Genomic DNA, 57,671 nt, shown 5'->3' with positions numbered 1-57,671 from the left:
CACGCTCTCTGATGGCATCGATTTTTCGCGCCGCGGCGCCCCGACTTTTCTGTCCGACCTGAGCGGTTTGTCTGCACAAGAGAACTGGGGACGATGGTCTGACGCCAATGTCTTTCCGTACGTGAGCCTACGTTTTGTTCAGCCACTTCCCAAACGCTTCATACTCCACGTGCGCGTCCAAGCGTTTGGACCCAACGCCGACAAACCAGCGAGCATAGTGATCGGGCAGCAAACAGAAACGTTTTTGCCAACAGCCGATATGCGTGAGTTTTCCTTGCCGTTTAACAATCTGAATGGAGCGAGTCTGATCGAGATTCATCCATCTCTGCCCACTTCTCCGCGGGAGCTTGGACTGAGCACCGATGGCCGTAAGTTAGGCATTGGCGTTCAAAAGCTGTGGATTGAAACAACTCCCTAGGACATGCGGCTTTCCAGCCATGTCAGCGCGACGTAACTAGCGGACCTGACTAGCTTGAGAACTGACGCGCGCCTATGCGGAGCTTTTGAATACCAATCCCTCGATTCTGTCGGCCCTGCAGCGTGGTACGCTGCAGAAGGCCCTGAAGACGAAATATATGGCCCCGGTTTTTTGCAGTACGGATTCTGGGTAGCCAGCCCTAAAGAATCCGACAAGCCTTGCTGGGTGAAGCTTGTCGGCCGGAATCGTATTGTGGCATTTGCAGAGACCTGGCATATTTGATGTGTAAATCCTGCAATTCCTGACGAGGTGCGAATGGATCCTAAGACGGCCGTGACGAAGCGAGATTTCTTTCGGCAACTGCTGCGCGGACACATGAATCGCGCGATAATTGACAGTTTCGCAATCCCGTGGACCACTTCCGGGATAGGGGCTGTCCATTCCTCTGTCATATTCTCACTTCTCCGACTCCCGAAAGCCGATCACCTCAATAGTCTGACAACCATTCGCCGCAACATCCTGTTGTCCGCTGATTATTTGACCATATTTGGATTGCTAATTATAGTCTGGCCGGTCGATGCCGGCCCTGCTGCAGTATTCGTTCCCGCCTATCTCTACCTGTTGTTCGTTCACATCGGCATCGGTTCCGCGGCGAAAGGCTGGCGCACGCTTATCCTTCCCGGCGTCCGCCTAGTCTTCTTCGGGATTATCTTATTCCCTACATATAACACCGCATTATCTGGAATTCCGTTCGGGGGATATTTTAAATATTCCGAGTTTAATATAACTAACGCAACTGACCAATCGTGACAGACAAAATGATCTCCGACAAGTATAAAGAGGCCGCCCAAATCGCAGTCGTGCTTCCTGCCTATAATGAGGAACTGACCGTCTCAGAGACTATCAGAGCTTTTAATCGTGAACTACCTGGCGCTGCTATCTATGTTATCAATAACAATTCAAAGGATGGCACGCAAATAGTCGCAGAGCAAACACTTTCTGAACTTGGATGCAGTGGAGCAGTAATCTGCGAACGGCGCCAAGGGAAGGGAAACGCTTTACGAAGGGCATTTCTCGAAATCGATGCGGATATCTACGTTCTTGCGGACGCAGATTCAACGTATCCGGCAGAACGGGTGCGCGATCTAATCACGCCTGTAATGAATGGGCAGGCAGATATGGTAGTTGGTGATCGGCATTCTGGCGGGCATTATGCGCAGGAAAATGATCGTCCACTGCATGGCTTTGGGAACGCCCTAGTTCAAGCACTAGTTAACCGCCTATTTGGCGCAAACCTGGTCGACATCATGAGCGGTTATCGCGTGTTCAGCCGCATGTTCGTGAAGTCATATCCCATTTTAGTCGAGGGTTTTCAGATCGAAACCGATATGACTCTTCATGCTCTTCATCAGCGGCATCGTATTATTGAGATTCCAGTCGAATACAAGGACCGCCCCGAGGGCAGTGTCTCAAAACTACAAACCATACCTGATGGTGCGCGAGTCATGTTCGCGATTGCTCAGATATTGCGCTACTACAGACCGCTGCTTTTCTTTGGCACAATGGGTTTCCTGTTTTCGCTGGCAAGCGTCATAATAGCGATACCTGTATTTAACGATTGGTTAAAATATCACTATATATATCACGTTCCACTTGCAATTCTAGCCTCCGCAATTAGCGTTGCAGCGATGATGATTTTTGGCGTTGGCCTTATCTTGGATACAGTCGTTCATCAGCAGCGCATGGAATTTGAACGAGATTTGTTAAAATTCACTCACATGACACGTCGACATTCACAGCAATGAAATATTGTTTTTCAAGAAAGCTGCTTGCGTTCGGATGCGTTGGCGCGATTGGATTCGCAGTCGACGCAGGCGTACTATCGCTGTTGACACAGGAATTTGGCCTCGACGTATACCTTTCGCGTTTGATATCATTTCCGACGGCGGTGTGTGCGACGTGGCTACTCAATCGGACGTGGGTATTTAAGCATCCGCATCGCGTCGTGCGCAACAAGCGACGGGAATATTTGAGTTATTTTTCCATTCAATCAATTGGTGCACTACTCAATTTTGGAATTTTTTCGGCGGCTTTAATCATTTATCCCGACTTGCGCGCCTATCCAATCATCCCACTCGCCTTTGGTGCGGTAGCAGGACTGCTTTTCAATTATGCCGGATCGCATTACTGGGTCTTTAAACACTCCTCTTAAATGGGTCTCCTAGCCGTCTCATGTAAGATCAGGATGGTTAACTAACAACCTTTACTTTATATAGAACGTACCCACGACACGTCACCGATCGAATTTCTCGGATAAGTCGCAGGTTTCATCCATTAAACCATGAATCTATTTTCTGTAAGTTTCATTTCCGGTTGACACGTTGCACGCAGTTGCAGCAGGCTTCGCAGAAGGAGACAAACACGCGAGGCTGGCTTCGGATTCATCAGCCCCTAGGACTGATAGAGTGGCAGTTCGTGACCGGTCGGTATGCGGATGTCGAAATTTCCAGTAGATGAGGATAGCAGACCATGAACTACAGTGGAACGGATAACTTAGAAGTAATGGCCGAAGCGGTCAACTACAATGAATATCTGGTGAAATTAGTACTTGCACATTCCAGCGCAGGCGATCGCATTCTGGATTTTGGTGCAGGTATTGGGACATTTTCCAAATGTATTGCAAAACGTGGACATGAAGTCTTGTGCGTCGAGCCCGATCCTAAACAAGCGTCTTTGATAACAGAATCGGGACTCACCGCCTACAATAACCTAAGCCACATCGAAAACAATAGCATTGACTATTTGTATAGTCTGAACGTATTAGAGCACATCGAAAATGACCAGGATATTATGAATGAGATTTACAACAAAATAAAACCAGGTGGACGGTTGCTAGTCTACGTTCCGGCATTTCAGCTCTTATATTCAAGTATGGATACCAAAGTCGGTCATTATCGGCGGTACACCAGACGTAGTCTGACCAATGTTGCTCGTCGCGCGGGATTTGAAGTATTGAAGACACGTTATGTAGATTCTGCTGGGTTTTTTGCAACACTTCTATATAAATTTTTCGGGAATAGCTCGGGCGATCTCAACACTCGTGCACTGATCGTCTACGATCGCTTGGTATTCCCAATGAGTCGCGTGGCCGATCGGTTGAGTGGGTTATTTTTTGGAAAAAACGTCTTTCTTGTCGGGGTGAAGCGTGAACACGCGGCCATCTGAACAGAAGATTCTCCGCGTCGCACCATTTATGCGAGTGGGCAATATTTTTAATTTGGGTACAATTCTTTTTATAATTGGAGTCTCTTACTCAATAGCATATTTTTTGTATCCTGCAACCCCAGGAAATAGTCAGCAATTTCCACTTGGGTGGTGGGGATGGGCCGATCAGGGAGAATACATCCGTTCCGCCAGGGCCATGGCCGACTTTGATTTCTCCTCTTCTAAACACTTTTATCCACCACTATACCCGTTTCTTGGCGCAATATTTGTGCACTGGCTCCCAAACCACCCTTTCTGGTTCGTGGATCTGGCAAGCCTCCTTTGGTTTTCAACGGTCTTTATATTACTTTCCCGAAGATACGTTGCAGGTTGGATCGCAACTCTTTTGTTTATTTTTTCAATACTGCTCAATTACACAATTTTTAAAGATTTTTTTATCCCGTGGACGTCGACCGCCAGTGCCGCACTGCTTTCAACCGGTATTTATGGCCTACTTCGATTACACAATATCGCAGACAACCACGGCAACGCGGATCAACATCCGACCGCGTTCGCCAGTTTTGTAATCTCACTTGCCATTGGCCTGATTGCGGCCTCGCGTCCAGTGGACGCGCTCGTGGGAGGGATCCTATGGCTCGGTTATGTCTGGCGCGCGTCGCGGATATCGGCCGACCACGGAACGAAGATTAATGCCCCACTCGTCAAATTTTTTCTGGCCGCTCTTGTCGGGCTGCTTGTCGGTCCGGTTATCTTCATTACGTTCAATTATCTGGTTCACGGAAGCATCTTGGGTGCATACGTCCAAGTTGCATCGTCAATGGGCTACTTTCCGGCCAACATACCTCAAAAACTTTATTCATTTTTTGTCGATGGCTACACGCTTTATCTGGAACCAGCATCCAGCCTACTTCAACACTATCCTTGGTTGGCATTTTCGATAGTTGGACTCGTTTATGTTTTCATACGTGCTGACTGGCTGTTACGCACCATCGCTTTCGCCGTATTGCTGCAGTTTATCCTATATCTCCCATATGGAGATTTACTGCCCAATGGATTGTGGCGGTATTCAAACGTGCACTATTTTAAGTGGACCTTCCCCTACCTTGCACTTTTTGCATGGCTGTTCGTCGACTTCTTGGCAAGGGAATGGAAGATCGACAGGAAGAGTTTCTTTGTCTGGCTTGGCCTTTCATTAATAGTGATATTTTCGCTCAGCACGATCAGAATGAAAATCGACTTAAAGGCTATCGGTTTACTTCCCGGTCACGCAATAGACTCGGAAAATCAGAGCCATATCTTGCTTGGCGGCGGAAATCAGAGAATGGATTTCATCGACATAACCGGCTTGCGAGGTGGATTTACCCAAATTTATATGGGCCATCACAGGATGTGGGTCGACGGAGCAGAACTTCATCTAAAGCAGGATTTCAGGGTGTTCCCCGCGCCTTGGGGTGTCCGTGTGCTGTTCAGTCGACCGATCCGGGCCAATTCAATTGACTTTCAACCTGATGCCCAGTTATTACGTTCTGGATCGGAGCTGCATGCCGAAGTTGGGAGTTTCCATTTTTCATTCGATACGCCAAGGCTATTTTGGGATGACGAAAACTTCGTTCCTGCTGCGCTATACAAATTCGGCGACGAAGTTGATTTTTCGACACGAGGCAATAGTGCTATGTACGCGCAGAATGGCTGGTCAGAGCCAGAGCCATGGGGGAGGTGGACGATCAATAACGGAGGGCGCCTGCGCCTTCGATTGGACTCACCTAAAAACAAACCCATATCGTTGCACCTGCGGCTCGGCTCGTTTGTGAATGAAAAACACCCGGTGCAAAACGTCGACATTATCGCGAACGGCACTCGTATCAGCCACATCACGTTCAGCGCCGCGCATGGAGATGACGGACCACATGAGCTCATCATCGAGCTGCCAATCAATTTGATTGACGATAGCAAGGAATTAACTCTTGTTTTAAATACTCCTGAGTCGACTTCACCCTCTCAATTGGGAATCGGGAACGATAACCGAATGCTTGGTGTCGGGGTTTCTTCCCTCCGTCTGACGCAATAACGCTTCCGAATGATCCTGAACGCGAGTGAGTTCGCCACATAAGTGAGAACTCACTTGTTCGAGTCGCTCGAGACAAATCGCAGGGACCGGCATATTGATGGCAGCCGTCCGGTCGCGACCGCATAGACGCCCTCTGAGGAGCATCAGTGTAGCGGCACCCGGGAGTTTCTGCCCTTCGGGCAGAGGTGTACCGCTGTGGAGGTTTTTTCTGTACGCGCCTCACGGCGACCGTTCTCCGGCCAGCAGTGAACGGGGGTAATTTGGCTCCCACCAAATATTTTCGTGGGAACCAAAGTGGCCGAGATTGTGGATGGCAAGAACGAAGCATCGGGTAAGCGCCTGAACTTTCCGCGCGAATTCAAACGACGGCTGGTCGAACAGACGTTCGAGCCCGGAGCTTCCGTATCGCTCGTCGCGCGCCGTAACGACATTAACACCAACCCTGCTGTTCAGATGGCGTCGCCAATATCTTCAGGGCGCATTTGGGGCGCCGCATCTGGAGCACGCGGAACAGCAACCCGATGGTGGCTACGCACCGTTCCAGCTTGAATTCGAGTGTGTACTGCGCCCGCTCTGCCTTGCCTGTCATCGTTGTTCTCCTTGCATGAGTTTACCGCTCAGCAAGGGATTCGTTTTTCGGAGGCAAGCTCATGCCTTCCAAACACCCGAATCGGTTTCTGCCAGAGCGTCGCTCCGACCGGACATGGGATGTCATTCAGATTCCTGCGGAAGAAAGTCAATCGACAGTAGTTCGAAACTGACATTGTTATGGCAAAACAACCTCATCTGAATATCGGATTCGGGACGTTGTAACTCGAATGGCATATCTATCACATCCGAGGCATGGTGGGTGAGGTCAGATCTCACCGACGCAATCGTTCTCGCTTCCTTCGAGACACAGACATCAATCGTTGCGTCACCTCGCGGCGAAACGTTCCTCGATAGGTTGGCTCGCGCTATCCATCGGCCAGCGGGAAGAGCACAGTAAGGGCCAAAGAATCCCCACCCGTTTGTTGCATTGCTGACTCTGATCGATTGGCTCTCTTTCTGGCCTACTGTAGAGCCTATCATCAGGTTGTTGGCCGGTGTCCAGAGGTTTCGGGAGTCGAATCGTCTTGCCTCCCACACGTTCGCAGCTGCATGCACGATCGATTCGTGTTTTGTTCCTTCCCATCCAGTCGAAAGCAGGGCATGACGGAAATATTCCTCGTTGAAGCCAAGCTCGAGCCAGCCATACTTTCGTATGGCCCATAGTGCTTCTCCGCCCAATCGGACGCCCCAAGGCATTGGGAAATCTTTTTCGATTGGTTCCCCGCCAAAGTAGATGTGCCCACCCGGCTTGACAGCCTTGTGAAGAGCACGAAGAAGTCTTAGATGGTCCACGCAATGATGGAAGCACTCGAAGAAAACAACGGCATCATATGGCTCTTCGACGGTTTCGGCCCACATGAAATCGGCGTTGACGACGTTGATCGAGACGCTGATCTGTTCTGCTCGGGCATGCAACAGCCGGCAGTATCGTTCCTCGATATCAACCGCAGTGACATCAAAACCTGCCTGCGCGAGCGCTAGGGTTGTATTCCCCCAGCCTGGACCGAATTCCAGTATCCGTCCGCCAGGCGGTACTTTCATGACTCGGATCAGCGACCCGACCGACAACAGCTGGTTGCCGACTGTTACTGTGTTACCGGTGTAGTAGGGAAAGGGATTCTTGACTAACGAGTCAACGTCAAACTGATACGACTCATTCTCGATGGCATATGATTTGCCGGCGATGGAAGCGTAATACTCGAGTTGGCTTTGGGCGTAGCTGTCGCTGAAGGGGTCGCCAGAAATTTCTGGCTGCCGCATCTTAAAGGACATGAAAAGTCTACGAAGCTCTTCATCCGACGCGGCAGAGTCGCATTCCGCAATTAACGCATCCAACTCATCAAGGGTGGTTATCGTGCGCATGGTTGCTCTCCGATTGGGGTACCCTTCACTGTGTTGTTTGTAAGCTAAAACAAGGGCGGAAGACTACCTCAGTTTTAGGCGTTGCCCTGTGTCCGGTTTCCGCGGGGACCCGCCCACTCTGCGGACGGTGGATCTGAATACACACTATATAAATCCAACCCCGGACGGCACAAACTGCGCGTTTCGAGGCGTCGAAATCCAGAAACGGAACAGACGGCTTGGGACGGCCCACGGCTTTGAATCGCCACAACTCGTGCTTACTGCACGCGGGTTCATTCACTCCACTTCCGACGGCTGATACGACCGATACAGCCATTCTGGCTTCTTCCCGCGATCGTCTCCCGTCTTTCTCGCACGCACAAAAATATACTGACCGAGATCGTGCTCCCGATACTCGACGAGGTGTCCAAACCGAGCAGGGTCGAGGTAGGCGCTGGTCATATTGTGATGCACATCGGCCGTGAACATCTCTTCAATTGTGAAGCCAACGTAGCTCAAAAGAAGGGACAACTCGTGCTTGTTGTACTCACGGTTGTGTCGCCCATAAGGCCCGAATGCACTATAAGGGTCGTAAATATTCGCACCGACGATCATCCGGGCAACATTCTCGATCCGGTTCACGTTCGGTGTCGTGAGCACCAACGTCCCGTTGTCGCGAAGGATGCGCTTGATTTCCCGCAACACGCGGCAGGGATCGTTCAACAGGTGCTCAATAATTTCACAGAACAGAACTACGTCCAGCGACCCCGTCTCAAATGGAAACTCGTCTTCTTCAATATTGAAGTGAGAATAGGCGAGTTCGACTTCTGCCCTGGCCTCGGGATTTCTGAATTCGTTTAGATATACGCGTTGCGAGGAGTCACCCTTTGGTACCTGCGGGCCGAAATAGTTGGCAAGCCGCCACTCGACAGGCGAAAAGCTTTTGAGGAGCATGGTGGTGAAGTAAGGATTTGCACCAAGCTCTAGACCGACGACTGGCCCATTTACACCGGCAACCGCCCGTTGCACGAGCCCAAATGTTTGCACAAACCGTTCAAAGTCTTGCTCGCAATAGCTCACAATAGACTCGGGAGCGTTTGACACGCGCACACTCCTAAGCCACTCGAACAGTTCGTCCCTTTTTACGCCTTGCGGCAAAGGTAGAGTTGGGCGTAAAGGGAAAGACTCAAGCGAATAATTTGACTTCGCGTCGTCAGCGGTCTCAAACAAAGCAGCAACTCTGCGCTTCCGTAGAAACATTTTACCCCTCGCTGTCTCGATGGCGTGTTGAAGAGTCTCACACCGGCGCAAGTCTTTCAAGTCCTTACCCAGGTGATAAAATGTCCATATCCTTTTCGAGCAACAACGAAAATGCATGCGCTGACGAATGACGTTCGCGGCCAGCCGTCCGCTGCTCCGACTGAAAATCGGACGCAAAAGCGGTGATAGGCTTGCCCTAAGGCTTTGGGCTATCGTCAATCATGCGACGGGCGCCACTCCTCGCACCAGTCATCCTCCAGCAAGACTTTTTTGACCTGCTCGGCGCTTTTAGCCCAGGTCAGCCGCGGCATTCCAGCCGAAGTCGGGACCCTGCCCCCTTCTCCCAGCTCGAGCAAGTTTTTACAGCTTGCGCAAGAGTGTCGGCCGAATCGCCGTCAAAATAGAACGCGTGCTCGCCCGCTACTTCGCGAAAAACGGGACGATCACGCGTGGTAATCGGCGGCCCTCTCTGCGCCCCTCAATCAACGCTAACCCGAATTCCTCACCGTTTGAAGCAGTCAAGAGACACGCGGATGCCTCATTTACTTTCTGGATTCGCACCGCCGTCAACAGCAGCAAGATACCCAAAGGCCACGGAAACGCTGAAGAAGGTATTGCCATCCGATAAATCCGATAGCAGCAAGCGCTCGCAGGCTGTCCAGTTCGTGCAGTCGGGATGGTCTCGTGGTCGTGATCGTGCCCTATCGATAGCGTGGCGGAATTCTAGCCAAGATCGCGCCGCCTCAGAATTCGGTGGAAATCAACACCGTCGTATCGAGGCTTGCGTGGTGACACTTTCAATACGCCCTACGGCTTTCGATGAATAAATGAACCCATCATTCACACCCAGTCAAACAACTGCCTCAGCTTTCCAAGCAATGGCGCGACCATCCGCCCCCACTCGTGTTCCTGTTCGACGAATGCCCTTGCCCGCCTCGCCATCGCTACTGCCTCAGCCTCATTGGCCATAAGCCACTCGATGCGCTCGGCAAATTCTTGCGGCGTATTCGCGATTAGAAGGTCATGCTCGCTTTTTGCGCCCAAGCCCTCGTATCCCAACAAAGTCGCCACGACCGGCAACCCCAGCGCCATGTACTCCAGAATCTTGTTCTGCACGCCCGCCCCGATTCGCATCGGGCACACGCCGATGGCGCCATCCGTAGCCGCATCCGCCACCGACGCAACCCGGCCTGTCACTTCGACACCGTCATAGGCCCTGAACCGCTCGGCAAGCGCGGGAGAAATCGAGCCCACGATCCTGAACCGGTAATCCGCGCGCTTGCGCAGCAAGGGCAACACCTCTTGCGCAAAGAAGTGACACATGTCCTCGTTCTGAACCGTCCGCATGTCGCCGATGAAAATCAGCACGCGGCTTGCCATACTACGCACCGAATACGGCAGCCCAGACAGATCAACTCCGTTCGAGCACACCATCACATTTCCGGCGTGCGAGCCGGGAAACAGATAATCCTTATCGGTTTGCGAAACCAGCACGGACAAATCGAAGTCGTCGACGATCGTGCGCTCGTATTTGTGCAGGCGTTTGGCCTCGAGACTGAGCACGCGCGACTTGAGCCCCCGTGCATTCTTGAGTTGCTTGACCCGGCTGTAGTTGAGCGAGATCGCGTCGGTCATTTCGAGAACACGCGGCTTGTCCGACTTGCGCACATACTCGGCACAGCGCACCAGATGGACGAGTACGCCGTCATGCGAAGGCATCATCCGTGCAACTGCCGCGGCAAATGCCCGACTACGGTAGTAGGCGACCTGCAACGGCGTCCGCGTGGGAAGCGCAAGCAGCGTGTTGATATACGAACGCGCCTTCGACAGAAAAACTCGCTCGACGCGGTCGAATACGCCGTCGTCAGGCAACTCACACTCCATCTCTTCGAGCGTCTCGCACAGGCTCAGCAGCGTCAGCGAGTAGTGGCGCGACAACGCCTTGCAAAGGTGATAGATCCTCAGCTTGTCTCCGCCGATCACCGGATAGGGAAGCCTGGGTGTCAGCACCAGCAGCTTTTTCTTGCCTGTTGTCACGACAAACGTTCCCAGAATTGCTGAATCGACGGGGCAAGGATTGACTCTGAAAACATACGCGCGCGGTCCACACCGTTGCGAACCCGCGCCTCGAACGTTTCGCCGCCGCTCCATACACCCCGGATCTGCTCGGCCATATCGCCAACTGAAAAGGGGTCGAAATGCAGACCACACCCGCCAACGATCTCGGGCATCGACGTCGTGTTGCTGCACGCGACAGGTGTACCCGAAGCCATCGCCTCCAGCAGCGGAATACCGAATCCCTCGAACAACGAAGCAAAGATGAATGCCCGTGCCTGCCGGTAATGCAGCTTCAGCTCCTGCTCGGAAACATACCCGAGCAGCTCGACATGACCTGCGATTCCCAGTGTGGTTGCCCGCCGAAGAAAATGTTCGTGATGCGCGGATTTAATCCCGGCAATGCGCAACCTGACGTCCTCGCCTAGCTTCGGCCTCGCCAACGCGAAGGCTTGCAGGAGGCGATCAACGTTCTTGCTGGGCACCTCTCCCGCCACGGTAAACAGGTAGGGTCGGCGATCGGCCTGACTGAGCGGAGGAGCGAACCAGTCGTCCGGAATCGAGCACGGAATGAGATGCACATCCTTTTCCGACAGTCCGAACTTCTCCACCAGTTCCCGCTGGGTGAATCGGGATACGGTCAGCACCACATCGGCGCGACGAGCCAGCGTGGGCACCACATGCCGTCTGTACACCCGCCCGAGAGTCTGGTACAGGGATCGCGACGGAGGCAGCACCCGCCAAGGTTGCAGATAGATCAGATCGTATATGACTGAGATCAGCCGGGTCCGGCCTGTCGATCGCAGTGGTCCAGTGTTGTACGGACACAGCAGGTAGTCCAGCTTCTGAGCCTCGCACAGGCGGGGCAGCTCGACCTGCTCCCACCATGGAAAGAAACCGCGGCCTTCACTAACGCACGGCCATTCCGTAGTCGTCACACCGCTCGGGGCTAGACCCAGCACCGATGCACTAACCGGCTCGATCAGCTGACGCGCGAATCGTCCCATGCCACGGTAGTTGCCAACCATCCACGTGACATCCACCCCTAACTTCACGCTGCATTCTCCACGGACAGATTGAATCACGAGCGACATGAACCATCTAGGACAGATCGATAAACCGCTACGGTTTTCTCGGCACACGCCTGCCAGGTCAGCTCGCGCGCTCTCGCCAGCCCTGCCTCGCGCAGCGCGTCGGCCTCGCGTGGGTGCTCGGTCACGAGGCGCATCGCATCGGCGATATCACCTGCGTTGCAGGGATCAACCAAAATGGCAGCATCTGCAGCCACTTCGGGAACGGACGTTGTATTGGACGCGATGACCAGAAGACCCGATGCGAACGCCTCCACGACCGGCAATCCGAAGCCCTCGCCCAACGACGCAAACACCAGCGCGCTGGCCGATTGCATCAAAGCACGCACGTCGAGATCCGGCAAATACTGCAACCAGCGAGCACTGCCTTCCGTTTCGCTCGCGCGCAGGCGGGCGACAAGGCTTTCACACCCCCACCCGGCCCTTCCGACGACAACCAATGGAAACTCTCGGCGCAAATCGGCCGGCAGACTGGCGTGCGCATCTATGACCCGATCGAGATTCTTACGCGGCTGCAAGGTCCCCACGCACAGGAAGAACTGCGCAGGCAAGCCCAACCGCTTCAGCACCTCGTCACGGGTCGTACCGTCGAACTGTTCAAAAAACCGTGGATGCACACCCAAGGGAACCACGGAAATGCGTTCTGCCGCGATGCCGAAATGTTCCACAATCGAGTTCTTCGAATACTCGGAAATCGTGATCACATGATCCGCCCACGCGCCCGAGCGCCGCAACAGCCAACGACGCAGCGCAGCCAGCTTCACGGTCGTCCACTCGGGATTCGACAACGGAATCGCATCCATCAAGGTCGCGATGACGGGCATCGCAGACAGTTTTGGAATCAGGTGATCCGTCGCATGGAACACGTCCACTTGCTCGGTGACAAGCTCCCTCTCGGCTACGCACTTCCACGGGCTCACGGCGCCCAGCGTCGCCATGACCGCGTGCCGGCCGAGATTCACAGGCGGCCGGGCACCCGGCAACACGTCATCGCCGACGAACGCACGATAGCCGGCAGGGACGAGATCGATCCCGCCTCCGGCGAGCAGGGCTCGCCCCAGTTCCTGCGTGTACGAGCCGATGCCGTCCACCCCGCCGTGTGCAATGCTACGGGCCAATGCCGTCGTACCAAAACCAACCTTCACCCATGCTCCTCGTTGTACATCCAGCGCAGTGTATCTTCCCGCAGCATTTCCTCGAGCGGCCCGACGACAGGATAATTTCGCCAGCCGGCCTTTGATCAGCTCCCGCGAGACCCGGTACCGATCTTCGAACGCACGATAGAAACTATCCACTACGGCAAGCTCCGCACCGTCGTCGGTATCCAAGCCACTCCGACAAAGTCTTGCATTTTTAAATTGACAACGTTGAAGACCAATGCGCGATCACGCCATTGGTAATTGTTGGCGATGTGGTTGCTTCATCAGCGCCGATTAGCAGGCCGCCAGATTTCGTACCAAGAGTCCTCAAAAACAACCTGCTTGAGCTGATCTCCACTCTGCTGCCACGTCAGCCACGGAATCCCAGCCGACGTGGGTGCACGCCCCGCCGACGAAAGGTTGAGCCACTCCTGCACGGCCTCAGCCAAGACCCCAGCCGAATCGCCGTCAAAATACAACGCGTGCTCACCTGCAACTTCCCGAAATATTGGCAACTCACGTGCAATGATGGGTAATCCTTTCTGTGCTCCCTCGATCAGCGGCAAACCGAAACCTTCACCAAATGACGCAGCTAGCAGGCATGACGATGCTCCGTATACCTGCTCCAGGTACTCGTCACTGATTCCCTGTAGCCAGAAAAGGTGTCTGTTCAATTCCGGATGCTGCTCGAGTCTATCCGCAAAGCCGTTGAGGCCCCAGCCGGCCTTTCCGACAATAGCCAGGTTGACGTTCACGTTGGCAGCCCAAAGCTGCTCAAACGCGGCAAGCGCTTGAGCGTGACCTTTTCTCGGCTCCACCGTTCCAACCATTAGTAGCGTCGGGTTTGCTCGCAGCTCCGAGAGGATCCTGTCGGCGTCCGCCGCAAGCCCAAGTGATGGCTGACTGCTTCCGATATCAGCGCCAAGGTGAAAATAGCCTAGTTTAAGATCATTCAAACGGGCCAATGACGCTGCATCAAGCCAACGGTGTAAATCATCAGCGACAGCACGAGAAATTCCGATCAGGCCATCAGATACCGTCGCGATCGTGCGTACCCACGCTGGAAAGCAACCTGCGATTCCCTCGTGAAACCATTCGGGTCGCAATACCGGTAGCAGGTCGTACACAACGAAGTAAATTCTGACGCCACGACGTCGCTGCGCAGCGAACCAATCTTGCACTTGCGGTATACGGTCGGCAACCAGATCGAGACCGAGAAATACATCGCCTTGCTGACTATCCAGCCATTCGTCTTCGCCAACGACCGTTTCGCGAGCGCCGTCATTTAGGCTACGCGAAAATCTGTTTGCGTATCGATAGCGCGCTTCCCCTCGGTCAAGTCGGACCGGCCTCACCTGCCAGCCTGCCGGGGGAGACTTCATCAACTGAAGCAGTATCGCGCGCGTCACGCGCTGAATACCGGATTTCGCGTCGTGTTCACAAAGCACCGAGACGTCAACGAGCAACTGCGGGACCCGTCCGACACGCTGATTCGCAGCAATGGCGTCGGCGGTCGCGAGGTAGTCGACATCCGAGGCAGGCAAGTCGAGACTCGTCACAGCGTCAATCAGCGTTCGATAGCGCACGTCAGCAGGCGTAAGTGTGCTTCCCGATCGGCTAGTGCATGACGCGCCCTCCCGATCACCGCCATCCCGACGGTGCGCAAAAGCATCCTCGAAACCTCGCAATGCCCGGCGGCCGGTCGAATCCCATGAAAATTTCTCGACCTGCGTCGCAGCGTGCGCTCGCAAGGACCGCCAGAATTCGGTGTCGCTCAATGCACGCTGCATCAACGCAGACATCTGTGGCAAGTTGAGCGGATCAAAGAGCGCATCGTCGCGGCCGATGACTTCGGGAATACTAGTCGCACTTGACCCAATTACAGCCGCACCACACGCCATCGCCTCAAGTGCGGGCAACCCAAAGCCCTCATGAAGCGACGGAAACACAAACAAATGGCACAGGTTGTACAAGGCGACGAGATCGTCATCCGATACGTAACCCGCGAGAACCAGTTCGTCGGGCGCAAGTCCTTTCGATTCAGCCAACTCACGCAACCTGGTGCAGTTCGACTCGGTCGCCTGACACACCATAAACAACTGGTATGAGCGTCGCAGTTCAGGAGGCAGCATCGCGTATGCAGCGATAAGGCCTTCGAGGTTCTTACGCGGTTCGACGATACCCGTGGTCATCACGAACGGACGTTCAATTCCGAAACGTCGGTTTAGCGCGTGACGTTCCGGTTCGGACAGTTCGAGGCGCCGGAACGACTCGGAAACGGCGGACGAAATATTGAAAATGCGTTCCCGTGGTATACCCAACTCACGCTCTGCCTCTTCGCCACAATACTCGGAAATCGCCAACAACAAATCCGCGCGCTTAAGCCCTTCGATTTTGTCGTAGTAGTATTTCCGGACGCCGTCATCGCGCAGATAGGTGCCCGGATTGACGAACGGAATCAGATCGTAGAGTGTGACCGCTGTCAGCAATTCCGGACCAAGTGCCTTCACGGAGGTAATGGCATTGTCCATGTACCCCTCGAACAAACTGCCGATGTGCACCAGATCAGGCTCTAGCTCGGCGACGGCATACTCACGTACAAGCGCCGCTGCACGCCCACGCCAATCGTCAATATCTCTGTGAATATTTAACGGCGGAGCTGAGAAGACGGCAATACGCCCGGCCGGCAGCAAACCGGAAAACGAATGCCGAATACCCTCTACCGTTTCCGGAAAGAGGTCATTCAGCACGATCCAGATTTCATGGTCTCCAGCGTTGCGCACAATCGCCTTGGCCAAGGCCAGACTGTAACGGCCAATGCCTCGCAGCCTGCTGACAGACTGGCAACCCTGTAAATCCAGAACAATGCGCATGGTAGTACCGGCAAGTGATTATCGATGTGTTAGTGCTTCTTCGCTTGCTGCAGATCATCGTAGACAGACCTTCCGCGAGCCGTGAGCTGATCAACCGATTCGATCACGTCGGCGGGTCGTACATTCGCGACTCCCCTAAAAGCGTCAGGCCCGGCAAAGTTCACGAGACGCGCGCGCAGCCCAGGATATTTCGCGAAGAGGTTGGCGATGCGTCGCTGGAGCGCTGGCCGTGAGCGCATGTAGGCAGCCGCGTGCAAAAACACCGGTTTAGCCACGCGCCTCACACCCGTTCTTGAGATACCGGCCCAGCGAAGCGCGTTGCCACCCGCTCGAATCGGAGCTGTCAGACGCCAACTCCGGCTGTTCAGCATGGCCTGAATCTGCTGTTGCGAGCGATTTGCCAGATCCTCGATTGCCGCAGCTCTGGCCTGAGCCTCACGTACCCGCGCCTCGAGTTCCTGTATGCGAGCCTGGCGCATCTCCTCGGCGTGCGCCTCGGTCAATCGGACTTGAAGCTCCTGCGCACGTACCGCCGTATCGCGCGCCGCCGCGTCCGCCTGCGCGGCCTTCTCCCGCCAGATAACAGCTTCCTTTTCTGCCTCTACGATTCGAGACAACAATGAATTCACGTCTTCCTCCTCATCTGCAGAGACCGCAAGTGGAGAAGTGCTAACGAGTGATTCGGCGATCCTGCTCAGATCAGCATCCTGCTTCTTGATCGCGATGATCGCGTAGTCGGGCGCCTGCATGAGATTCTGATCCAGCGCCGAGACAATTTTGTTAATAACTTTTGCGCCCATCAACTGACCGGGCATGAATTCGAGGTTGTTCTGCAAAAAACTGCGATTGACAGGAACGACAACTACACTTTCAAAACCCGAGTATTCCGCCGCGAAGCTCAACAGTACTGACGGAATGGGCCGCTCGTGGGTCGGATCAATATAGAAGTTGCACGCGCCAACGATAAGATTAGCCGGATTCGGCGTTTCAAGCAAAACCGCACCCCCATCGTCCACGACGCGGTGTGCTTCCTTCAGGAACTCCAGAAGACTGTTGAAGCCGAGGTGTTCGACTACATGAAAAGCAGTGATGAGGCTGTACGTCTGATCAGGCTGGTTCTTCAAAAACTCCATCGCATCGGCTTTGAACACCGACAAGCCGGCATCAATACCTGCCTTCACGAAGTCCTCGTTGAAATCGAGACCTTCCGCTGCAATTCCGCGCTCGGCCAGCAACTCCAGCCACTCGCCGCGCCCGCAGCCGACGTCGAGCATCTTCTTGCTGACTTTGGCGCCGAGAGCCTCGACAAACGGCAAGTAGACACCCTGGCGTGCCTTGATCAAATCCCGACTGCCGCGAAAACGGTCTTCGAGCGCCCGATAGAAGTCATCTGAAACCATGTAATTCCCCGATATCTTATTAGTTAGTAGTTTTCAACATTCAATTCAGGCTCGATCCATGCACAACCGACAAACTTCGTCTTGGACATGTTGATCACCTGAAATACCACGGCCAGATCGCGCCACTCGTAGTTCTTCCCGACGTGCGTGTCGCCCGCATGCAGAGCGGTCGCGATCGAATAGGTGCCTTCACCCAGATTCATTGGGAAAGTGAACTGGTATCTAACTCGATCACCAGCAGCAAGCGCCTTGGCTGAGCGTTTGAGGTGGTGCGTATTGGTACCGAAGATTGGCTGGCCAACCCGGTCCTTGATCACGTAGCCGAGGACCAGGTCTTCGATGTCCGCGTTGATCGCTACATCGATCTCCAGCGTCACCTTGCTGCCAACGTCGACGACTTCCCCACCCTTGCCCTCGGCGCTCACCAACCGGATGCTGGATATCGATGCCTCGCCGGACCCTGATCGGGTCTGCGCCTTCCCTTCCGGTGTTTCAACCTGAATGACGGACGTCGCTTCCTTGTCGGCAAGCAAAGCGTTGTAGTAGTCGAAGATTTCCTCGGGCGAGCCTTCCTTCGCGAGGTGCCCCGCATTCAGCAGGATCGCTCTGTCGCAGATAGCCTGAATGGCTGTCTTGTCGTGGGACACAATCAGCAGAGTCGTGCCCTCTTCGCGAAACGAGCGAATACGGTCGAAACTCTTGTGCTGAAAATAGGCATCGCCGACGGAAAGGGCTTCGTCGATAATCAGAATATCCGGGCGATGAAATGTCGCGACGCTAAATGCGAGGCGCATCTGCATCCCGCTCGAATAGACCCGCACAGGCTGGTCGATTGCGTCACCGATTTCGGCGAAATCTTCGATTTTCTGCATGTTCTCGGTGATTTCACCCACCGAGTAGCCCAACAGCTGGCCGGCCATCAGAACGTTTTGCCGGCCCGTGAAGTCCGCGTGAAAACCCATTCCCAGTTCGAGCATGGCGGCTACTCGACCGGTTATCGCGATGCTGCCCTGGGTCGGTTGAGTCGTGCCGGTGATCATCTTGAGCAACGTGCTCTTTCCCGCGCCATTGATGCCGACAATGCCGATCGCCTCACCTTGCCTGACTTCAAAGTTGATGTCTTGCAGCACCCACTTGAGTCGGTGCCGGACAAGCGGTGCCGGCGACAACCACTCCAGCAGACGCCCGAAGCGCGATGGATACTGTTTGTATGCTTTGCTTACGTTCTGTACGGAAATGCTGCCCATGAAATTCGATCACTCTTCCTGTTCGAAGTCTGCGAGGGGCCGCCGGCGAACAAGTGCGGATCCGCTTGAATTCGGGCAAACGGCTGCGTAAGCGCCTCGCTTACGTCGTTTCATTTCCCATGGTCCGCGTTGGACGCATGGCATGTAAATCAGACGCCGACCATCCACTTGATGGTCGACGCGAAGTCGACGGGTTCGACGTCGTGAACGAGCGAGCGGAGCTTGACCGCAGACCCGACAAGCGTCTTCACTTCGTTCTGCCGTACGAATGCGGGATTCACCCGAACTTCGAGATCGTGGCCGGAAGCGTCCCGTACCATTTGCAGGACATCCTGCAATGTATAGGGCTTCTCACTGCACACGTTGACAGTTTCGGATTCGGCGCCTGATTCGAGCAGCGAGCGATAGACACGAGCAACCGTGCGCACGTCCGAAAAATCTCGTGCGACGTCAAGATTGCCGAGTTCAATAAACGGCTGGCGCTGCACGAAGTGCGACACGATCTTCGGCACCAAAAACCGTTCGGACTGTCCGCGCCCGGTGTAATTAAACGGTCGGGTCATCACGATGGGCAACCGGTCGAACCACGTGCGAACGAGGTGTTCCATTGCAACCTTGCTCGCGGCGTAGTGGTTCACCGGCGCGGGCGTGACGCTCTCATCGACGACACCCGCGGCGTTGCCGTACACGTTCGCACTGCTGGCCACCAGGATCTTGTCCGGCCGATGCCCAACGTCGATACATGCCTGTAGCAGGTTCAACGTTCCGAGCACATTGACGCGATACATTTCGAGCGCATCGTCGTGAGCAACGAAACTGATGGCGGCCAGGTGCACGATGTGGGTGGGCCGCAATTCGTCGATCACGCGCCGGCATTCATCCAGCGACGTGATGTCGAGTGTGCGCTCGCCCGGGGCCGCAACCCCGACGAGCGTGCCTGTGACTTCATAGCCGGCATTCAGCAATTCATCGCGGACATACGCCCCCGTGAAGCCGTGCACGCCCGTCACGAGCGCGCGGCGCAGCACCGGCTCAGAATGAGAAGCCAACTTTGTTTCTCCGGAGGTCGGCATCGACCATCATCTTGCACAGCGCTTCGAGGGAAGTCTTCGGCTCCCAGCCAAGTTTTGCCTTCGCCTTTGCCGGGTCACCGATCAGCAGCTCGACTTCGGCCGGCCGGTAGAACTTCGGATTCACGCGAACAAGCACCTTGCCGTTCGACGCATCCACGCCCTCTTCCTGCTCGGCCTGGCCACGCCATTGCAATTCGGTCCCGACAGCCTTGAACGCCATCGACACAAAATCGCGGACCGTTTCCGTGCGATTGGTCGCCAAAACGAACGTATCGGGTTCGTCGGCCTGCAGCATCCGCCACATCCCTTCGACGTATTCTTTGGCGAAGCCCCAGTCGCGCTTTGCGTCCATGTTGCCGAGTTCAAGTGTCTCGAGCTTGCCCAGGGAAATCTTCGCGACGGAATCGGTAATTTTGCGAGTAACGAATTCGCGGCCTCGAAGCGGAGACTCGTGGTTAAAAAGGATACCGCTCGAACCGAAGATGTCGTACGACTCGCGATAGTTGACCGTGATCCAGTGCGCGTACAGCTTGGCGACGCCATACGGGCTGCGCGGATAGAACGGCGTATCTTCTTTCTGCGGAATCGCTTGAACCTTGCCGAACATTTCGGACGTCGAGGCCTGATAGAAGCGGATCGAACGGTTCACGATCCGGATCGCCTCGAGCAGATGCAGCGCACCCACGCCTGTGATTTCGGCCGTCGTAACCGGCTGGTCGAACGACACGCCCACGAAGCTCTGCGCCGCGAGGTTATAAACTTCGCGCGGTTGGGCCTTCTCAAGCAGGCGGATCGTCGCACCGAGATCCGTCAGGTCATGCTCAACAAGGTGCAGTTTGGGATGGTTCAAGACACCCAGTTCTTCCATACGCCAGAAGTTGACAGAACTGGTACGTCGATAGGTACCGTAAACTTCGTAACCGTGTTCAAGCAGCAACTGCGTCAGATACGCTCCGTCCTGCCCCGTGATGCCAGTTACAACTGCGCTTGTCAATTCACTCTCCTTGAGAATATCCGGCTTCGCGATAGCCACGCGGAACACGGACACAATACTAAATACTGCTGCCGATTATATCTGAGCGCCTATCCCGCCCAGGCGGCAGAAAAAGGCACGGGTCGGCGCCGGCAACCAGCCGCCTTAAAGTTCGTCGACCATCTCCGCTGCATGCCGGCGAAACAGATGAAGGCCCACCGCGCACATCAGCAGCCCGAGGACCAGGACCGGCCACACGAGCCCCCAGTCAGGCCACATATGATTCACAAGAATCGTTTGATATCCGAGGACCAGGTCGGCCATCGGATTGAGCTTGACCAGAAGCTTGGCCCTTTCGGGCAGGATGTGCCACGGATAGACAATGGGTGTGAACCAGAACCAGAACTGCATAAAGATGGTCATGAACTGGCCGACGTCGCGGAAAAAGACGTTCAACACGCCAAGCGTGATCCCCAGTCCAATGCTGAAAATGATCTGCACCAGCAGCAGCGGCAGCAGCCCAAGATACGTTACGCCCGGAAAATTGCCCGTAACTACCAGAAAAATTGTGAAAAGTGAAAAAATGATCGCGAAATTCATCAAGGCCGAGACCGTGACGATCACAGGCAGCGCGATACGCGGGAAATTCAGCTTTTTGAGCAGGTTTGCGTTTTCGACAAATACACCCTGACCGCGCGAAATCATTTCGGCAAACAAGCCCCACGTCAGCACACCCGCACAAAGGTAGATACTGAAGCCGAACGTACTCTGTACGCCCGGCATGCGCGATTTCATGACCTCTGCGAAGATCACCGTGTACACAAGGATCATGGCCAGCGGCTGCAGCACCAGCCATAGCGCCCCAAGCATGCTCGTACGGTAGCGCGTCTGAAACTCGCGTTTTACGCTGCCAATGATGAATCCTCGGTACCGGATCAGGGCAACCAACAATGCACTCAACGTGTGTCCTCAATGGTTTATCGCTAGCGGTGAAAACGACACCGCAGGCCGATTGCTGTCATGAACGAAGTAAATCCGGACCTCCGCGGTCGCGCCGTTCCAGCGGCCGGCTATTGTCCGTTATCCCTCTCGGGTAAGGCAACCGCTCTGAACGTCCAGGTGCGATGGCCACAGCGCACCGCGCCGACGTCCCGACCTTTCAATACTGAAGGCTTGCGATACACAACTGCAAGGCGTCACGCCAGTCGGGCGCCCGCACACCGAACCTTGACGCAAGCTTTTCGTTCGACAACAGGGAGTTCCTCGGCCGCTTCGCCGGCGTAGGGTATTCATCTGACGTAATCGGCTTCACCAATGGCCGCGTCGGCGGCAACGCCAGTTCGAAGATCGCTTCCGCGAACCCGGCCCATGACGTGGCGCCAGCCGCTGTCAGGTGATAAACGCCAGAATGCTCACCCCACCAGCCAGCATCGCTCCCATGCTCGATCAGCGCCTGCGTTGCGATCTGGGCGGTCAGGGCGGCTATTGTGCTTGACCACGTCGGCGCTCCCACCTGATCGGCCACGATATTCAATTCAGGTCGCTCTGCAGCGAGCCGCAACATCGTGCGCAGAAAATTACGGCCGCGCGTGCCGTAGACCCAACTGGTTCGAAACACCAGATACTTGCCGCCAACCTGGACGATCGCCTGCTCGCCAGCGAGCTTGCTCCTGCCATACACGTTGAGCGGGTTCGTCGGATTGTCTTCGTTATAAGCACATTCCTTTGTGCCATCGAAAACATAGTCCGTCGAATAATGAATAATGGCCGAGCCGACGCGCCGAGCTTCTTCGGCCAGCACGCCAGGCGCCTCCGCATTCATCCGCGTCGCCGCGTCCACATCACTTTCGGCACTATCAACCGCCGTATAAGCCGCAGGATTGACGATAAGCGTCGGTTTGATCTCTCGCACGACACGCTGGATCTGACCAGAATCAGCCAGATCGAGGGTTCGCCGGTCAGGAGCAACAATGCGACCAAGGCCCTGCAAGCTGCGCAACAACTCAAAACCCACTTGCCCGGTTGTACCGGTCACAAGAATTGTTGGTTCGTTGGAATCGGCCATGGGATAGTAAACCTCAGAACTCGCGCACCCACATGTCCGCGCCCTCGCACCAAACTGGCGACCGGGCTTCTGGATGCACGATTATAGGATCGTCGGCCGAACGGCCGAAGCGAGCTAACAAACTGATACAAACGTGCTGATTTTCTTTAGATTCAATGTTTTGCGCATAAATTCGAGTTCAGGCTAGCTATAGCCAGCCTTGACACTCACGCATATGTTTCAGCCTCTACCAACCCTTTTCCCGCCGCATCCTTCGCAGCCAGCGTTGGCTCACCAGTAGCAGGCCACTCGATCCCGACCTGCGCATCATTCCAGAGCAGACACCGCTCATGCTCCGGAAACCAGTAATCCGTGGTCTTGTACAGAAAGTCAGCGGTCTCCGACAGCACAACGAACCCATGCGCAAACCCCGGCGGAATCCACAACTGACGGCTGTTCTCCGCACTCAGATTCACGCCCATCCACTTCCCGAAATTCGGCGAACTCCTGCGGATATCAACCGCCACATCGAACACCTCGCCCGAAATCACCCGCACCAACTTCCCCTGCGGATGCTGAATCTGATAATGCAACCCACGCAGCACGTTCTTCGCCGAGCGCGAGTGGTTATCCTGCACGAACTCGACCCCAGCCTCCACCTTCTCCGCGAACTCGCGGGCATTGAAGCTTTCGAAGAAGAATCCACGCGAATCGCCAAACACCTTCGGCTCGATGAGCTTGACTTCAGGCAGCGCCGTTGCGGTTACCGTGATTGCCATACGACTTTGTCCGTCAGAAGATTCTTGAGATATTGCCCGTAGCTGTTCTTCGCAAGCGGCGCGGCCAGCTTCGTCAGTTGCTCCGCGTTGATCCAGCCGTGCCGGTAGGCGATCTCTTCCGGACATGCCACCACCAGCCCTTGCCGCTTCTGCAGCGTCGCGATGAACGTGGCCGCCTCGATCAGCGAATCATGCGTGCCTGTATCGAGCCAGGCATAACCGCGCCCCATGATCTCAACGCGCAGCTTGCCCGCTTCCAGATACCGCGAGTTGACGTCGGTGATTTCGAGTTCGCCGCGGGCCGAAGGTTTGATATCGGCGGCGATATCGCAGACATCGTTGTCGTAGAAATAGAGCCCCGTCACGGCATACGACGAACGCGGCTCCGCTGGCTTCTCTTCAATCGAAAGCGCCTGCATCTGCTCATCGAACTCGACCACGCCATAACGCTGTGGATCGTTGACGTGATACGCGAACACGGTCGCGCAATCGGTTCGCGCGTTAGCCTGTTCCAGCTGACGCGCGAGATCGTGACCATAGAAAATGTTGTCGCCGAGAATCAGCGCACAGGGATCGCTGCCGATAAACTCGCGGCCGATGATGAACGCCTGGGCCAACCCATCTGGTGAAGGCTGCACCGCGTACTGCAGATTCATCCCCCACTGTGAACCGTCGCCAAGCATCGACTGGAAACGCGGTGTATCGATGGGCGTCGAGATGATCAGTACATCACTGATCCCGGCGAGCATCAGCGTCGAAAGCGGATAGTAGATCATCGGCTTGTCGTACACCGGAAGCAGTTGCTTCGAAACGGCGTGAGTGATCGGGTACAGCCGCGTGCCCGATCCGCCTGCGAGAATGATTCCCTTGCGTGACATCGACGCTCCTTTAAGCCTGCCCGGCGTAGTGCTTTTCCATCCAATGAAGATAACTGCCGCTCGTTACGCCGGCAATCCACTCAGGGTGTTCCAGATACCACCGCACCGTCTTCTTCATCCCGGTTTCGAACGTTTCAGCGGGGCGCCAGCCAAGCTCGCGCTCGATGCGCGTAGCGTCGATCGCATAACGGCGGTCATGTCCCGGACGATCCTTCACGAACTCGATCTGCCTCGCGTACGGCTCGCCCGACGCCGATGGACGCAGTTCGTCCAGCGTCTGGCACAGCGTGTGCACGACATCGATGTTGGCTTTCTCGTTCCAGCCGCCGATGTTATATGTCTCGCCCAGCGCGCCCTTCAGTAGCACGGTGCGGATCGCGGAACAGTGATCGCCGACGTACAGCCAGTCGCGTACGTTCCTGCCGTCGCCATACACAGGCAACGCTTTTCCGGCAAGCGCATTGATGATGGTAAGCGGAATTAATTTCTCGGGGAACTGATACGGACCGTAGTTATTCGAGCAGTTGGTGGTCAGCACCGGCAGCCCGTACGTATGGTGATATGCGCGCACAAAGTGGTCGGACGCTGCCTTGCTTGCCGAATACGGACTGTTCGGCGCGTACGGCGTACGCTCGTTGAAGGCGGGATCGGTGGGTTCGAGCGAGCCGAACACCTCGTCCGTGGAAACGTGCAGGAACCGGAATGCATCCTTTTCGCCGCCGGTGAGGCCATTCCAGTAGGCGCGGGCCGCTTCGAGCAGCGTGAAGGTGCCGACGACGTTCGTCTGCACGAATTCGCCGGGCCCGTGAATCGAACGGTCCACATGGCTTTCCGCCGCGAAGTGCAGCACTGCGCGCGGCCTGTGCGTCCTGAAAAGCGCATCGAGCGCCTCACGGTCGCAGATGTCGACACGCGCAAAAATGTGACGTGGGTCGGACTCGAGCGGCGCGAGGGTTTCCGCATTGCCCGCATAGGTGAGTTTGTCGACGTTGACGACAGGTTCATCTCCGTCGCGCAGCCAGTCGAGTACGAAGTTGGCGCCGATAAAACCCGCACCACCAGTCACCAGAATCATATTCTTCCCTCTCGATTGCCTCGCGACAGCGTCGAAGTGCGCCTGCGGCTGGTTCCCCGAACGGCCCGTGCTTCGCAAATGCCGTCGCTCCAAACAAGCTATTATGTCACGCTATATTGCACAGTCATTAACGCCCAGCCCTCAGATGACCGCTTTGACCCGGCCCGTCCCGCTTGCATTTGGTGACCTTCAGGGCTGCCGCACCCAGTTCCAGGAACTCCTCGCCAAGGCCGCACCGTCGGACGACACGCCGCTGTGGTTCGCCGGCGACATCATCAATCGAGGCCCCGAGTCGCTCGCCACGTTGCGCGATCTCGTCTCACTCGGCGATCGCGCGATCACGGTGCTCGGTAATCATGACCTGCATCTGCTGTCGGTATCGGCGGGCATCCGCCGCTCGAAGAAGGGCGACACGATCGACGACATCCTCGCCGCGCCCGACGCACCCGATCTGCTCGAATGGGTGCGTCATCGCCCCATCGCGCATTTCGAAAACAATATGCTGCTCGTCCACGCTGGCGTGCTGCCGCAGTGGGACGCCGTGCTCACGATGGAACTGGCCGAAGACCTGCAACGCGCGTTACGCGCCCCGACATGGAAGGAAACGCTTGCGGGCCTGTACGGCAACGAGCCGAATTGCTGGAGACCGAATCTGAAGGGCATTGACCGTCTGCGTCTGACGTGCACCGCGCTCACGCGGATGCGCTTTTGCAACCTGGACGGCGAGATGGATTTCAGCTCGAGCGGCGGACTCGACTCCGCACCGCCGGGCTACATGCCCTGGTTCGATCTGCCAGAGCGGGCGACTTCAGATGTGACAGTGGTGTTCGGCCACTGGGCCGCGCTCGGCCTGATGGTTCGCGACAACGTGATCGGTCTCGATTCGGGCTGCGTGTGGGGCCATCAACTGTCCGCGATACGCCTCGCCAGTTTGCCCGACGATCGCACAGTCACGCAGGTCGATTGCGCAGCCTGCCGTACGACCGGAAACTAACCGCGCTCCGCGCTTCGCGTCAGGTCGGCTTCACTGTCCAGCGTTTCGTCAGCCGTGTCACGCGAATCGACGCCCGCCGTTTTTTCGACGCCGGGCACCACCCCGCCCTGCAACGCCCCCAACGCCGCCCTTACCACCCCCTCCGCCTCAGCCGCCAGCAATCGCCGGTCAGCCCCAGGCGCGAGCGGCGCACCGACATACACATGCGCCGTCAGTGACCCACCGCGGAGCATCGCATCGAGCGAATCGCCGAGCGTCAGGTCATCGATATAAGCCGGCGTCGTCGACTGCCGCCCGTCTGCGTCTTCATACATGATGCAGATCGGCTGCACAGGCCGCGAGGCCGACACGGGCGCCTGAAACAGGTTCGCATGAAACGGCAGCAGCGACAGCCCGTTGGACGTCGTGCCTTCCGGAAACACGCACATCAGTTCGCCGGCATTCAGACGGTCGGCGAGTTCATGCATGATCCGCTTCGCGTCGCTGCGCTTCTCGCGCTGGATGAACACCGTGCCCAGTTGCTGCGCAAGCCAGCCGACCACCGGCCAGTTGCGGATCTCGGCCTTCGACACAAAGGGCGTCGGCCGCCAAGCATTGATCACGTAGATATCGATCCACGAGATGTGATTACTCACCACCAGCGCCCCGGCATCGAGCCGCACGTCGTCGTTGTGTACGACAAGGCGCATGCCGCACAGGCGCAGCATCTTGAGGGACCACGCGCGGTTGAGTTCCAGCCGTTCGTCAGCCGACGCGCGCGGAAAACGTGTCGCGACGGTCCACATGCCGTGCAGCAGATGCGCGACGAGTCTGGCTTTGCGAAACGCGAGCTTCATGGTGGGCGCTTTCCGTTCCTGTGTCTTTGTCCGTTGTCGGTTCAACGCTGCTCGAAAGCGACGTGGCCCCCGACGATCGTCGCGCGCACACGCGCCGGCAATTCGTAACCGAGGAACGGCGTGTTGTGCCCCTGGCTCTTCAGCGCGCGCGGCTCGACACGCCAGTGTCCACTCGCATCAAACACGCACAGATCCGCAGCCTCGCCAACCGCGATGCGTCCCGCCGGCAGCTTCAGCACGTCGGCAGGCGCAGCGGTGATGCGCTTCAACGCCTTCGCGAGCGGCACATTGGCCTCGCTCGCCCACTTCACCGTCAGCGACAGGAACAGTTCGAGTCCGGTCGCGCCCGGCGTCGCTTCGGCGAACGGCAGCAGCTTTTCATCGTCATCGACAGGCGTGTGGTCGGAGCAGATCGCATCGATCGTGCCGTCTGCGAGGCCCGCGCGGATCGCTTCGCGATCACGCTGCGAGCGCAGCGGCGGATCGAGCCGGAACTGCGAATCGAAGTAACCGATATCGACGTCGATCAGATGCACGTGGTTGACGGTCACGTCACACGTGACGGGCAGCCCCTCGGCTTTCGCCGCGCGCATCAACTCGACGCCCGCCGCCGACGACACATGCGACAGGTGCACCCGCGCCCCCGTCACGCGGACCAGCTCGAAGATCGTATGCAGCGCAATTGTTTCCGCCGACACCGGCACGCCGGAGAGCCCCAGCCGTGAAGCCAGCGCGCCGCTCGCGGCGACCCCGCCCTTCGCGAGATACGCATCCTGCGGACGCAGCCATACGGTGTAGCCATACGTGCTCGCATATTGCAGCGCGCGCAGCAGCACCTGCGTATCCACCACCGGCACATCGGCCTGCGAAAAGCCGATACAACCAGCCTCTGTCAGTTCGACCATCTCGGTGATCGTCGTGCCTTTCAGGCCGACCGTCAGCGCGCCGAGCGGATAAACGTGTGCCTGGTTCAGATTGCGCGCGCGGAACTTGAGCATCTCGACCAGACCCGGCTCATCGAGCACGGGATCGGTATCCGGCGGACACACGAGGCTCGTCACGCCGCCCGCGAGCGCCGCAGCCATTTCCGATTCGAGCGTCGCCTTGTGCTCGTAGCCCGGCTCGCGCAGCCGCGCGGACAGGTCGACCAGGCCCGGCGCGATCGAGAGCCCTTTGGCGTCGATCGTCTTCGCTGCCTGAAAATCCGCTGGCGCGTGGCCGAGCGCGACGATCTTGCCCGCCGCGATAAATACGTCCTGCTGCTGTTCGGTGCCCGCTACCGGATCGATCAGCGTGCCGCCTTGAATATGAATCTTCATCCGCTACCTTTTTCTGCGTTGCGTGTCGCGTGCCTGGTTCGAGTAAGGGACCTGCGGTCAGTCGTTGTTGCCCGCAACGATGCCCATCACCGCCATGCGCACCGCGATGCCGAACGTCACCTGGTTCAGGATCACCGACTGCGGTCCGTCCGCCACCTGCGAATCGATCTCGACGCCGCGGTTCATCGGCCCCGGATGCATCACGATCGCATCGGGCTTCGCGAGCGCGAGACGCTCGGGCGTGAGGCCCCAGCTCTTGAAGTATTCCTGCGCCGACGGCAGCAGCGCGCCGCTCATCCGCTCGTTCTGCAGGCGCAGCATGATGATCACATCGACGTCTTTCAGGCCTTCGTCGAGGTTGTGGAACACGCGCACGCCCATCTGCTCGAGCCCGCCCGGCAACAGCGTGCGCGGGCCGATCGCGCGCACTTCAGGCACGCCGAGCGTGGTCAGCGCGTGAATGTCCGAACGCGCAACACGCGAGTGGAGGATGTCGCCGACGATCGCCACGCGCAGATTCGTGAAATCGCGCTTGTAATGGCGGATCGTGTACATGTCGAGCAGACCCTGAGTCGGGTGCGCATGACGGCCGTCACCGGCGTTGATCACGTGCACGTGCGGCGCGCAGTGTTCGGCGATCAGATACGGTGCACCACTCGACGCGTGTCGCACGACGAACATGTCGGCGTGCATCGCGGAGAGGTTGTTGATCGTATCGAGCAGCGATTCGCCCTTGCTCGTCGACGAGGCATTGATGTTCAGATTGATGACATCGGCCGACAGGCGCTTGGCGGCGATTTCGAACGTGGTGCGTGTGCGCGTCGAGTTCTCGAAAAACAGGTTGAACACCGACTTGCCGCGCAAGAGCGGCACCTTCTTCACCTCGCGGTCCGTCACGCTGACGAACTGCCCGGCGGTGTCGAGAATGTGATTGACGATCGCGCGCGGCAGGCCTTCGATCGTCAGCAGATGCTTCAGCTCGCCGTTCTTCGTGAGCTGAGGATTGCCCTTCAGGAAGCCGTAACGGAACCGGTCCGCGGCGGCGCTGCTGTCGGTGGAACCCTGGGTGGTGTTCATGGTGTACCTGGCTTAAAACGTGTGCTTCGCTCCGGACTGTCCGATTCCGCCATTCGGAAGTGGCGACTCTCGTTCGTAGCAGGTCCGGAAGTCCTGGATGCTATTCGCGCCCGGCGATGCTCAATCCGCGCGCGCTTCGGTGTGAAACGTGAACCGCTCGTTGCCGCCTTCTCCCGCTTCGCGGGCGAGAACGAGCGTTGCGTCGGCCGGTATGTCGACCATGCCGCCCACGAAGCGCGCCGCCACCGGCAATTCGCGCCCGCCGCGATCGGCCAGCACCGCCAGTTCGACCGACGCCGGGCGTCCGTAGTCGTACAACTCGTTCAGCGCTGCGCGCACGGTGCGGCCGGTGTACAGCACGTCGTCGACGAGCACGATCCTGCGGCCTTCGACTTCGAACGGCAGCGATGTCGGGCTCGCCTGCGTGTGCAGGCCCTTCTTGGCGTAGTCATCGCGATGCAGCGCGACATTGACGACGCCGAAGCTCGCCACATTCAGGTCGTGTGCAAGCCGCTCAGCAAGCCAGGCGCCGCCGCTATAGATGCCAGCCAGCACCGCGCCATCCGGACCGCCGACCCCGGCGCCGTATGCCGCACGAACCTGTTCGAGGACGGCGCGATACAGCGCCTCGGCGTCAATGGAATTCATGATCGTCGGAAAGTCCGTCTAGATATTGCTGGAGGATGATGCTGGCGGCTTCGGCGTCGAGCATGTCGGCGCGGCCGGTGCCGGCGCGGATGCCCGCCCTGGCCTCGACCGAGGAATAGCGCTCGTCGACCCACGTCACCGGCAGATTGAAGCGGCCATTCAACTGGTTGCCGAAGCGTTTGGCCAGTTGCGTCATCTCATGCGGCGTGCCGTCCGGATGCATCGGCAGACCGACGACGAGCGCGTCCGGCTTCCATTCGCCGATCAGTTTGCCGACCGTTTCGAAGCGATATTCGCGGCTGCGATTCTGCACCACGACGAGCGGCCGCGCGCTCTTCGTGAGCGTATTGCCCACTGCCACACCGATACGTTTTTCACCATAGTCGAACGCAAGCAGCGTTACCTCACGTCCGGCCGCACCGCTCATGCGTGACCTGCTTCGCCCGAAAGCATCGACAGGTTGATGCCGAGCAGCGCAAGTGCCGCTTCGAACCGCTCTTCAGCGGGGACGTCGAAGACGATTTTCGGGTCGGCCTCGACGGTGAGCCAGCCGTTCTTCGAAATCTCTTCCTCGAGCTGTCCGGCACCCCACCCGGCGTGGCCGAGCGTAAGCAGGAAGCGCTTGGGACCGTTGCCGCTGGCGACGGCTTCGAGCACGTCTTTCGATGTGGTCATCTCGAGCCCGCCCGGCACCGACATCGATGACGTATACGAACTGCCGTCTTTCGGATCGTGCAGCACGAAGCCGCGCTCGGTTTGCACCGGGCCGCCGAAGTACACGGGAACATGCAGAAGGGGTTCGATCTCGAGCTTGAGATCGATGCGATTGAAGAGCGCTTCCAGATCGATATCGGTCGGCCGGTTGATCACGAGGCCGAGCGCACCGCGCTCACTGTGATCGCAAAGGTAGACCACCGTTCCTGAAAACGTGGGATCCACCATGTTCGGCATGGCGATCAGGAACTGGTTGGTCAGATTGATGCGATCGCTACTCTTGGACATAGTTCGAATTTTAGCAAAGACGGTGCAGGATGGCGGGCTTTGAGCATACGCGCATGGGCGCGGGTATGGATTCGCGGGGCGCCGTCGACGGCATTCATACCGCACTCTATCACGCACTTACAGGTCGCCGATGTGACGTGTTCCGCAAGGGCTCGCGGCGCGTCGAACAGCAGGATTCGCGCCCGCCCACCATTTCGCGAACGACGTTGTCCGCGGCGGCCCAAGGGCGGTGAGGAATGAGCTGATACGGCTGGCTCCATGGCCGTCAGTCAGGTCGCGCCTGTCTTCGACGCGGGCGAAACGCCACCCTGCTCGATCGCGTGGGTCAACGCGGCAAGCGCGGCGCTGCCGTCGGGCGGCGCGACGCCCGCTGCGATCTTGTGCAGCATCGCGCGCAGCGCCTCGGCGGCGTGGTCGAGCGAACGGGCGGGCGGCGCGTCGACGATGGTGCGCGAGCGCACCGCTGGCGTCGATACGCCCGCGTGCGCGCGACGGCGCCATGCGAGCCCCAGCGCATCCGCCAGCATCGCCACGTGGCCGAGGCCGAGCGCCCAGGCGGCCGCGCCAAGGCGATAGGCGGCGTCGCCCGCCTGCAGCGCAGCGCCAGGGTCGACCTTCTCGGGGTTGTCGGCAAGGCGGGCATGCTCGGACAGCGCAGAAATCGACGCGTCCGCTGTCTGCAGAAAATCTTCATACGCATTCGCGTTGACGGTCAGCACGCCGAGTTCGCGTGCCACAGGGTCGCGCACGGCAACGACTTCTGCCTGTGCGGCCTGCTCCTCCCACAACGCCTCCGATGCCTGCGTGCCTGCAATGTGCCAGTCGACAGTCAGCCCGTAGTCATGCAGCAACTCGACCAGGTCGGCATCTTCGGCCGCCGCGCCGAATAGCGCGAGGTCGCGCCAGAGCATCGCCAGCGTCGCTCGCACCAGCGAACGCGGCGCGAGCGATGTCCCGCGCGCATGATCGGCCAGCACAAGATTGCAGCGCGCGTAGAAACGGCGCGCGTCCCTTTCCCCCAGCGCATGGCCACCGGCACGCAACGTGCGGGCGCAGGCGGCGGCAAGCCGCCAGAAGTCGTAGGGATCGGGACTGGCGACTTCAGCCAGACAGGCGTCCAGTTCGTCGAGAGAAGCGCCGGTTTGCGGCGACACTGCGCCATTGCCCGTGTGCTGACGCAGCACGGGGAGCAGCGCCCGTTCATAGCGGGCGCGCAGATGCGCCAGTTTGTGTGCCGGCTGCGCGTGCATGGTGACGGGTGGGATCGGACGACCCGCCAGCGCCATGTCTTCAAACGCGACGCTGTAGCCAGGCGTATGCTGCGCCACTTGCTGGTTAAGCACGCGATAGTGCTCGAAGAGCGTCGGCGAACAAGAAAGCTCGTGAAGGTTGTGCCGCTCGACCGCGGCACGGAAATCGTGCAGCGCGTCAGCCAGAGACGCCCGCGCACCGCCATCGTGCGAAACGTCGCGCTGCGCCAGCGATGACACAAGGGCGAGCGTATCCGCAAACCGGTGCGCCGCCAGCCAGCCCGCCTCACGGAACACATGCGCCGCTCGCAGAAATGGTGCGGTGGCGTCGCCGTGGCGGAGAAGCTCCTGCTGTGCATCGGCCAGCCATGCTTCGGCGCCGCGAATCGCTCCGCCGCGTGGATTGGGCAAGGCCTCGAAAGGATCGATCGTAGCGGGTCGAAGGGTCATGGACTGACGAGAGAAACGCTTGCGAGCCGCAGCGCGGCAGACGGCGCGCCCTGCGCGTCTGCCCGCGACGGTACGATGAACACTACCCTTGCGACACGGCGAAAACGCCGACGTTCCGAAGCAGTCTTCGGCAGCAACCAATGCGCCCGCCCTATGCACGCGCATATCCAGCGCGCGGCGCGACGGGCGGACCGGTCAGATCTGGACCATCTCGAAGTCTTCCTTGCGGGCGCCGCATTCAGGGCAGGTCCAGTTGATCGGGACATCTTCCCAGCGCGTCCCCGGCGCGATTCCTTCATCTGGCAAACCGGCTTCTTCGTCGTAAATCCAGCCGCAGATCAGGCACATCCAGCTTCTATATTCCATTCTTATGCCGCGTCGAAAAGTCCAAAAAGTCCGTCGAATCAGGACCATGATGGTACCGTGTTGCCGCCCCACTGCCTAGCAATCCAGGCAAGGCGCAAGCGCGCAATATGCACAATTCGACCCGATCTGTGAGCCAAGCCTCGCGGCGGTGCAAAAAAACGCCCCGGCACCGGAATAGGCCGCATAATTGAGGCGACCGCAGACCTCGTGCCTGCCACTCTCCAGCCCCACTTCAGCCAGCGATTTTCATGCCCAGCGACAGCCCTCCGATCGTCCTCACCTTCGGCCTTTCCGATCCAACCGGAGGCTCCGGCATCCAGGCGGACCTGATGACTCTCGCCAGCATGGGTTGCCACGGCGTCTCCGTGCTGACCGGCTACACGGTGCGCGATTCAGCGAGCTGCGACGAAGTCACCGGGCTCGACCCCGAGGTCGTCGCTACTCAGGCGCGGATGCTGCTCGAAGACATGCCGATCGCCGCTTTCAAGGTCGGCGCCGCGACGCGCGCCGAGGTAGTGAGCGCAATCGCCGAAGTGGTCGCTGACTACGACGATATCCCGCTGATCCTCGCACCTGACTTCACGCTCGATGACGAACACGTGCTTGCCGCCGACGAACTGCGCGAAGCTATCGCCGATCTGCTTGCACCGCAAACCACCCTGCTCGTCGCCGACCACGCGACACTGCTTGCGCTCGCCCAGCCGGACGGCGACGCCGAAGCGCCGAGTCTCGACGCGGCGATTTCCCATCTGCTGTCGCAAGGTTGCGAATATATCCTGTCGACGGAAACCGGCACGCACCGGCTCGTCAACACCTTGTTCAGCGAAGACGGCCAGCTGCGGCAGGACATGTGGGATCGCGGCCCGAACCGGATCATGGGCATCACCGATACGCTAGGGGCAGCCATTGCGGCGCTGCTCGCCAATGGACAGGATCCGGCCGAGGCAGTGCGTGAGGCGCAGGAGTATCTTTATCAGGCGACGCGCAGTGCATTTCGTCCGGGTATGGGCGCGTATATGCCTGATCGTTTCTTCTGGGCGCGCAGCAGCGAAGACGAAGAGACTCCGCTCGCGGGTGGCAAGGACGCGCCGCCGGGCGAAGCCCGTCACTGAACATTGCAGCGCACCGGGCTGGTCTGTTGGCTGCAATTCGCTGGAGCTACAGCAGCGTGGCGGGCGCCAGAGCGCTCGGTTGCCTGCTGGCTCTCACGCCGACTCCTGGCGACGCCCCCTTCCAGATCGACAGCGATACCAGTCACCAGCCTCATGCCAAACATCAGTTTTTTTATTTCTTCGTGTAGAAAACGTTTGCTAAAGTCAATACAAATATAAAACAACGACATTACAGTCGTAATTAAGCGTTACATCCGCCATTTGTATGAAGCGGTAGAATTTGCAAATCGTATTTCGGCCGCCCGGCATTTGAGGCATTCCATTCTTCGGAGAGAGGAAAACCAAGGCTCGGTCGGCGATCTGAAACACGGATTTTCAAATGTGAGCGGGACGGATCTTTGCTGCGGTGGGACGCTCACGAGGCCCTACATCGCACTGAAATGACAGCATGTTCCGTCATCGCGCAAGAAACCGCCAAGGAGTGCAACGTGGATCAGTCTCCGCGCTTCGTGCAGCGTTTTGCCGGCAAGACATCAAGCCGGGACCGCACATCATTGTTTCAGCAAAAGCCAGTCACCGTCTGGCTCACGGGCTTGTCCGGAGCCGGCAAATCGACGATTGCGTTCGAACTGGAACGACAGTTCATGGCGCTTGGCCACGCCTGTTACGTCCTCGACGGCGACAATGTTCGTCACGGTCTGACTTCCGACCTGGGTTTCCGTCCCGAGGATCGCCACGAAAACATCCGAAGGATCGCCCACGTTGCGCAAATGATGAACGAAGCGGGTCTGATCGTCATCTCCGCGCTCATTTCGCCGATGCGCGAAGATCGGGCGATGGCACGCGAGATTATTGGGCAGGACCGCTTTATGGAAACGTGGCTTTCAGCATCGCTCGATAGCTGCGCCCGCCGTGACCCGAAAGGTCTCTATGCCCGGGCTCGAGCCGGCGAGATCCAGTCTTTCACTGGTGTGTCCGCTCCCTATGAGCCGCCGACGGTCCCGGATCTGGTCGTTGAAACCGACGTGCTAGACGTATCGGCGAGTGTCGCTCTTATCTTTGAGCATCTGTGCGACAAGTGTCTGATGGAGGCCGATCGATCGAGGCTCCGGAAGATCGCGAGTTGAGATAGCTCGGTCCAAACGGAAACCTCCTGGCGGTTGACGTTTGAACAACTGCTCTCGAGTCTTGAGCTTGTGCGGTTTAATCCACTGTTTTTTGGAGGAACGCTCTTGATGGACGTTCCTCGCACGCGCTTCGAAGTGAACTGGGATTGGCCACACGGCTAAAATCTGCCAGCGTGATCAGACAGCAATAAGAACACTGTCAGATTTGACACGTTTTGATATGACCACTACAAAATGAAAGATCCCCTCTACTATCTTCATATACCAAAGACCGGGGGTACCTCTTTTATCTCCTTTCTGGACAGTCAGTTTGATCAGCATGAGATTTGCCCCGCGCAACTACTTCCCGGATTATTCGATATTCCAGATCAATCGCTGCGTAACTATAGCTTTTTTCGTGGACATCTATGGTACGGATTGAGTTCGTACATAAAACGGAATCTGACCTATATCACGATGCTAAGAGATCCGGTACAACGGACGATTTCCTGGTATTCACATGTTAAACGCGATGAAAACGCCTACCGACACCGTCGCGTAGTTGACGAGAACTGGTCGCTGCTCGATTTTGTCCAGGATAGCGAAACAAACTGGGACATGACGAATGCCCAGACGTTATTTCTTGCTGTTGATCTCGATTACTCCAGACTCGCACTTGACCCTGTCGGCTACGGGACGGAGACGGTCAAGCAGTACGCACAACGCGCCGACGATCGCGCCTTGCTGGATATAGCAAAGAAAAGACTCGAAGAAGCTGCGTTTTTCGGCATCACTGAGCGCATGCAGAACTCCATGAACCTTTTATCCTATCGGATGGGGTTTTATCCGGATTTTTCGGCGCCAACATTAAATACTTCACTCAATAGACCTCTCGACAATGAGATTTCCGCTGAGACGATTGCCGCCATCAATCGAATCACCACCCTGGATCAGGAACTATACGAATGGGCTTGCCAGCTTTTCGAGCAACGCTTAAGCCAGATGGTGAAGTCGCTTCTTGTCTCACGCTATGAATCAGGCAGCGAAAATCAGGATGCGCACTGGCTCGGGCCATTGCCCGTTGAAAGCCGGAAGCTCTTCTGTGTAGAGATCGTCAAGGCACCATCTGAAATCGGACTGTCTACGAAGTTTCAGGTTGCGGCGGAGGTAACCAACAACTCTGGTCGCAGGATAGCCAGCCGCAATTCAAATCCAGTCAATATTTCGTACCACTGGATAGAGAAATCCACGGGATCGGCTGCTATTTTTGACGGTGAGCGCACCCCTACACCCTCGAGACTACCTGTTGGAGAAAGGAAGGCGGTCTCTGTTTCTGTGGAATCACCGTCGAAGGCCGGTCAATACGTCCTCAGGATTACGATTGTTCAAGAGGGCGTAGCATGGTTCGACGAACCGGGAGTTGACGTGTTCTCAGACGTCGAAATCGTTGTAAAGTGAAAAGTAAAGTTCACCGGTAACGATCCGGTCGACAGGAACTACCGGAAAGCCTGGCTCAGAGTCTCGTGTTCCAGGCAGCCCTGCCGAAGCAGACGTCCTCAGGCGACATACTCAAAAACAAAAAACCCGCATCGCTGCGGGTTTTTTGTTTTCGAGAAGCGCTCCATTACGGAGCGCTCCACATGCGTTTCGGCTCGAACCGAAATTACATGTCCATGCCCATACCGCCCATGCCGCCAGGCATTCCGCCGCCCATCGGTGCATCTTCCTTCGGCAGTTCGCAGACAGCTGCGTCGGTCGTCAACAGGAGACCTGCGACCGAAGCTGCGTTTTGCAGCGCCGTGCGCGTCACCTTCGTCGGATCCACAACACCTGCGTCGACCAGGTCGACATACTCGCCCGTTGCTGCGTTGTAGCCGAAGTTGCCCTTGCCTGCTGCAACTGCTGCCACCACGACGCTGGCTTCTTCGCCGCCGTTCGAGACGATCTGGCGCAGCGGTTCTTCCATTGCGCGCAGAACGATCTTGATACCTGCGTCCTGGTCTGCGTTATCGCCCTTCAGACCAGAGATTGCCGAGCGTGCGCGGATCAGCGCGACGCCGCCACCAGCAACGATGCCTTCTTCCACAGCTGCGCGCGTTGCGTGCAGTGCGTCTTCGACACGTGCCTTCTTTTCCTTCATTTCGACTTCGGTCGCAGCGCCGACCTTGATCACTGCAACGCCGCCAGCCAGCTTGGCCACGCGCTCCTGCAGCTTTTCACGGTCGTAGTCCGACGTTGCTTCTTCGATCTGCGTGCGCACTTGCTTGACACGCGCTTCGATGTTCGCAGCTTCGCCAGCGCCGTCGATGATCGTCGTGTTTTCCTTGCCCACTTCGATGCGCTTCGCTTGACCCAGTTCAGCCAGCGTTGCCTTTTCGAGCGTCAGGCCGGTTTCTTCAGCGATGACCTGGCCACCCGTCAGGATAGCGATGTCTTCGAGCATGGCCTTGCGACGGTCGCCGAAGCCAGGAGCCTTGACAGCAACGGTCTTCAGGATACCGCGGATGTTGTTGACCACCAGCGTAGCCAGCGCTTCGCCTTCCACGTCTTCAGCGATGATCAAGAGCGGTCGGCCAGCCTTTGCGACTTGCTCGAGCACCGGCAGCAGATCACGGATGTTCGACACCTTCTTGTCGTGCAGCAGCACGAACGGGTTCTCGAGCACAGCAACCTGCTTGTCCGGGTTGTTGATGAAGTACGGCGACAGGTAGCCGCGGTCGAACTGCATACCTTCGACGACGTCGAGTTCGTCTTGCAGCGACTTGCCGTCTTCAACGGTGATGACGCCTTCCTTGCCGACCTTGTCCATCGCTTCAGCGATGCGGTCACCGATCGACGAATCGCTGTTCGCGGAGATCGCGCCAACCTGGGCGATTTCCTTGTTCGTCGTGCACGGCTTGCTGATCTTGCGCAGTTCTTCGATCGCTGCGGTGACAGCCTTGTCGATGCCGCGCTTCAGGTCCATCGGGTTCATGCCCGATGCGACGTACTTCATGCCTTCGCGGACGATCGACTGTGCGAGGACCGTTGCGGTCGTCGTGCCGTCGCCTGCGTTGTCGCTGGTCTTGGAAGCGACTTCCTTGACCATTTGTGCGCCCATGTTCTGGAGCTTGTCTTTCAGCTCGATTTCCTTCGCGACCGACACACCGTCCTTGGTGACCGTCGGGCCGCCGAAGCTGCGCTCGAGCACCACGTTGCGGCCCTTCGGACCCAGCGTGACCTTCACAGCGTTCGCGAGGATGTTCACGCCTTCAACCATCTTGGCACGGGCGGAATCACCGAATACGACGTCTTTAGCTGCCATCTTCTAACTCCTTGAATTCTCTGGGATATAACCGGGGCGGCGAATTACTTCTGGACCACGGCCATGATGTCTTCTTCGCGCATCACGAGCAGTTCGTTGCCGTCGACCTTGACGGTCTGGCCAGCGTACTTGCCGAACAGGACGCGATCGCCGACCTTCACGTCGAGGGCGATCTGGGCGCCCTTGTCGTCGCGCTTGCCCGGGCCGACTGCGAGGATTTCGCCTTGATCCGGCTTTTCCGCTGCGGCTTCGGGGATCACGATGCCCGACGCGGTCTTGGTTTCTTGATCCAGACGCTTGACGATCACGCGATCATGCAAAGGACGAAGGTTCATACATACTCCTCTCTTGATTGAGACTGAAGAACGCTGAGAAAACCCGGCTGGCGTAGCCAACCGGAAATGTTGTTAGCACTCTCGTGCAGCGAGTGCTAATTATATGGACGGGCGGTGACAAATTCAAGAAGCGGTGCAATGTGTCTTGTCGAGATTCGCCTGGCTGTGGACCTTGATCGTCAACGCTCAGACTTCGCGCCGAAGTAAAGGCTGCCAAAATCGCACCATTTCACTTTGAAATCATATATTTATGATTTCTACCGACGCCCCTTTGGATCCCCGTCTGGACGATCTGCCGCCCCATATCCTGGATGTGCGGTACGCCGCAACCGGTGCCGAAGTTCGCCATACCAGGGAAATCCCCATCGTTGCGATTGACCGGGAATGCTCGCCGACGCGCATCGTTCCGGTGAGTACCAGTCGCCGTACCACCCAGGGATTGCGCGAAGCGCGGGCTGTGGTCTGACTCCGGGCCGGCGGCGGCGCGGGCGGGCGGGAATCCCGCATCTGACGGGAAGCGGCGTGACAGTTCATCATCGATGCCGAGGGTCCGAGGAGGCGCCAGAAATAACAAAGTTTGACAGTTTCGCTATTTACGAGATGGTATTGTCGATCACGACGGCGCGCGCTGGTGCTGCCATCAGCGCAACGCATCGCGTCAAGGTCGCACCTTCGGCAAGCGACACGCAATAGCGGTTGCTCTGACAGAAGCAACAGCGTCGCCGTTGGGAAATGCCAATAGAGTCTGCAACCGCAGTGCTCTTCGATGTTCGTGAAGCAGTTCGCATTTACGCTCAACATATACGGTGATTGTCATGGGAATTCTGGATACGGTAGGTGAGATCGCAGGTGCGGTTGCGGCAGTCGAAGGAACGAAGAAGGTCGATCCAGATGCTTCGCTCCTGACGGAAGGCCTTGCAGCGGTTGCCGGATTTAAAGTCGCTGGTGCGCTCGAATCGCTGGTAGAAAAGAAAGACGAAGAAAAGAAAGAAGAAGAAAGCGGCGCGCAAGATACGGACAATGCCGCGCCGCAAGCCTGACTTTTAATCGCCCCTGGGCTGGTCGCCTGGCAAGCGACTGGCCTGAGGTCGCTTCATCGAAAACGCCCCCTTTTTCCCCCCCGCTTTGCCGCTCAATGAACCGCCGCGGTCGCCGCGAATATCGTCGCGTAGTACGCGCGGCCCTGCTGCAAATGCGAACCGAACGCAAAGCCGCGGGCGAGCATGTCGTCCATGTCTGCGCGGGCGATCTTCATCACATAGCTGTGTTCCGTCGTGACCAACCGGCAGGCTCCGCCACCTTCCGATGCGCTGAACCATTTGCCCGCGTCGGCATGACCGGCCGGGAATGCGCGGCCATCGCGCTCGACCTGCCAGCGGCCGTCCAGAAGAATCCAGAAGTCGTCTGCCCCGCCACACTCCGCGATCACCGTGTCTGGTTGCGCTTCCCATTCGCGCGAGTGGTCGATGGTCCAGCGTAACTGCTGCGTGTCGAGACCCGTGAAGAACGGTGTCTTTCTGAGCAGATATAAATACGTCGTCGATGCTTTCATGGTGTTGCCCTCCTCTCCTGCACGGGTCGACTGGCCGCACGCGGCGGCCAGCCACAGCCAGGCAAGCAGGACGCCGCAAACGATGCGCCTCGCGTCCATCACGCTCTCACGTTCGCTTCGAGCAGATCGCCCATCCCGATCCGCTTCGCGAACTCGATCCGCACGCGCTCCGAGACTTCGAGTACTTCCTTCGCGCCATCGCCGACGAAGTCGATCACCGAGCGCATCGGGCGCATGCCTTTTTGCAGTCCGACGATGCGCACCACTTCGTCCGCCACCGCTTTCGGATCCGCGTCGGGCGGAGTCAGCGCCGTCAGACGCGCGCCGAGCTGGTCCATTACCCCGTCGTAGCGCGAATAGGCTTCGGCCGTCGCTGTATCGGCGGGCTTGCCGGCGCTCGGGAAGTGGTCGGTGCCGCTCGTGAAGGCGCCCGGCACGACAATCGAGGTCTCTACGCCAAAGCGCGCCAGTTCGTACGACAACGTCACGGCCAGCGAATCCATCGCCGCCTTGGCCGCACCGTACGGGCCCATGAACGGAGGGAAACCGCCTTTGGTCGTCGTGCTGCTGATCCACAGCACGAGGCCCGACTCCTGCTGGCGCATGTAGGGCAGCACCGCGCGGTTCACGCGTTGCGCACCGAACAGGTTGGTGTCGAACACCTTCATCATCTCTTCAGGCGTGAACGCCTCGGACGGACCGACAACAAGGTGTCCCGCGTTCTGCATCACGACGTCGATGCGGCCTTGCTCACGCACGATCGTCGCAGCGGCCGCGTCCGCGGACGCCTGCGAGAGCACATCGAGTTCAAGCGGGTACAACTGGATGTCCTTTTGCGCAGCGAGTGCGCGGAGGTCGTCGGCGCGTGCCTTGTTGCGGCCATCGACATCGCGCATCGTCGCGTAGACGATGTGCCCCGCTTCGGCCAGCGCCTGCGCGCTCAACTTGCCGATGCCCGTACCCGCGCCCGTCACCAGGATGACTGATTTCATGTTGGTTCTCCGATTTATTGAGGTTGGCTTGATCGAGTGTTTCGGCTTCAGGCCACGCCGCCATTCGCACGCAGGATCTGGCCATTGACCCAGCCCGCGTCAGCGCCGACGAGGAACGACACCACCGATGCGATGTCTGCCGGCTGGCCCAGACGCTGCAGCGGGGGCATCTTCGCGAACGTCTGGATCTGCTCTTCGGTCTTGCCGTCGAGGAAGAGTGAAGTCGCAATCGGCCCCGGCGCGACAGCGTTCACGGTGATATTGCGGCCACGCAATTCCTTCGCGAAGACGTGCGTGAATGCTTCGACGGCTGCCTTGGTCGCGTTGTAGACCGCGTAGCCGGGCATGTTCAGCGCGAGCGTCGTGCTCGAAAAATTCACGATGCGCCCGCCGTCGTTCATCCGTGCGGCTGCTTCGCGCAGCGTGTTGAAGGTGCCACGGACGTTGATGTCGAAGGTCTGGTCGTACAGCGCATCCGACGTGTCGGCGAGCGGCACCGTCTTGAGCACCCCGGCGTTGTTCACCAGCACGTCGACCTTGCCGAGTTGCTGTTCGGTGGCCTCGAACATGGCGCGCACTTCGTCGGCGTTCGCGACGTCGGCCTTCACGGCAATCGCCTTCGCGCCTTGCGCCGTGAGTTCGGCGACGAGCGCATCGGCTTCCTTCGAGCTCGACGCGTAGTTGATGGCCACCGCGAAACCATCGCTGGCAAGACGCTGCGCAACCGCTGCGCCGATGCCGCGCGATGCGCCGGTGACGATGGCTACCTGGCTGTTCTTGTTCGTGTTCATGATTCGCTCCGTTTCAGTGGGTGATTCAGGTGGTGAGTGGGTGAAACGAATAGTGGATCATTCGAACCAAAAGATAATTGGCATCAAACTGTTATCATCGTTCCATTCACTTTAACAATTCGTCCACACGAGCGTCCCATGGACCGTTTCCAGGAAATGCAGGTTTTCATCCGCATCGCCGAGCGCAGCAGCTTCACGCGAGCCGCCGACGACCTGCAGATCCCACGCGCCACCGTCACCAACCTGCTCAAACGCATGGAGGAACGGCTCGGCACGCGGCTCCTCGAGCGCACGACGCGCACCGTGCGCCTCACCCACGACGGCGAGGCGTTCTATCGCCGCTGCGTGCGGCTCGTGGCCGACATGGAAGAAGCCGAAGGCGCATTTCGCAACGTGGCGCCCAAGGGATTGCTACGCGTGAACGTGCAGGGAACGCTTGCGAAACACTTTGTCGTGCCGGCGCTGCCGGACTTCCTCACGCAGTTTCCGGACATCGAACTGCATATCGGCGAGGATGACCGGCTGGTCGATCTGGTGCGCGAGGGGATCGATTGCGTGCTGCGGGCGGGGACGCTGCAGGATTCGTCGATGGTCGGGCGGCGCGTCGCGTCGATGGAACAGGTCACCGTGGCGAGCCCCGCCTATCTCGCGCAGTTCGGCGAGCCGGCCACACTGGAGGCGCTAGAACGACATCGCGCGGTCAACTACATCGCGAGCGGCTCGGGACGCACCTTGCCGCTGGAATTTACCGTCGATGGTCAAGTGATCGAGATGCAGCTTCCCTCTGTCGTCTCGGTCACAGGGGCGGACCTGTACACGGGCGCCGCCGTGGCAGGCCTCGGAATGGTTCAGGTGCCGCGCTACCGGGTATCCGGCGAGCTATCCGCCGGGAAACTGAAGATTGTGCTCCGCGACTTCCCGCCGCCGCCGATGCCGGTATCGGTGCTGTATCCGCAGAACCGTCAGCTTTCCTCGCGCGTCAGGGTGTTCGCGCAGTGGCTGCGCGATATTTTCGAGGCGGCGGGATGACGCGTCGTATGACGATCGGGTGGTGCAAGGCATCTTCGGGTCACCTCGGAACAGAGGACCGCAAGGATGGCGAGGTCGGCACGAACCTCCTTATCGCCTCGGCAAAATAGTCGCCGAACCGGCTCCCGCCGATAGCAACCTGCACCGCCAGCACTCAAAAAAGAACGGTTGAGCCGATCGAGCAGTCCATTGAGATCGTCCAGCATTCATGCTGGACGGGCCGACGCCTAAAGTGTCCTTCCGTGCAGAACGCTGCTGCCGGAGGTGAACCGGTGATGGCGGCGAAGCCATTGGCAAACACACGCGATGCCCGAACTCTGCGCGAATCATCCAGAGATCACCGCATCGCGTTTTTCCTGCCTTCGGCATTCGTCGCTACGGCAATCTCGTCGAGATTCTGCGGATACGGATAGTCCAGCCCAAGCAGCTGCCGCATCGTCGGGCTCGCTCCGTTCACGAACGCTTCGCCCACCATCGCGCGCAGATCTTCCATCGGCTTCACGAACTTCGGCAGGTACTGGATCAGCACCGCACTGCGATCCTGGGCGCTGTGATTGGGCATCGCGCAATGCCAGGTTGCGCCGAAAAACACGATGGCGTCGCCCGGATCCGCCTCCATACGCTCGCACCGTTCGAAGAACCGGTCGGCCTCGCCCGGATAGCGCAGTTCGTGCTGCGTGTGCGGCACAAAAGCTGTTGCGCCGGTCTGTACCGTGAAGGGATCCAGCGGGATCGTCACCTGGGCGTTAAGCGGAAACGATGTGTTGATGCCAGCCGGAAAGGTGTCCGGCTGGTGGTAGTCCCAATACGGATAGTCGATATGCGGCTCCTGCCCGGGACCATCCGGCAGAATCCGGTTGGCCGCAATCGACCCCATGATGAAGCCGGAGCCAAGAAAAAGCCGCATTGCCTCGACAATGAGCGGCTCTTCGGCCATTTCGGAAAACACGCTGCCCTTCGCGAGCAGATTCCACACGCGCCGCTGCAGATGCAGGCGCTGCTCGGCAGCCGCCTCTCCCTGGAAATGCGTCACGGTCTGCGCGTGATCCTCCGAATGCGCCATCACCGTGCGCCGCGCGTCGGCAATCTGGCTTTCACTAAAGAGCCCGCGAATGCGGATGGCGCCAGGGCCACGCATCAAGGCTTCGACGATGACTCTCGGTGTGACCGAACCGGCTTCGACACTGTTCACGCCTGTCTCCCTGGGTGTACGCGAACTGCTGTCGCGTTCCCATCAAGCATAGAAGAGGAGCCGGCATTAATGCAAGATTAATTGCACGGGCTTTTTTGTATGGAATTTATTTTCCATTTCGGACGCCTCGCCTGGCGCGGACGGCCGCGTGGTTTGATGGAAATCCATCATTATTTGACGTGAAGATGCGGTTCCCATCATCTACCTTTGTCCCAACGACAGGCCCGCCGGCAACACCTTGCTGACGGGAAGTTCGCAAACACCCCCTATAGGCAGGAGACACCCCATGTCCTCGACTTCCCGCGTCGACGGCGGCGCGACCACGCAGAGCGCCAGCGACCAGGCCTTTGGCGACGGTATCGGCCAGCAGTGGTATCAGCCAGCCATCCCGCGCACCGTGCTCAAGGAGTTGATGAAGCGCAGCGATGCCGAGGGGTGGCGCAACTTTGGCCTCTGGCTGGCCTTGCTGCTCGCCTCCGGCGGGGTGGCGGCGATGACATGGGGAACGTGGTGGGCCGTTCCGGCGTTCTTTGTCTACGGTACGATCTACTCGTCGAGCGACGCGCGCTGGCACGAACTCGCGCACGGCACCCCATTCAAGAGCCGCTGGGCGAACGAGGCCTTCTATCACCTGTCGTCGTTCATGACGATTCGCGAGGGCTACTGGTGGCGCTGGAGCCACGCGCGGCATCACACGCATACCTACTTTCAGGAACGCGATCCGGAGATTCAGGTCGCGCGACCGACGAAGGTCTGGCCCATCGTCGCCGACTTCTTCGGCCTTGTGGGCTGCTCGCTGGAGATCGCCAAGATCGTGCGCCACGCGTTCGGCCGGGTCGATGCATCCACCGACGCATTTCTGCCCGCCACCGAAAAGCCCAAAATGATCTGGTCGTGCCGCATCTATCTGGCGGTGATCGTTGTCACGATCGGTCTGGCGATTGCGATGCGCAGTTTCCTGCCGCTGATGTTCATCTGGGCGCCACGCTTTTACGGCGGCTGGCTGCATCAGTTGCTGGGTCTCACCCAGCACGCCGGGCTCGCGGTCAACGTGAAGGACCACCGGCTGAACACCCGCACGGTCCATATCAACCCGGTGTTCCGCTTTCTGTACCTCAACATGAACTACCACCTCGAACATCATCTGCTGCCGATGGTGCCGTTCCATGCGCTGCCGCGTCTGCACGAAGCCATCAAGCATCAGCTGCCGCCTGCGTATCCCAGCCTCTACGCGGCTTATCGCGAGATGCTGCCCGCCCTCTGGACGCAGCGCTCCGACCCGCACCACGTGATCGAACGGACACTGCCGGTTAAAGACACCACGGGCACGACCGACACCCCACGCGGCGCATTCACTGCGCAATCGAACGTCTGAAGCCTGCCCGCAAACTGCCAAACGACTGCCAGCCAGGGAGCCTCCCATGAGCATCGAAACGAACAATGTGAAGTGGGTCGCGGCCTGCGCGACCGGCGACATCGACGAAGAAGACGTGATCCGCTTCGATCATGCGGGCGCAAGCTACGCGGTGTACCGGATCGCCGAAGGGTACTTCGCATCGGATGGCTGGTGCACGCACGAGCAGGCCCATCTCGCCGATGGCTTCGTGGTGAACCGCGAAATCGAGTGCCCGCTGCACCAGGGACGCTTCGATATCCCGAGCGGCAAGCCGAAGAGTCCGCCGGTCTGCGTGCATCTGAAAACGTACCCGGTGCGCGTTGAAGGCGGCAAGGTGCTGCTCGGCGTACCGGCGCAGGACCCGTCATGAAAAGCCTTCCCGCGATGGTGATTGTCGGCGCCGGCCAGAGCGGCGCGCGCGCTGCCCACGCGTTGCGCGACAACGGCTGGGATGGCGGCATCACGCTGCTCGGCAATGAAGCGGTAGCGCCCTATGACCGCCCGCCGCTTTCCAAGGCGGTGCTGCTTGGGCAAAAGACCACGGCGCAATGCGCGCTGTACGACGAGGCGTTCTATCGCGAGCAGCGCATCGATCTGCGCGTCGACGCACCGGTTCAGCATATCGACCGCGCAGCGCGCCAGGTGGTGCTGCAGAACGATCACCGGGTGGACTATCACCGTCTGCTGATCGCGACGGGCGCCGCACCGCGCCGGCTGACCGTGCCGGGTGCGACGCTCGGCGGTGTGCATTGTCTGCGCACCGTTGCGGATGCAGGCCAGATTGCCGGCGAACTGTCGCCCGGGCGGCGGATCGCGATTATCGGTGCAGGATTTATCGGACTGGAGATCGCGGCCACCGCCATTGCACGCGGTTGCGAGGTCGTGGTGATCGAAGCAGCAGCGCGCGCGTTGATGCGTGCCGTGCCCGAGGTTGTTGCGGCGTATCTCGTCGAACGTCATCGACAGATGGGTGTCGACATACGCTTTGCCATGCAGGTCGACCGGATCCTCGGCGAGCGCCGTGTGAGCGGCGTCAGGCTCGCGGACGGCACCGATATCGCATGCGATTGCGTCATCGCCGGGATCGGCGTGAAGCCGCGCACGGAACTCGCGGAAGTAGCCGGCATCGACGTCGCCGATGGCATCGCCGTGGACGACACACTGCGCACCAACGACCCGCACATCTTCGCGGCAGGCGATGTCTGCTCGTTTCCACATCGGCTGTTTCGCCGGCGCATGCGCCTCGAATGCTGGAAGAATGCCGAGGACCAGGCGCGCATCGTCGCGCGCAACATGCTCGACCGCGGCGAGACGTATTCGGAAGTGCCGTGGTTCTGGTCCAATCAGTACGACATGACGATCCAGATCGCAGGCATGCCCGCGTTCGGCGTCACCACGGCAGTACGCGAAACCGGCGCGGCGTCGAAGATTTTCTTCGCGCTCGATCGCGACGGCGTGCTGGTCGGCGCAAGCGGTGTCGGCAACGTGGGCGACATTGCCCGCGACGTGCGCGTGGCGCAGGCGCTGATCGCACGACGTGCGTGCATCGAACCGGCGCTGCTCGCGGATCGCAACGCCAAGCTCAAGCCGCTGCTGGCCGCGGAGGCGATATGACACAACACCTCGATATCTATCAGTCGCTATGGGCCATGGAGCGTCGCCACACCGATGGCTACGAGCGCCCGCTCGAAGAAAACATCGAGTTGATCGCGCAGGCAGGCTTTAACGGCGTGAGCGGCAGCTACAGATCACGCGATGAAGCGCGCCGCCTGAGCCGCCTGCTCGCGGCAAACGGCATGCAAATCGAAGTGCAGGCCTTTCCGCGTACGGTCGACGAGTTGCAACCGGTGCTCGAACTTGCAACCGTCTTCGGCGCGCATCACATCGATCTGCAACCGGACGTACGGCCGCGACGCATCGACGACTGCCTGAAATTGATCGACGGCTGGACGCGGCTCGCGGAACAGGTGGATTTTCCGGTGTACATCGAAACGCATCGGGACCGCATGACGACTGATCTGTATTTCACGCTGGATCTGCTCGATGCACGCCCCGATATGAAGCTGCTCGGCGATATCTCGCACTACCTGGTGGGACGCGAGTTCGCGTGGCCCGTGTCCGACGAAAACCACGCCGCGATGCACTGCATCCTCGATCACTCATGGGCGTTTCACGGGCGAGTCGCGAGCCGCGAACAGGTGCAGATCGAAATCTCGTTCGAGCCGCACAAGATGTGGGTGGACCTGTTTTTCGACTGGTGGCGTTACGGCTTCGAGTCATGGCGGCGCCGCGCCGGCCCCGACGATTCGCTCACCTTCACGTGCGAGCTGGGCCCGAAGCCGTACGCGATCAGCGGCCGCGATGGCAACGACACGACGGACCGCTGGGCGGAATCGCTATTGATGCGCGACCGGATCCGTGCGCTCTGGAACGACGTGAGCGGTATCGAAAAAGGTAATGCGGAAACAGTTGAGCGCGCAGCTAGTCGAGAGGCGGAAGATTTTCGCGCAGCAGCACCGTGACCGGAATCTGCTGAGGCAACGCAACCCCTGGATCGCGATGATAGTGCCGCAGGATGATTTCGATGGAACGCATCGCTTCGCCGGTCGGATTCTGGTCGAGCACGGCGTCGAGTGTGCCTTCGATCAGCAGACGCCGTGAAGTCTCGTTGAGTTCGTGACCGATGAATACCGTCGAGCGAACCCGGTTGAGCGAGAGAAGCGCAGCAGCGACGCCCTCATCGCCCACTGAAATGTTGTAGATCCCGCGCAGGTCGGGATAGCGCCGGAAGGCGTCGCGAGTGAGGCGCTCGGTCATCACCGACTGCTCGCGGCTCTCGACGGTCTCCACGATGTCGCAGTTCGGAAAACGGCGCCGCAGTACGGAGCGAAAGCCGCTTTCGCGTTCTTCATGGCCGAGGAAATCATGCATGCCCGTCATCACGAGCACCTTCCCTCCCGCATCGCCGAGAAAGCGTCCCATCAGCTCCCCCGCCACCCGTCCGGCGCAGCGGTTGTCGATGCCCACGTAAGCGAGCCGCCCCGTTCCCGGAAGATCGCTGGCGAGCGTGACGACCGGCATCGTGCGGCTGACCTGCCGCAATGCGTGCGTAATGTCGGGATGCTCGTACGCGACGATGATGAGTGCATCGGCCTTGCGGGTTGCCCGCTCGATGGTCTCGACCACCCGCGCCGGTTCGAGGCTCTCGAAGTAAGTGACCGCGCAGATCACCCGCTGCCCCTCGAACGTCTTTTGCGCCACGTCGAAACCCTGCTTGAGCGACACGTAGTACGGCGCAACCGGCTGCTGCAGAAGGATCGCGATGCGCAGCCACCGCACCGAGACCGACTCGAGCGCGCGATCGATCTTCAGCTTGCGCGCCCACTCCAGCACGCTCATTTCTTTCTCACGCGACACACCGCCACGGCCGTTGAGTACACGGTCGACGGTCGCCTCGCTGACGCCAGCGGCCTTCGCAATATCGGTCATGCTCGTCTTGCGGCGGGTGGTGTTGGGCATGAGCCTGACGGTTGAGAAATCGACGATGACACGATGATCGCATCACGGCACCGGCCCATCAAGCCGGGGCTGTGCTGTGCCACCGCCGTATGTCCCCGGCCAGCCAATGGGACAGCAACAGCCCGAACGACGTCACGCACCTGCATCGCGGATGCTGCCGCGCCCGAGGCACACAAGGAGACAGGAGATGAAGGAGAGCACCACCCCAGTCCGTGCGCGGCCGCTGGCTGCAAGACTCGCGATCACGGCATGCATCGCGTGTTCGATTTTCACGGCGAGCGCGGCGCAAAGCGCCGAGCCGCTCAACATCGTCATGCTGACTCATGGCGCGGCGACCAATGCGTTCTGGCAGGCGGTCAAGAAAGGCTTCGACGATGCCTGCGCGCGCGTTCAGGCACATTGCCAGATGGTCTTCACGCAGACCGATGGTTCGATCGAGCAGCAGAGTGCGAACTTCCAGGCGGCGCTCGCGCGCAAGCCCGATGCGATCCTGACCACGATCGTCGATGACAAGGCGCTGACGCCGATGATCAACGACGCCCGCTCGAAGAACGTGATGGTGATTGCCTATAACGTCGATCAGAGCACCGGTGCGGCGGGCGCGGCGAAACGTCAGGCGTTCATCGGCCAGAACTTCGTGCCCGCCGGGCGCAGCCTCGCCCATCAACTGACCGGCCAGTTTCCGAAGGACGGCCCGATTCGCGTGCTCGTAGGTGTCAGCGCGCCGGGCCAAAACTGGGCCGAACAACGAGCGAAGGGCGTGATGGAAGGTCTCGACGACTGGAAGCGCGCGAATCCCACCCGCAAGATCGTGATCGACCGGATCGACTCGGGCACCGATCTCTCGGTGACGGGCGAACGCGTGGGCGCCTACCTCACCGCACATCCGGACACGACCGCGTACTTCGACATGGGCTTCTTCCACGCTGCGGTAGCACGCACGTTGATGGACCGCGGCGTTCCGCCCGGCAAGGTCCTGCTCGCCGGATTCGACATCGTGCCGCAGGTGCTGCAGATGATGAAGGCCGGCTACATCCAGGCCGAGGTCGACCAGCAGCCATACACTCAGGGCTTCATGCCGGTGATGCAGGTCTATCTCGCGAAGTCGTTCGGCCTTGCGCCCGCCGATATCAACACCGGCGATTCGCTCGTGATGCCCGCGCAGGCCGACCTCGTGATGGGTCTGTCGCAACGCGGCCTGCGCTAGGAGAACCTGATGAAGAAGCTGCTCAAGATCTATCTTCAGAAGCCTGAACTCGCGGGCATCGTATTGCTGGCGTTGCTGATCGGTTTATTTCAGGTGCGCTCGCAGATGGTGTTCCTGAGCGCCGAAAACGTCCGCGGCGTTCTTGGCGTCCTGCCTGAAGTGGGCCTCGTCGCGATCGGCGTCACTTTGCTGATGATCTGCGGCGAGTTCGATCTGTCGGTGGGATCGGTGTTCGCGCTCACGCCGATGTCGGTGACGCTGCTGGTCAACGCCGGTCTGTCGTTCTGGCCGGCGTTCCTGATCGGGCTTTTGGTCGCCGCCGCAATCGGCTTCGCCAACGGGCTGATCACGCTGGTGTTCAACATACCGAGCTTCATCACGACGCTTGGCATGCTGTTCATCGTACGGTCGCTTACCGTCGTGCTGTCCGGGGGCTTTCCGCCGAACCTGCCGCTCGAGCAGATGCCCGCGCATCTGTTCGTGAGCTTCATCGGACCGGACGGCCTCTTTCGCGCGTCGTTCCTGTGGTTCATCGGTATCGGTGCGGCAGCGGCGTGTCTTTTGTCCGCCACCAATCTCGGCAACTGGATGAAGGCGACCGGAGGCTTTCTCGAAGCATCGGTCGCGAGCGGCGTTCCAGCGCGCCGCGTGAAGCTGTTTTCGTTCGTGCTGTGCGCCGTGCTCGCGGGCTTCGCCGGCATGATCCAGGTGCTGCGGCTCGGCGCCGCGCTACCTTCAATCGGCGACGGGCTCGAACTGCAGGCCGTGGCCGCCGCGGTGATAGGCGGGACAGCGCTCTCGGGCGGCATCGGCAACGTGCTCGGCGCGGTGGTCGGAGCGCTGCTGATTCGGGTGATCGACAACGGCCTCGTGCTGACCCAGGTCGACGCCAACTGGTTCAAGTTCGCCGTCGGCAGCCTGACCATCTTCGCGGTGGTCGCCAATGCATGGATGCGCCGCACGGCGCGACATCTGAAGGTGCAGCTATGAATACGATCTCTTCGCATCCCACCGGGCTGCTTCCTTACGCGGACAAACACGTCGGCGCGGGCCTCGCGTCGGCGCCGTTGATGGCCGTGCGTAATCTGCACAAGTGGTACTCGGGCGTACACGCGTTGAAGGGCGTCAGTCTGGAATTCCGGCGCGGCGAGGTCGTCGGCCTGCTTGGCGACAACGGCGCGGGCAAGTCGACGCTCATCAAGATCCTGTCGGGCGTTCACCGGCCGGATGAAGGCGAGATCCTGTTTCAGGGTCAGCCGGTGCGCATCCGCTCGCCGAAGGCGGCGATGCAGCTCGGCATCGAAACCATCCATCAACACAACTCGCTGGTGCCCAACCTGTCGATTGCGCGCAATCTGTTCATCGGCCGGGAGCCGCTGCATTTTTCGCTGTTCGGAATCGGCCCGATGAATCGCGCGCGCATGCGCAGCGAAGCGGTCAAGGCCATCGCCGATGTCGACCTGCATCTGCGGTCCGCCGAAGCACTGCTCGGCGAACTGTCCGGCGGACAACGCCAGGGCGTGGCGATTGCGCGTGCGATGCACTTCAAGTCGAAGCTGCTGATCCTCGACGAGCCGACCAATCACCTGTCCGTGAAGGAAACCGGCAAGGTGATCGGCTTCGTGCGCGGTCTGTCGGAACAAGGCATCACCGGCGTGTTCATCAGCCACAACCTGCAGCATGTCTTTCACTCCTGCGACCGGATCGTCGCGATGGCGCGCGGCGAAGTGGTACTCGACCGGCCTGTTGCACAGACCTCCATAGAGGAAGTGACCGATCTGCTTTAGCCAATTCTTGATGGAGGAACAGCTGATGGGACAGTTCGATGGAAAAATAGCGGTTGTCACTGGCGGAACCCAGGGACTGGGTGCGGCGATCGCCGCACTGTTCGTCGAGCGCGGCGCAAGCGGCGTGATCATCTGCGGACGCTCGAAGGAAAAAGGCGAAGCGAAGGCGCGTGAACTGCGCGGCGCCGACGTGCGCTTCGTGCAGGCGGACCTGTCGCGCGTCGAAGATTGCCGCGCAGTCATCGCGGCAGCCGACCGGCATTTCGGGCGGATCGATGTGCTCGTCAACGCGGCCGCGATGACCGATCGCGGCACGATTCTCGATACCAGCCCCGAACGCTTCGACCGCATCTTCGCGACCAACGTGCGCGCGCCGTTCTTTCTGATGCAGGACGCGGTCGCTGTGATGCGGCGCGAGAAGACGGAGGGCACGATCGTCAATATCTGCTCGATGTCGGCGCTGGCGGGCCAGCCTTTCATCGCGGCCTATTGCGCATCGAAGGGCGCACTGGCCACGCTCACGCAGAACACGGCCTATGCGCTGCTGCGAAACCGGATCCGCGTGAACGGTTTGAATCTCGGCTGGATGTCGAGCGATGGCGAGGACCGGATACAGCGGACCTATCACGGCGCATCGGACGACTGGCTCGGAGAGGCCAGTGCCGCGCAGCCGTTCGGCAGGTTGATCGATCCGGCGGAAGCGGCGCGTGCCGTGGCTTTCCTGGCGAGCGACGAGTCCGGCTTGATGACAGGGTCGATGGTGAACTTCGATCAATCGGTTTGGGGCGGATTCGACGACCCGCCGCATCCCGCGCAGGCGCTATAAGCGCTCGCCCTTCTCTCCAGCCGCACGAAACACGCGGAGCCCCCCTAGCATCCGCAAGGCTGTCTGCGTCAAAGTTGACCGAGATCAACTGGGGCGCCGCGAGGCAGGTCACCATACGCAGGGTGCCCGTCCCAATATTGCACATTGTTCTGCTCCAGATTGACACAGGCACAACACGGAGACACCTGCTCCATCCCGCAACGTACCCATGTGGCGCAGGACTTGCTTACTGATTTGTCACACGGTGACGGCGATACGACCGGACCGAACTGGCAGGAGGAGACAATGCGCGATGACATCTGTCACGCCGCGACCCGATTCGCGCCGCGAGAGACCACCTGGCTTACGCCTTCCATACAGCAATCGCACCAGCGCTCGGAAACGTTCGGACTGAGCGCATCGATGCGGCCGGACTACGACGTCCTGTCCGCAGCGGATCTGGCGCTGAAGCTCGAACAGAGCCGCATCCTGTGCGCGCACGCGACGCCGGTCATGGAAACGCTCCACGAGCAGATCGTCAACACGCAAAGCATGATCGTGCTGACGGACGCCGACGGACTGATTCTGCACTCCGTCGGCGACGACGATTTCCTGCGGCGCGCCGAGAAAGTCGCCCTGCGTCCCGGTGCGAACTGGGCAGAGGACAGGCAGGGGACGAATGCGATCGGCACCGCTATCGCCGAACGCAGTGCCACGGTGGTTCACGGTGACCAGCACTACCTCGCGGCGAACCGCTTCCTGACCTGTTCCAGCGTTCCGATCCTCGACCCCTACGGCGATCTGATCGGCGTTCTCGATGTCACGGGCGACCATCGCAGCTACCATCAGCACACGATGGCGCTCGCGAAAATGTCCGTGCAGATGATCGAAAATCATCTGTTCACCAATACGTTTCGCGAGACGTTGCGGATTGCCTTTCATGGCCGCCCCGAGTTTCTCGGCACCTTGATGGAAGGCATCGTCGCGTTCACGGGCGACGGCCGGTTTCTGTCCGCTAACCGCAGCGCCCAGTTCCAGTTGGGGCTTCCACTCAGCGGGCTGCGCGCGCACACGCTGTGTTCGCTGTTCGGCGTCTCCGGCACGCAACTGATCGAGCGGCTCGGTGCGAGTCAGGGGCAGCCGCTCTCACTCGGCCTGCACAACGGCACGGTGGTCTGCGCCAACGTCGAATTCAAACGGCCGGCGCTGACTGGTGGCAACCTGGCGTCCTCCGCGCGCGGCGCCGTGCAGACCGCGAGCCGTCAAGCGGTGCAGCAGACACCCGTGCGCCCTGCTCCGCTATCGCGTCTGGCTTGTCTGGACACCGGCGATCCGCAGGTCGCCGCCGTCATCGCGAAGGTGCGCAAGGTCATCGGCAAGGACATTCCGATCCTGATCACCGGCGAGACGGGCACCGGCAAGGAGCTGCTCGCCCAGGCGATTCACAACGATTCGCCTCGACAGGCCGGGCCATTCGTCGCAGTGAACTGCGCATCGATTCCCGAATCGCTGATCGAATCCGAACTGTTCGGCTACGAGGAAGGCGCGTTCACCGGCGCGCGGCGCAAGGGCGCGGTCGGCAAACTGCTGCAGGCCAATGGCGGCACGCTCTTTCTCGACGAGATCGGCGACATGCCTTATCCGTTGCAGGTGCGGCTGTTGCGCGTGCTGCAGGAGCGCCTCGTCAATCCGCTCGGCTCGACGAAGGCGATTCCGGTCGATATCGCCCTCGTTTGCGCGACCCACCGCGATCTGCGCAAGATGATCGAAGAAAGCAGGTTTCGCGAGGATCTGTACTACCGTCTCAACGGGCTTGTCGTCAAACTGCCGCCGCTGCGCGGACGAACCGATCTCGCCAGCGTGGTCGAGAAAATGCTGCAATGCGAGTCGCCGCAGGGCGCCAAAGGGCACTTGAGCGTCGCGCCGGAAGTCATGACGCTGTTCGAGCAATGCGCATGGCCCGGCAATTTCCGGCAGCTAGGCAATCTGCTGCGTACAGCAGCGGCACTGGTCGATGCGGACGGCGTCATCCGGCACGAACATCTGCCGGACGATTTCTTCGACGATCTCCGGACCGCGCCAGCCATGACCGCGAATATCGCTGAGCCGACCGTCCCGCAGGGCGTCCGGCTACAGGACGTCGCAGCCTCGGCCATTGCGGCGGCACTCGCGCACCATGGCGGCAACGTGTCCGCTGCGGCGCGTGCGCTAGGCATCTCGCGCAATACGATCTACCGGAAGTGGCCATCGGCCGCCACGGCAGGCGAAGGCAAGCCGGTTGCCTGAAGGCGCGTTCCTTTCACGCTTTCACGCATTCACGATTTCTCCCATGATAAAAAGGCCCGGCCGCCGCTACGGGTGTGCGACAGGCGGCCGCCAGGCAAGGGGTCGTCAGCTACCCATCAGGCGCTGACTTGCGCTTCCAGTTCGGCGAGACGTTTGCGCAGGTTCCGGTCCTCCTGGAAACGGGCCGTCTCGTCGCGGATAACCGCGACGATTCCCGTTAGCTCTTGCTCAGGCGAATGAAGCAACGCGACGGTGAAGGCGATCGACAACGAACGTCCGTCCTTATGTATCGCCGGCACGCGCAACACGTCCGTGCCGTAGCGCGTTTCACCGGAGGCCATCGTTTTCTGATATCCATCCCAGTGACGCCCGCGCAGCCGCTCCGGAATGATCAGGTCGAGCGATTTACCGAGCGCCTCCTCCTCGGTGAAGCCGAACATCCGCGTGGCTGCGGCATTCCACAGCGTAATGCTGCCGTCCTTGTCCGAGATAATGACCGCATCGCCGATCACGGCGACCAGCTGTTGGTAGTCGATGGCTGCTTGCATGACAGGGCCCGAGGTGGGAAAGCTTTCGTTCACATAAGAACAGCGCCCGTGTGGGGCGCTGTTCGGGCAGGCATCCGCAGATGCCGCGCAGAGATCGGACGTTGCTACCAGCTTGCGCCGTCAGACCACTTTCGATTCGCGCATGTTCAGGATCTGATCCCTGGTGTAGCCGAGACTCGCCAGCACTTCCTCCGTGTGTTCCCCGAGCAAGGGCGACGCGGTAATTTCAGGCTTCAGATCCGAGAACTTGATCGGGCTCCCCACCGTGAGATAGGCCCCGCGTTCCTTGTGCGGAACTTCGGCGATCGTGCCGCTCGCGCGCAGCGACGGATCGTTCGCGAGTTCCTTCATCGACAGAACCGGCGAGCACGGAATATCGAACTTGCGCAGAATATCCACTGCTTCGAACTTGGTCTTGTCGGCAAGCCACGCCTCGATCGTCTCGAAGATCTCGAAGATGTGCGGTTGGCGCGCCTCCGCCGTCTTGTAGGCGGGGTCGTCGATCCACTCGGGCTTGCCGAGCGCACGGCAGATCGGCTCCCACGCGTGACCCTGCACGGTGAAGTAGATATACGCGTTCGGATCCGTTTCCCATCCCTTGCACTTGAGCACCCAGCCCGGCTGGCCGCCGCCGCCGGCGTTGCCGCCACGCGGCACCACGTCGCTGAACGTGCCATGCGGATACTGCGGATATTCCTCGAGGTAGCCCACCCGGTCCAGACGCTGCTGGTCGCGCAGCTTGACGCGGCAGAGATTCAGCACGCTGTCCTGCATCGACACGGCGACCTTCTGGCCCTTGCCGGTTTTGTCCCGGCCGATCAGCGCCGTCAGAATGCCGATGGCCAGATGCATGCCCGTGTTGCTGTCACCGAGCGCGGCGGCGCTGACGGTCGGCGGGCCGTCCCAGAAGCCGGTGGTCGATGCCGCGCCGCCCGCGCATTGCGCAACGTTCTCGTAGACCTTCAGATCGTCATAGTGGTGGCCGTCGCTGAAGCCTTTTACCGACGCGACGATCATCTTCGGATTCAGTTCTTTCAGACGCTCCCACGAAAAGCCCATCCGGTCGAGTGCACCGGGGCCGAAGTTCTCCACCAGCACGTCCGATTCCCTGATCAGCTTTTCGAGCACTTCCTTGCCTTCCGCCTTCTTGGTGTCGAGCGTCAACGAACGCTTGTTGCTGTTGAGCATCGTGAAGTAGAGCGCGTCGACGCCCGGGATGTCGCGCAACTGGCTGCGCG

At 59.1% G+C, this 57,671-nt stretch carries 54 protein-coding genes and 1 pseudogene (1 of these 55 running past the window's edge); 22 read left to right on the top strand and 33 right to left on the bottom strand.

Annotated features, from left to right (window positions below; all coding sequences use genetic code 11):
* From P3T23_RS23215 to P3T23_RS23185, 7 genes and pseudogenes are all read left to right on the top strand, one after another.
* Nucleotides 1–418, top strand: partial view of a DUF7024 domain-containing protein gene (locus P3T23_RS23215; protein WP_429318471.1) — the 3' end only. The gene continues 1,871 nt to the left of window position 1, outside the view; only the last 418 of its 2,289 coding nucleotides appear in the window; its start codon lies beyond the left edge, outside the window; the stop codon is at nt 416–418.
* Nucleotides 419–733: 315 nt separating this feature from the next.
* Nucleotides 734–1,228, top strand: coding sequence for a hypothetical protein (locus P3T23_RS23210; protein ID WP_429318470.1), 495 nt, complete (start codon nt 734–736; stop codon nt 1,226–1,228).
* A gap of 8 nt (nt 1,229–1,236) precedes the next feature.
* On the top strand, nt 1,237–2,223 hold the full coding sequence (locus P3T23_RS23205) for a glycosyltransferase family 2 protein (protein WP_429318469.1): 987 nt from the start codon (nt 1,237–1,239) through the stop codon (nt 2,221–2,223).
* Entirely contained in the window at nt 2,220–2,630 is a 411-nt protein-coding gene (locus P3T23_RS23200; RefSeq protein ID WP_429318468.1) for a GtrA family protein, read from the top strand. Before P3T23_RS23205 ends, P3T23_RS23200 begins: the two co-directional genes overlap by 4 nt.
* Before the next feature lie 317 nt (nt 2,631–2,947).
* Nucleotides 2,948–3,643 (top strand): class I SAM-dependent methyltransferase, encoded by a 696-nt coding sequence (locus tag P3T23_RS23195; RefSeq protein ID WP_429318467.1) that lies wholly within the window; start codon nt 2,948–2,950, stop codon nt 3,641–3,643.
* Nucleotides 3,644–3,746: 103 nt separating this feature from the next.
* Complete coding sequence (locus P3T23_RS23190) at nt 3,747–5,711, top strand: DUF7024 domain-containing protein (RefSeq protein WP_429318466.1); 1,965 nt, start codon at nt 3,747–3,749, stop codon at nt 5,709–5,711.
* Between the two features lie 282 nt (nt 5,712–5,993).
* Nucleotides 5,994–6,101, top strand: a pseudogene (locus P3T23_RS23185) (IS66-like element accessory protein TnpA); the annotation flags it as partial.
* A gap of 40 nt (nt 6,102–6,141) precedes the next feature.
* Here P3T23_RS23185 and P3T23_RS23180 read toward each other — a convergent pair.
* The 16 genes from P3T23_RS23180 to rfbB form a co-directional block, all read right to left on the bottom strand.
* The gene (locus P3T23_RS23180) at nt 6,142–6,300 is read right to left on the bottom strand and encodes a hypothetical protein (protein WP_429318634.1); all 159 of its coding nucleotides are present in this window, start codon (nt 6,298–6,300) and stop codon (nt 6,142–6,144) included.
* A gap of 122 nt (nt 6,301–6,422) precedes the next feature.
* Nucleotides 6,423–7,664 carry a class I SAM-dependent methyltransferase gene (locus P3T23_RS23175; RefSeq protein WP_429318465.1) on the bottom strand — a complete coding sequence of 414 codons (1,242 nt, stop codon included), beginning with the start codon at nt 7,662–7,664 and terminating at the stop codon, nt 6,423–6,425.
* A gap of 276 nt (nt 7,665–7,940) precedes the next feature.
* Nucleotides 7,941–8,747, bottom strand: a complete 807-nt coding sequence (locus P3T23_RS23170) for a class I SAM-dependent methyltransferase (RefSeq protein WP_429318464.1) — start codon at nt 8,745–8,747, stop codon at nt 7,941–7,943.
* A gap of 996 nt (nt 8,748–9,743) precedes the next feature.
* Nucleotides 9,744–10,940, bottom strand: coding sequence for a glycosyltransferase (locus P3T23_RS23165; protein ID WP_429318463.1), 1,197 nt, complete (start codon nt 10,938–10,940; stop codon nt 9,744–9,746).
* Nucleotides 10,937–12,052 (bottom strand): glycosyltransferase family 4 protein, encoded by a 1,116-nt coding sequence (locus tag P3T23_RS23160; protein WP_429318462.1) that lies wholly within the window; start codon nt 12,050–12,052, stop codon nt 10,937–10,939. Before P3T23_RS23160 ends, P3T23_RS23165 begins: the two co-directional genes overlap by 4 nt.
* Nucleotides 12,040–13,377: a glycosyltransferase family 4 protein gene (locus P3T23_RS23155; RefSeq protein ID WP_429318461.1), complete on the bottom strand. Its 1,338-nt coding sequence runs from the start codon at nt 13,375–13,377 to the stop codon at nt 12,040–12,042. Before P3T23_RS23155 ends, P3T23_RS23160 begins: the two co-directional genes overlap by 13 nt.
* A 95-nt stretch (nt 13,378–13,472) precedes the next feature.
* Entirely contained in the window at nt 13,473–16,061 is a 2,589-nt protein-coding gene (locus P3T23_RS23150) for a glycosyltransferase family 4 protein (protein ID WP_429318460.1), read from the bottom strand.
* A 29-nt stretch (nt 16,062–16,090) separates the two neighbouring features.
* Entirely contained in the window at nt 16,091–17,476 is a 1,386-nt protein-coding gene (locus P3T23_RS23145; RefSeq protein ID WP_429318619.1) for a class I SAM-dependent methyltransferase, read from the bottom strand.
* Nucleotides 17,477–17,484: 8 nt separating this feature from the next.
* Nucleotides 17,485–18,708: an ABC transporter ATP-binding protein gene (locus P3T23_RS23140; protein WP_429318459.1), complete on the bottom strand. Its 1,224-nt coding sequence runs from the start codon at nt 18,706–18,708 to the stop codon at nt 17,485–17,487.
* 149 nt (nt 18,709–18,857) lie between these two features.
* On the bottom strand, nt 18,858–19,781 hold the full coding sequence (locus P3T23_RS23135; RefSeq protein WP_429318458.1) for a GDP-mannose 4,6-dehydratase: 924 nt from the start codon (nt 19,779–19,781) through the stop codon (nt 18,858–18,860).
* Nucleotides 19,741–20,775, bottom strand: a complete 1,035-nt coding sequence (gene gmd / locus P3T23_RS23130; RefSeq protein ID WP_429318457.1) for a GDP-mannose 4,6-dehydratase — start codon at nt 20,773–20,775, stop codon at nt 19,741–19,743. The genes P3T23_RS23135 and gmd overlap by 41 nt, the downstream gene beginning before the upstream one ends.
* Before the next feature lie 144 nt (nt 20,776–20,919).
* Nucleotides 20,920–21,714 (bottom strand): ABC transporter permease, encoded by a 795-nt coding sequence (locus P3T23_RS23125; protein ID WP_429318456.1) that lies wholly within the window; start codon nt 21,712–21,714, stop codon nt 20,920–20,922.
* A gap of 199 nt (nt 21,715–21,913) precedes the next feature.
* Nucleotides 21,914–22,819 carry a dTDP-4-dehydrorhamnose reductase gene (gene rfbD, locus P3T23_RS23120; RefSeq protein WP_429318455.1) on the bottom strand — a complete coding sequence of 302 codons (906 nt, stop codon included), beginning with the start codon at nt 22,817–22,819 and terminating at the stop codon, nt 21,914–21,916.
* A gap of 206 nt (nt 22,820–23,025) precedes the next feature.
* Nucleotides 23,026–23,577, bottom strand: a complete 552-nt coding sequence (rfbC, locus tag P3T23_RS23115) for a dTDP-4-dehydrorhamnose 3,5-epimerase (RefSeq protein ID WP_429318454.1) — start codon at nt 23,575–23,577, stop codon at nt 23,026–23,028.
* Complete coding sequence (gene rfbA / locus P3T23_RS23110; RefSeq protein ID WP_429318453.1) at nt 23,562–24,455, bottom strand: glucose-1-phosphate thymidylyltransferase RfbA; 894 nt, start codon at nt 24,453–24,455, stop codon at nt 23,562–23,564. Before rfbA ends, rfbC begins: the two co-directional genes overlap by 16 nt.
* Nucleotides 24,456–24,465: 10 nt before the next feature.
* A complete protein-coding gene (rfbB, locus tag P3T23_RS23105) occupies nt 24,466–25,530 on the bottom strand; it encodes a dTDP-glucose 4,6-dehydratase (protein ID WP_429318452.1) in 1,065 nt (354 codons plus the stop codon).
* Between the two features lie 145 nt (nt 25,531–25,675).
* Here rfbB and P3T23_RS23100 point away from each other — a divergent pair, with 145 nt between their 5' ends.
* Nucleotides 25,676–26,524, top strand: a complete 849-nt coding sequence (locus P3T23_RS23100; RefSeq protein WP_429318451.1) for a symmetrical bis(5'-nucleosyl)-tetraphosphatase — start codon at nt 25,676–25,678, stop codon at nt 26,522–26,524.
* On the opposite strand, the gene P3T23_RS23095 is transcribed toward P3T23_RS23100, so the two are convergent.
* The 8 genes from P3T23_RS23095 to P3T23_RS23060 all read right to left on the bottom strand — a co-directional run bounded on the left by P3T23_RS23095 (nt 26,521) and on the right by P3T23_RS23060 (nt 33,472).
* The gene (locus P3T23_RS23095) at nt 26,521–27,360 is read right to left on the bottom strand and encodes a lysophospholipid acyltransferase family protein (protein ID WP_429318450.1); all 840 of its coding nucleotides are present in this window, start codon (nt 27,358–27,360) and stop codon (nt 26,521–26,523) included. The two genes, P3T23_RS23100 and P3T23_RS23095, sit on opposite strands and share 4 nt — an antisense overlap.
* Before the next feature lie 41 nt (nt 27,361–27,401).
* Nucleotides 27,402–28,679 carry a dihydroorotase gene (locus P3T23_RS23090; protein WP_429318449.1) on the bottom strand — a complete coding sequence of 426 codons (1,278 nt, stop codon included), beginning with the start codon at nt 28,677–28,679 and terminating at the stop codon, nt 27,402–27,404.
* Nucleotides 28,680–28,736: 57 nt separating this feature from the next.
* A complete protein-coding gene (locus tag P3T23_RS23085) occupies nt 28,737–29,756 on the bottom strand; it encodes an aspartate carbamoyltransferase catalytic subunit (protein ID WP_429318448.1) in 1,020 nt (339 codons plus the stop codon).
* A gap of 120 nt (nt 29,757–29,876) precedes the next feature.
* A complete protein-coding gene (pyrR, locus tag P3T23_RS23080) occupies nt 29,877–30,404 on the bottom strand; it encodes a bifunctional pyr operon transcriptional regulator/uracil phosphoribosyltransferase PyrR (RefSeq protein WP_429318447.1) in 528 nt (175 codons plus the stop codon).
* Nucleotides 30,391–30,831 (bottom strand): Holliday junction resolvase RuvX, encoded by a 441-nt coding sequence (gene ruvX, locus P3T23_RS23075; protein ID WP_429318446.1) that lies wholly within the window; start codon nt 30,829–30,831, stop codon nt 30,391–30,393. The genes pyrR and ruvX overlap by 14 nt, the downstream gene beginning before the upstream one ends.
* Entirely contained in the window at nt 30,828–31,406 is a 579-nt protein-coding gene (locus P3T23_RS23070; protein WP_429318445.1) for a YqgE/AlgH family protein, read from the bottom strand. The genes ruvX and P3T23_RS23070 overlap by 4 nt, the downstream gene beginning before the upstream one ends.
* Nucleotides 31,407–31,675: 269 nt before the next feature.
* Nucleotides 31,676–33,106, bottom strand: a complete 1,431-nt coding sequence (locus P3T23_RS23065; protein WP_429318444.1) for a hypothetical protein — start codon at nt 33,104–33,106, stop codon at nt 31,676–31,678.
* A gap of 195 nt (nt 33,107–33,301) precedes the next feature.
* A complete protein-coding gene (locus tag P3T23_RS23060) occupies nt 33,302–33,472 on the bottom strand; it encodes a rubredoxin (protein WP_008342674.1) in 171 nt (56 codons plus the stop codon).
* A gap of 248 nt (nt 33,473–33,720) precedes the next feature.
* Here P3T23_RS23060 and P3T23_RS23055 point away from each other — a divergent pair, with 248 nt between their 5' ends.
* The 3 genes from P3T23_RS23055 to P3T23_RS23045 all read left to right on the top strand — a co-directional run bounded on the left by P3T23_RS23055 (nt 33,721) and on the right by P3T23_RS23045 (nt 37,148).
* Nucleotides 33,721–34,584, top strand: coding sequence for a hydroxymethylpyrimidine/phosphomethylpyrimidine kinase (locus tag P3T23_RS23055; RefSeq protein WP_429318443.1), 864 nt, complete (start codon nt 33,721–33,723; stop codon nt 34,582–34,584).
* 488 nt (nt 34,585–35,072) lie between these two features.
* Nucleotides 35,073–35,711 carry an adenylyl-sulfate kinase gene (cysC, locus tag P3T23_RS23050; RefSeq protein ID WP_429318618.1) on the top strand — a complete coding sequence of 213 codons (639 nt, stop codon included), beginning with the start codon at nt 35,073–35,075 and terminating at the stop codon, nt 35,709–35,711.
* A 234-nt stretch (nt 35,712–35,945) separates the two neighbouring features.
* Entirely contained in the window at nt 35,946–37,148 is a 1,203-nt protein-coding gene (locus tag P3T23_RS23045; protein WP_429318442.1) for a sulfotransferase family 2 domain-containing protein, read from the top strand.
* Nucleotides 37,149–37,353: 205 nt separating this feature from the next.
* Here P3T23_RS23045 and groL read toward each other — a convergent pair whose 3' ends face one another.
* Complete coding sequence (gene groL, locus P3T23_RS23040; RefSeq protein ID WP_429318441.1) at nt 37,354–38,994, bottom strand: chaperonin GroEL; 1,641 nt, start codon at nt 38,992–38,994, stop codon at nt 37,354–37,356.
* Between the two features lie 44 nt (nt 38,995–39,038).
* Complete coding sequence (groES, locus tag P3T23_RS23035) at nt 39,039–39,329, bottom strand: co-chaperone GroES (protein ID WP_007178996.1); 291 nt, start codon at nt 39,327–39,329, stop codon at nt 39,039–39,041.
* A gap of 815 nt (nt 39,330–40,144) precedes the next feature.
* On the opposite strand from groES, the gene P3T23_RS23030 reads away from it, so the two are divergent.
* Nucleotides 40,145–40,369 carry a hypothetical protein gene (locus tag P3T23_RS23030; RefSeq protein ID WP_429318440.1) on the top strand — a complete coding sequence of 75 codons (225 nt, stop codon included), beginning with the start codon at nt 40,145–40,147 and terminating at the stop codon, nt 40,367–40,369.
* 92 nt (nt 40,370–40,461) lie between these two features.
* Here the strand turns inward: P3T23_RS23030 and P3T23_RS23025 are convergent, their stop codons facing one another.
* The 3 genes from P3T23_RS23025 to P3T23_RS23015 are packed head-to-tail and all read right to left on the bottom strand — an operon-like array spanning nt 40,462 to nt 42,664.
* Nucleotides 40,462–40,980, bottom strand: a complete 519-nt coding sequence (locus P3T23_RS23025; protein ID WP_429318439.1) for a hypothetical protein — start codon at nt 40,978–40,980, stop codon at nt 40,462–40,464.
* Nucleotides 40,980–41,873, bottom strand: coding sequence for an SDR family oxidoreductase (locus tag P3T23_RS23020; protein ID WP_429318438.1), 894 nt, complete (start codon nt 41,871–41,873; stop codon nt 40,980–40,982). Before P3T23_RS23020 ends, P3T23_RS23025 begins: the two co-directional genes overlap by 1 nt.
* A 47-nt stretch (nt 41,874–41,920) precedes the next feature.
* Nucleotides 41,921–42,664 (bottom strand): SDR family oxidoreductase, encoded by a 744-nt coding sequence (locus P3T23_RS23015; protein WP_429318437.1) that lies wholly within the window; start codon nt 42,662–42,664, stop codon nt 41,921–41,923.
* 138 nt (nt 42,665–42,802) lie between these two features.
* Between P3T23_RS23015 and P3T23_RS23010 the strand changes: the two genes are divergently transcribed.
* Nucleotides 42,803–43,693: a LysR family transcriptional regulator gene (locus P3T23_RS23010; protein ID WP_429318436.1), complete on the top strand. Its 891-nt coding sequence runs from the start codon at nt 42,803–42,805 to the stop codon at nt 43,691–43,693.
* 337 nt (nt 43,694–44,030) lie between these two features.
* On the opposite strand, the gene P3T23_RS23005 is transcribed toward P3T23_RS23010, so the two are convergent.
* The gene (locus P3T23_RS23005) at nt 44,031–44,885 is read right to left on the bottom strand and encodes a phytanoyl-CoA dioxygenase family protein (RefSeq protein ID WP_429318435.1); all 855 of its coding nucleotides are present in this window, start codon (nt 44,883–44,885) and stop codon (nt 44,031–44,033) included.
* 286 nt (nt 44,886–45,171) lie between these two features.
* Here P3T23_RS23005 and P3T23_RS23000 point away from each other — a divergent pair, with 286 nt between their 5' ends.
* From P3T23_RS23000 to P3T23_RS22985, 4 genes are read left to right on the top strand one after another with little or no spacing between them, the layout of a single operon-like run.
* The gene (locus P3T23_RS23000; RefSeq protein ID WP_429318434.1) at nt 45,172–46,260 is read left to right on the top strand and encodes a fatty acid desaturase; all 1,089 of its coding nucleotides are present in this window, start codon (nt 45,172–45,174) and stop codon (nt 46,258–46,260) included.
* 46 nt (nt 46,261–46,306) lie between these two features.
* A complete protein-coding gene (locus P3T23_RS22995) occupies nt 46,307–46,651 on the top strand; it encodes a non-heme iron oxygenase ferredoxin subunit (protein WP_429318433.1) in 345 nt (114 codons plus the stop codon).
* Nucleotides 46,648–47,895, top strand: a complete 1,248-nt coding sequence (locus P3T23_RS22990) for an NAD(P)/FAD-dependent oxidoreductase (RefSeq protein WP_429318432.1) — start codon at nt 46,648–46,650, stop codon at nt 47,893–47,895. Before P3T23_RS22995 ends, P3T23_RS22990 begins: the two co-directional genes overlap by 4 nt.
* Nucleotides 47,892–48,803 carry a sugar phosphate isomerase/epimerase family protein gene (locus P3T23_RS22985; RefSeq protein WP_429318431.1) on the top strand — a complete coding sequence of 304 codons (912 nt, stop codon included), beginning with the start codon at nt 47,892–47,894 and terminating at the stop codon, nt 48,801–48,803. The genes P3T23_RS22990 and P3T23_RS22985 overlap by 4 nt, the downstream gene beginning before the upstream one ends.
* Here P3T23_RS22985 and P3T23_RS22980 read toward each other — a convergent pair.
* Entirely contained in the window at nt 48,763–49,800 is a 1,038-nt protein-coding gene (locus P3T23_RS22980; RefSeq protein WP_429318430.1) for a LacI family DNA-binding transcriptional regulator, read from the bottom strand. The two genes, P3T23_RS22985 and P3T23_RS22980, sit on opposite strands and share 41 nt — an antisense overlap.
* A 187-nt stretch (nt 49,801–49,987) precedes the next feature.
* Between P3T23_RS22980 and P3T23_RS22975 the strand changes: the two genes are divergently transcribed.
* The 5 genes from P3T23_RS22975 (at nt 49,988) to P3T23_RS22955 (ending at nt 55,885) form a co-directional block, all read left to right on the top strand.
* The gene (locus P3T23_RS22975) at nt 49,988–51,007 is read left to right on the top strand and encodes a sugar ABC transporter substrate-binding protein (protein WP_429318429.1); all 1,020 of its coding nucleotides are present in this window, start codon (nt 49,988–49,990) and stop codon (nt 51,005–51,007) included.
* A 9-nt stretch (nt 51,008–51,016) separates the two neighbouring features.
* Nucleotides 51,017–51,997 carry an ABC transporter permease gene (locus tag P3T23_RS22970; RefSeq protein WP_429318428.1) on the top strand — a complete coding sequence of 327 codons (981 nt, stop codon included), beginning with the start codon at nt 51,017–51,019 and terminating at the stop codon, nt 51,995–51,997.
* Nucleotides 51,994–52,794, top strand: coding sequence for an ATP-binding cassette domain-containing protein (locus tag P3T23_RS22965; protein WP_429318427.1), 801 nt, complete (start codon nt 51,994–51,996; stop codon nt 52,792–52,794). The genes P3T23_RS22970 and P3T23_RS22965 overlap by 4 nt, the downstream gene beginning before the upstream one ends.
* A gap of 25 nt (nt 52,795–52,819) precedes the next feature.
* Entirely contained in the window at nt 52,820–53,620 is an 801-nt protein-coding gene (locus P3T23_RS22960) for an SDR family oxidoreductase (RefSeq protein ID WP_429318426.1), read from the top strand.
* A 285-nt stretch (nt 53,621–53,905) separates the two neighbouring features.
* Nucleotides 53,906–55,885: a sigma-54-dependent Fis family transcriptional regulator gene (locus tag P3T23_RS22955; RefSeq protein ID WP_429318425.1), complete on the top strand. Its 1,980-nt coding sequence runs from the start codon at nt 53,906–53,908 to the stop codon at nt 55,883–55,885.
* Nucleotides 55,886–56,001: 116 nt separating this feature from the next.
* Here the strand turns inward: P3T23_RS22955 and P3T23_RS22950 are convergent, their stop codons facing one another.
* Both P3T23_RS22950 and frc read right to left on the bottom strand, forming a co-directional pair.
* The gene (locus P3T23_RS22950) at nt 56,002–56,433 is read right to left on the bottom strand and encodes a PAS domain-containing protein (protein ID WP_429318617.1); all 432 of its coding nucleotides are present in this window, start codon (nt 56,431–56,433) and stop codon (nt 56,002–56,004) included.
* 120 nt (nt 56,434–56,553) lie between these two features.
* Nucleotides 56,554–57,671: formyl-CoA transferase (gene frc, locus P3T23_RS22945; RefSeq protein WP_429318424.1), on the bottom strand; the 1,118-nt coding region annotated here is incomplete at its 5' end.

Origin of the sequence: Paraburkholderia sp. GAS448 (assembly GCF_050435685.1) — a bacterium.
Taxonomy (GTDB): Bacteria; Pseudomonadota; Gammaproteobacteria; order Burkholderiales; family Burkholderiaceae; genus Paraburkholderia.
This window is presented reverse-complemented; position numbering and strand designations above follow the sequence as displayed.

Bases quoted from the DNA above. Each gene is read 5' to 3' on its own strand.
- P3T23_RS23015 (WP_429318437.1), bottom strand. From the start codon at position 42,664: ATGAACACGAACAAGAACAGCCAGGTAGCCATCGTCACCGGCGCATCG.
- P3T23_RS23045 (WP_429318442.1), top strand. From the start codon at position 35,946: ATGAAAGATCCCCTCTACTATCTTCATATACCAAAGACCGGGGGTACC.
- P3T23_RS23150 (WP_429318460.1), bottom strand. From the start codon at position 16,061: ATGCGCATTGTTCTGGATTTACAGGGTTGCCAGTCTGTCAGCAGGCTG.
- P3T23_RS22965 (WP_429318427.1), top strand. From the start codon at position 51,994: ATGAATACGATCTCTTCGCATCCCACCGGGCTGCTTCCTTACGCGGAC.
- P3T23_RS23090 (WP_429318449.1), bottom strand. From the start codon at position 28,679: ATGAAGATTCATATTCAAGGCGGCACGCTGATCGATCCGGTAGCGGGC.
- P3T23_RS23200 (WP_429318468.1), top strand. From the start codon at position 2,220: ATGAAATATTGTTTTTCAAGAAAGCTGCTTGCGTTCGGATGCGTTGGC.
- P3T23_RS23140 (WP_429318459.1), bottom strand. From the start codon at position 18,708: ATGGGCAGCATTTCCGTACAGAACGTAAGCAAAGCATACAAACAGTAT.
- P3T23_RS23010 (WP_429318436.1), top strand. From the start codon at position 42,803: ATGGACCGTTTCCAGGAAATGCAGGTTTTCATCCGCATCGCCGAGCGC.
- P3T23_RS23100 (WP_429318451.1), top strand. From the start codon at position 25,676: ATGACCGCTTTGACCCGGCCCGTCCCGCTTGCATTTGGTGACCTTCAG.
- P3T23_RS23000 (WP_429318434.1), top strand. From the start codon at position 45,172: ATGTCCTCGACTTCCCGCGTCGACGGCGGCGCGACCACGCAGAGCGCC.
- rfbD (WP_429318455.1), bottom strand. From the start codon at position 22,819: ATGGCCGATTCCAACGAACCAACAATTCTTGTGACCGGTACAACCGGG.
- P3T23_RS23195 (WP_429318467.1), top strand. From the start codon at position 2,948: ATGAACTACAGTGGAACGGATAACTTAGAAGTAATGGCCGAAGCGGTC.
- rfbC (WP_429318454.1), bottom strand. From the start codon at position 23,577: ATGGCAATCACGGTAACCGCAACGGCGCTGCCTGAAGTCAAGCTCATC.
- P3T23_RS23095 (WP_429318450.1), bottom strand. From the start codon at position 27,360: ATGAAGCTCGCGTTTCGCAAAGCCAGACTCGTCGCGCATCTGCTGCAC.
- P3T23_RS22995 (WP_429318433.1), top strand. From the start codon at position 46,307: ATGAGCATCGAAACGAACAATGTGAAGTGGGTCGCGGCCTGCGCGACC.
- P3T23_RS23065 (WP_429318444.1), bottom strand. From the start codon at position 33,106: ATGACCCTTCGACCCGCTACGATCGATCCTTTCGAGGCCTTGCCCAAT.
- groES (WP_007178996.1), bottom strand. From the start codon at position 39,329: ATGAACCTTCGTCCTTTGCATGATCGCGTGATCGTCAAGCGTCTGGAT.
- P3T23_RS23205 (WP_429318469.1), top strand. From the start codon at position 1,237: ATGATCTCCGACAAGTATAAAGAGGCCGCCCAAATCGCAGTCGTGCTT.
- P3T23_RS23070 (WP_429318445.1), bottom strand. From the start codon at position 31,406: ATGTCCAAGAGTAGCGATCGCATCAATCTGACCAACCAGTTCCTGATC.
- P3T23_RS23160 (WP_429318462.1), bottom strand. From the start codon at position 12,052: ATGTCGCTCGTGATTCAATCTGTCCGTGGAGAATGCAGCGTGAAGTTA.
- groL (WP_429318441.1), bottom strand. From the start codon at position 38,994: ATGGCAGCTAAAGACGTCGTATTCGGTGATTCCGCCCGTGCCAAGATG.
- P3T23_RS23055 (WP_429318443.1), top strand. From the start codon at position 33,721: ATGCCCAGCGACAGCCCTCCGATCGTCCTCACCTTCGGCCTTTCCGAT.
- P3T23_RS23175 (WP_429318465.1), bottom strand. From the start codon at position 7,664: ATGCGCACGATAACCACCCTTGATGAGTTGGATGCGTTAATTGCGGAA.
- P3T23_RS22975 (WP_429318429.1), top strand. From the start codon at position 49,988: ATGAAGGAGAGCACCACCCCAGTCCGTGCGCGGCCGCTGGCTGCAAGA.
- P3T23_RS22950 (WP_429318617.1), bottom strand. From the start codon at position 56,433: ATGCAAGCAGCCATCGACTACCAACAGCTGGTCGCCGTGATCGGCGAT.
- ruvX (WP_429318446.1), bottom strand. From the start codon at position 30,831: ATGAGCGGTGCGGCCGGACGTGAGGTAACGCTGCTTGCGTTCGACTAT.
- P3T23_RS22960 (WP_429318426.1), top strand. From the start codon at position 52,820: ATGGGACAGTTCGATGGAAAAATAGCGGTTGTCACTGGCGGAACCCAG.
- P3T23_RS23060 (WP_008342674.1), bottom strand. From the start codon at position 33,472: ATGGAATATAGAAGCTGGATGTGCCTGATCTGCGGCTGGATTTACGAC.
- rfbA (WP_429318453.1), bottom strand. From the start codon at position 24,455: ATGTCACGCAAGGGAATCATTCTCGCAGGCGGATCGGGCACGCGGCTG.
- P3T23_RS22980 (WP_429318430.1), bottom strand. From the start codon at position 49,800: ATGCCCAACACCACCCGCCGCAAGACGAGCATGACCGATATTGCGAAG.
- P3T23_RS23025 (WP_429318439.1), bottom strand. From the start codon at position 40,980: ATGGACGCGAGGCGCATCGTTTGCGGCGTCCTGCTTGCCTGGCTGTGG.
- P3T23_RS23180 (WP_429318634.1), bottom strand. From the start codon at position 6,300: ATGACAGGCAAGGCAGAGCGGGCGCAGTACACACTCGAATTCAAGCTG.
- P3T23_RS23085 (WP_429318448.1), bottom strand. From the start codon at position 29,756: ATGAACACCACCCAGGGTTCCACCGACAGCAGCGCCGCCGCGGACCGG.
- P3T23_RS22970 (WP_429318428.1), top strand. From the start codon at position 51,017: ATGAAGAAGCTGCTCAAGATCTATCTTCAGAAGCCTGAACTCGCGGGC.
- P3T23_RS22985 (WP_429318431.1), top strand. From the start codon at position 47,892: ATGACACAACACCTCGATATCTATCAGTCGCTATGGGCCATGGAGCGT.
- P3T23_RS22955 (WP_429318425.1), top strand. From the start codon at position 53,906: ATGCGCGATGACATCTGTCACGCCGCGACCCGATTCGCGCCGCGAGAG.
- P3T23_RS23030 (WP_429318440.1), top strand. From the start codon at position 40,145: ATGGGAATTCTGGATACGGTAGGTGAGATCGCAGGTGCGGTTGCGGCA.
- P3T23_RS22990 (WP_429318432.1), top strand. From the start codon at position 46,648: ATGAAAAGCCTTCCCGCGATGGTGATTGTCGGCGCCGGCCAGAGCGGC.
- P3T23_RS23135 (WP_429318458.1), bottom strand. From the start codon at position 19,781: ATGCCGACCTCCGGAGAAACAAAGTTGGCTTCTCATTCTGAGCCGGTG.
- rfbB (WP_429318452.1), bottom strand. From the start codon at position 25,530: ATGATTCTGGTGACTGGTGGTGCGGGTTTTATCGGCGCCAACTTCGTA.
- P3T23_RS23020 (WP_429318438.1), bottom strand. From the start codon at position 41,873: ATGAAATCAGTCATCCTGGTGACGGGCGCGGGTACGGGCATCGGCAAG.
- P3T23_RS23210 (WP_429318470.1), top strand. From the start codon at position 734: ATGGATCCTAAGACGGCCGTGACGAAGCGAGATTTCTTTCGGCAACTG.
- pyrR (WP_429318447.1), bottom strand. From the start codon at position 30,404: ATGAATTCCATTGACGCCGAGGCGCTGTATCGCGCCGTCCTCGAACAG.